This window comes from Nocardia sp. NPDC047648, from assembly GCF_040642815.1.
Lineage (GTDB): Bacteria > Actinomycetota > Actinomycetes > Mycobacteriales > Mycobacteriaceae > Nocardia > Nocardia gamkensis.
On sequence record NZ_JBEYSX010000014.1, the window covers coordinates 172,099 to 227,076 of the forward strand.

Genomic DNA, 54,978 nt, shown 5'->3' on the forward strand with positions numbered 1-54,978 from the left:
CGTACTTGGCGATGGTGTAGCCCAGGGACGCGCCCGCCCATTTGGGGTCGAGGTTCAGCGGCGGGGACAGGGTGAGGATGTGCGGGTTGCGCCCGGCCTTCGCTGATTCGCGCAGATGCGGGATGCTCAGCTTGGACAGCAGGAAGCTGCCCCGGCAGTTGATGTCCTGCATCAGGTCGTACTTCTTCATCGGCAGCGCGTCCGTGGGGGACAGGTCGATCGCCGAGGCGTTGTTCACCACGATGTCGATGCCGCCGAAGCGCTCGACCGTCCGGCGCACCGCCTCGGCCACCGACTCGTCGATGCGGACGTCGCCCACGAACGGCAGCACCTGCCCGCCCGCCGCCTCGAGTTCCGCGGCGGCCGTGTGGATCGTGCCGGGCAGTTTCGGATGCGGCTGATCGGTCTTCGCGATCAGGGTGATGTTGGCGCCGTCCGCCGCGGCCCGCTTGGCGATCTCCAGCCCGATGCCGCGGCTGCCGCCGGACATGATCATCGTGCGGCCCGCCAGCGGCTTTGATCCCGATTCCGTCATCTGACCTGCTCCTTCGTTTCCGCCGCGAGCACCGGCCCGCGGCTGTACGCGCTTGCAGACTAAGCGTAAACCTCGCCCTTATGCAACCAGTTGCATAGGGTGTGCGAAGAGAGGGCGCCGGCGTGCCGGCGCCCTCTGGTCGCGCTCAGATCGTGGCGATGAGCACGATGTTCAGCAGGAACATCAGTCCGACCAGCGCCCAGACGATGTAGAGGAACAGCATGCCCGGCGCCTTCTGCGGGACCGGTCCGATCGCGCCGTTGAGGAAGATCACAACCGGCGGCTTGTAGTAGAACCGCGCGGCCTGTCCCTCGGCGATCGGCACGGTGACGTTCGCCGCGCCCATGTCGAACAACCACGGGGTGGTGACCCGGACGTGGTACTGCCCCGGCCCGACCGGGATGTGGTTCGCGCCCCATCGGGTGTTGGGCACCCGCTGGCCGTTGACCAGGATCTTCGGCTTGGTCAGCGCGAGCAGGAACGTCCAGATCGAGTACGAGGCATCGATGGTGATGCCCGGCGGGTCGGCGGGTTGGCCGTAGCCCTGCTGCGGGGCGAACTGCTGCGGTTGCCCGTACGGTTGCGGCTGCCCGAACTGCTGCGGCTGACCGTATGGCTGCGGCTGACCGTATTGCGGTGCGGGCTGGCCGAATTGCGGTTGCCCGTACGGCGGCTGCCCCGCTTGCGGCTGGGCGAGATGCGGTTGGCTCGGATGCTGCCCCGGAGGCGGCGCGTACTGCGCTGGTGCCTGCGGCGGGTACTGACCGACGGGCGGTTGCTGACCGAACGCCGGCTGCCCAGGCCATGAACCGGGCTGCTGGCCGTGTGGCGGATACCCGCCGGGATGACTCATCTATCCCTCCCAGATAGCGAACGATGCGAGGGGCACCCTACCGTGCCCCCCGCTCGGTCAGCGTCGCGAGTTCCGCTCCCGGAACATCTTGCGGTGCTGCTTGGTGATGTCCCGCCAGGCCCGTTGACGTTCGGCTTGCAGCCGCTTGTCGGTGCGCGCCCGCATCCACTCGTTCTCGCGCGCCAGCTTGTCGTAGCTGTCGAGCCTGCGCTGGGTGAGTTCGCCGCTGTCGATCGCCGCCCGCACCGCGCACCCCGGTTCGCCGCGGTGCGCGCAATCGCCGAAACGGCACCGGGCGGCAAGGGATTCGATGTCACTGAAGGTCTTCTCGATGCCTTCGGTGGCGTCCCACAGCCCGATGCCGCGCAGCCCCGGCGTATCGATCAGGGTGCCGCCGCCGGGCAGCGGGCGCAGTTCCCGGTGCACCGTGGTGTGCCTGCCTTTCTTGTCCGCGTCGCGGACCGCGTTGGTGGCGAAGATCTCCGCGCCGAGCAGCGCGTTGGCGAGGGTCGACTTCCCAGCACCGGAGGGTCCGAGCAGTGCGACGGTGCCGTCGAGCATCGCGGTGAGCACATCGAGCCCCGAGCCCGTGTTCGCGCTCACCTCGAGCACAGCGGCGCCCGGCGCGACGGCGCGCACCTCGTCGAGCGGGAGGTCGTCGGCCGCATCGGCCTTGGTGAGCAGCACGATGGGCTGGGCATCGCTCTCCCAGGCCAGCGCGAGCATGCGTTCGATGCGACCGAGGTCCACATCGCCGTCGGCGGCCGTGCAGATCAGGACGGTGTCGACATTGGCGGCGAGCACCTGGCCCTGCGACCGGCCGGAAACCGACGACCGCACGATCGCCGATCGGCGCGGCAGCAAGCGCCGCACTGCCGACGTGGCGTCGACGGTCACCCAATCACCGGTGCACAGCCCGCTGACCTCGGAATCCGAGCGCGGGCAGCGGGCACGTGCGAGCCCGTCCGGTGTGGCTACATCGCATTCACTGCGATCCATGCGGATCACCCGCGCGGGCACACAACCGTCCTCGATCATCGAGGCGTATCGGGCGGAAACGGCTTCGGTCCAGCCGTAAGGGACGAGAAGGTCGTGGTCGACCATGGTGGAAAGGAATCCTTCGTCGGGCGCCGAACCCGACCAGGGTTCAGCGAGCGGAGAATGAGGTGGAGTCTCGTGTGGCGGCGCGACTGAGATCAGCTCGCCCGGACACGACAATCCGCACGTTCCTCGTCACGGTCCACACCTCCTTCCGCTCTCGCAGTCGACCCACTCTCGCACCCGGCCCCCGCCCGGCACAACCGAATTTCCGACTTCCGCGGGCCGCGCACCGCCGACGGCGCGACCCGCTGCGGATCAGTCGGGTTTGCCGAACTGCTCGTGGCGGCCGAGGGAGCGAAGGTGGAACCATTCGCGCAGGCCAGCGGGGTCACGGCGGGTGACCAGGAAGAACCAGGAGAAGCGAACCCATTCCTGGGGAAGCAGTTTCCGCATACCCGGCTGGGACATCAGATAGCCGCGGTTGCGGTAGGTGAAGTAGCGCTTCACCGGATCGTCCGGGTACTGCGTGTGCATCCGGCCGCCGAGGATCGGCTTGAACTCGGCCGCGCCGTTGGGATGCAGATACGCCGTCTGCAGGCAGGTGCCGAACGGCAGGCCGGAGCGCACCAGCCTGCGATGCACCTCGACCTCGTCACCGCGCACGAACAGGCGCAGGTCCGGCACGCCGATCACGTCGACCGCCTGCGCGGAGATCAGCGCGCCGTTGAACAGCGAGGCGATGCCGGGCAGGAAATCCTCGTCGCCGAGTTCCGAGCGCAGCCTGCGCCAGACCACGCCGCGGCGCAGCGGGAAGGCGAGACGGTCGGGCTCATCTATGTCGCAGACCACGGGCGAGACCTCGACAAGACCGTGCCGGTTCGCGCAGTCCAGCAGGGTGGACAGCACATCGGGGCCTTCGGGCCTGCCGTCGTCGTCCGCGAGCCACACCCAGTCCGCGCCCATGCTCAGCGCGTGCAGCATGCCGAGCGCGAACCCGCCCGCGCCGCCGAGGTTGTGCGCCGAGCCCAGATAGGTGGATTCCACCGGCTGGTCGCGCACCAGGTCGGCGACCTCCGCCTCGTTGCCGTTGTCGATCACAATCAGGTGATCCACCGGCCGGGATTGGGACGCAACAACTTTCAGCGACTCGGCGAGCAGTTCACGGCGCTTGTGCGTTACCACGACCGCCACGATGCGCTGCGGCGAATCCGAGTCCGTCGCAGCGGATTTCGCCGGGAGCGGGGCGGCGGGGGCGTCGAGCTCGACGGCCTCCTCCGGCGCGGAGCCGATCCGGGCCTGCGCCCCTTCGTCGATCGGGGTGTCCTGCCCGGTCGGCTCACTCATGCTGCGGCCTTTCCGGCAGGAGCGGGGCCCTGCGTGGTTACGCTTCGCTGCCGCCTCCGGGCCTGACCGCTCATGCCTTGTTCCGCTCCAATTCTCGTTCTGTTTCGCCGGCCCGTTCGGCTTCCATTTCGCGCAGCACGGTCGCGACGTGATTCCCCGCGTCCGGCCCCTCATAGGCTCGCACCACTTCTTCGATGCCGCCGCGCAAGCGGATCTGGCCGTGGTCGATCCACAGCGCCGTATCGCACAGCTGCGCGAGGAATTCGTTGGAATGGCTGGCGAAAACCAGGATGCCGGAACGCGCTACCAAGGACTGCAACCGCAGCCGGGCCTTCTTCATGAATTCCGCGTCGACGGCGCCGATGCCCTCGTCCAGCAGCAGGATCTCCGGATCGATCGAGGTGACCACGCCCATCGCCAGGCGCACCCGCATACCGGTGGAATAGGTGCGCAGCGGCATGGACAGGTATTCGCCGAGTTCGGTGAAATCCGCGATCTCATCGATCTTCGCCAGCATCTGCTTACGCGTCTGCCCGAGGAACAGGCCGCGGATGATGATGTTCTCGTAGCCGGAGATCTCCGGATCCATGCCGACGCCGAGGTCGAACACCGGCGCCACCCGCCCACGGATGCGCGCACTGCCGCGCGACGGTTCGTAGATGCCGGAAAGCAGGCGCAGCAGCGTCGACTTACCCGCGCCGTTGTGCCCGACCAGGCCGACCCGGTCGCCTTCCTTCAACGAGAGATTGATCTCCCGGAGGGCTTCGACCACGACGACATCGGACTGATTGCGCCCGATCGCGCCGCCCGCTTTACCGAGGAACGCTTTTTTCAACGACCGCGATTTGGCGTCGAAGATCGGGAATTCGACCCACGCCTCCTGGGTCTCGATACTCACACGACTCATCGGGGGCGCTCCTATACCCAGTACGGTACGCGCGAACGGTACTGCTTCATGGCGAAGATCGCCACGACCCAGCCGACCAGGGTGATCGTGCCGACGATCACCCAGTGCCGCAGCTCCTGCGGCTCGCCGAGCAACGGCGCCCGGACGATCTCGAGATAGTGGAACGTCGGCACGAGTTCGGCCAGTTTCGCGCGGTCGCCGGTGCCGATCTGCGATTGCAGGGTCTTGGTTGTCCACATGACCGGCGTCAGCACGAACAGCATCAGCGTGGTGCTGCCGAGAATCGGCGCGATATCGCGGTAGCGGGTGCTGAAGATGCCGAAGACGATCGACACCCACATGGAATTCAGGAAGATCAGCGCGATCGCCGGGATCGCCATCAGGCTGGCCACCCCGAGGTGCCGCCAGACGCCGAACGCGGCGAGCATCACCAGGTAGATGACCATGTTGTGGGCGAAGAACAGCAGCTGCCGCCACACCATCCGGTAGACGTGCACGCTGAGCGCGGAAGGAAGCTGCTTGATCAGGCCCTCGTTGGCGATGAAGACTTCCGAGCCCTCCAGGATGCTCGCGCTGATCACGTTCCAGATGATCAGCCCGACCGTCACGTACGGCAGGTACTCGCGCAGCGGCTGGCCGAGCAGCGCCGCGTACAGCACACCCATCGCCACGGCCTGCAAGCCGGTGGCGATGGTGATCCAGAACGGGCCGAGCACCGAGCGGCGGTAGCGCTGCTTGATGTCCTGCCAGCCCAGCGACAGCCACAGCTCGCGCTGCGCGAACCCGCCCGCGAAATCCTGGAACGCCCGCCGGAACGTCTGCGAGTCCGGCACGATCTTCGCCTGGGTGGCTCCCGCGTGCAACGTCTCCGTCTCCGGGGTGGCCGCGCTCACCGGACGCTCCTGCGAGTCGTCGCCGGACGGCGCAGTGTGCTCGGGCGAGGTGTCATCTGAACGCGCTTGGTCATCGGAACCAACTGAGCTCTCTTCAGGACGCACCGCACTCGGGTCGGAGACCGAGTCGGAGCGAGCGGCAGCGGCGGGCACGGTGCACGAGACTACCCTTGCGGCCTCGCGCCACCGAGTGGCACACGCTCACAGGTACTGGCCGGACCCGCCGGTGACGTGGCTCGCCTGGCCGCCGCGCGGGTCGACGGTGTGGATGCCGGGCGGCAACGCTCCCTGCCGCATCTGTTCGAGCTGGGCGCGCGCGGCCATCTGCTGGGCGAACAGCGCGGTCTGGATGCCGTGGAACAGGCCCTCCAGCCAGCCGACCAGCTGGGCCTGCGCGATCCGCAGCTCGGCGTCGGACGGCACGGCGTCCTCGGTGAACGGCAGCGTGAGCCGCTCGAGTTCCTCCCGCAGCTCGGGGGCCAGCCCCTGCTCCAGCTCCCGCACCGAGGACTTGTGGATCTGCTTGAGCCGATTGCGGCTGGCGTCGTCCAGCGGAGCCGCGCGCACCTCCTCGAGCAGCTGCTTGATCATGGTGCCGATCCGCATGACCTTCGCGGGCTGCTCGACCATGTCGGCGAGCGATTCGCCGGAGTCGTCCCGGTCGTCCGACTTGTCCTTATCATCGTCGTCGGTCACGACCTGAGCGGTGAAGGGCGCTTCCGATCCGGCTACCGCCGGAATGGCCAGGGGCCTGCCGTCGGGTCCGACAACGACGATGTGGTCCGGTGCCTCGTCCGAGTGCGTCATGGTCCCTATCATGTCGTGTTCGGTCCGAACGCGCTAAGCCGGTGCTCCCGGGCCGCGCTCGCGGCACGGTTCGGCGCGCGCCGCCGGTCCACGCCGCCGCGCGAGGTCGGCGTTCTATTCTGTTCGGGTCGTGTGGTTCGGATTTGTCGAAAGTCGGTCGCCATGCTGAGTCCCAGGTTGCTGTGCTCCCGCCACGATGTGGAGGGGAACGCGGTTACACAGGCTCGTCCGCTGCCCTTAGAGTGGCCAGCATGACTTACGACGTCGCGAGGGTTCGGGGCCTGATACCGTCCCTGGGCGACGGCTGGATCCACCTGGACCCGCAAGCGGGCATGCTGGTTCCGGACGCGGTATCCCGCGCCGTGTCAACGGGTTTCCGAACCTCCTCCTTCTCACATATCGGCCGCAACGGCGCAGCGGTGCGCAGCGCGGCGATTCTGGACGCGGCCCGCGAGGCCGTGGCGGACCTCGTCGGCGGCGACCCGGCGGGTGTCGTACTCGGCCCCGACCGCGCGGTCCTGCTGGCCTGGCTGGCCGAATCGCTGAGTTCGCGCCTCGGCCTCGGCACCGGCATCGTGCTCTCCCGGCTGGACGACGAGGCCAACGTCGCGCCGTGGCTGCGCATCGCCAACCGCTACGGCGCGCACGTGCGCTGGGCCGAGGTGGAGATCGAGACCTGCGAGATGCCGTCCTGGCAGTTCGAGGAGCTGATCGGGCCCACAGCGCGGCTGGTCGCGCTCACCGCCGCCTCGCCGATCGTCGGCTCCGCCCCCGCCGTCCGGGTGGCCGCGGACCGGGTGCACGAAGTGGGCGGGCTGCTGGTGGCCGACGCGTTCGGCGCCGCGCCCTACGCGCTGATCGACATCGACGAACTGAACGCCGACGTCGTCGCGCTGAGCGCACCGGCATGGGGCGGTCCGCAGATCGGCGCGCTGGTGTTCCGCGACCCGGCCTTCCTGGACCGGATTCCGTCCATGTCCTTGAACCCCTACGCCAAGGGCGCCGAGCGGCTCGAGGTCGGCGGGCACCAGTACGCGCTGCTGGCGGGCCTGACCACCTCCATCGACTTCCTGGCCGGGCTGGACGAGCGGGCGCGCGGCACCCGGCGCGAGCGCCTGGAGATGTCGATCACCTCGTTGCAGGACTACCACGACCAGCTGTTCGAGCACTTGATGAGCGTGCTCGACGCGATCCCCGGTCTCACCGTGATCGGCCGCGCGTCCACCCGCATCCCCACGGTCAGCTTCACGCTCGGCGGCATGCAGGCGGAGAAGGTCGCGGCGAAGCTCGCCGACAACCGGATCGGCACGGTGAGCGGCGTGCACGGCGGCAGCAGGCTGCTGGACGCGCTCGGCGTCAACGACGAAGGCGGCGCGGTGACCATCGGCCTCGCGCCCTACACCACCAAGTTCGAGATCGACCAGCTCGGCAGGGCCCTGCTGGCGCTGGAGTGAGCGGCGCTCACAGCTCCCGCACCCGCAGCACCACCTTGCCGAACACCTCGCCGGAGTCCAGCAGCCGGTGCGCTTCGGCGGCCTCCTCGATCGGCAGTTCGGCCGCGATGACCGGCGCCACCGTGCCGTCGGCGACCAGCGGCCACAGCTGCCTGCGCACCTCGCCCACGATCTCGGCTTTGCTGCCGACGCCGGTCGCGGGCCGCGCGCGCACGTTGGTGGCGTGCACGGTGCCCCACTTGCGCAACAGAACACCCAGGTTCAGCTCTGCGGACACGCCACCCTGCATGCCGATCACCACGAGACGGCCGTGCTCGGCCAGTGCGTCGACGTTCCGTCCCAGGTAGGCCGCGCCCATGTTGTCCAGGATGACGTCCGCGCCGATGCCCCCTGCGCTCGATCGCTGGGCGCGCACGACGGCGACGAAATCGTCCTCCTTGTAATTGATCAGTACGTCCGCCCCCAGCTCCGCGCAGCGCGCCAGCTTGTCCGCCGAGCCAGCGGTCACCGCCACACGCGCGCCGAGCGCTTTGGCGACCTGAATGGCATGCGTGCCGATCCCGCTGCCGCCACCGTGCACCAACACCAGTTGATCGGCCCGCAGCCGCGCGGTCATCACCAGGTTCGACCACACGGTCGCCGCCACTTCGGGCAGCCCGGCCGCCGCGCCCAGGTCCAGGGCGTCGGGAACCGGAAGCACCTGGGTCGCGGGCACCACGACCCGCTCGGCGTAACCGCCGCCGGACAGCAGCGCGCAGACTCGATCGCCGACCGCCCACTCCCGCACTCCGTCGCCGAGTTCGGCGATCACACCGGAGCATTCGAGGCCGAGCAGCGGGCTGGCTCCCGGCGGGGGCGGGTAGTAGCCCTGACGCTGCAACAGATCGGCCCGATTGACGCCCGCCGCGTCCACCTCGATCAGCACTTCGCCGTGTGCTGGCTCCGGATCCGGCACCTCCGACACGGACATGACCTCGGGACCGCCGGAACCTTTCAGAACTATCGCGCGCACCGTGCCATAGTGCTCCGCCCGCAGCGGCGGTTGCGCGCTGCCCCCTGCGCAGGGGAGCCGGGAGGGAACGTGCTGCGGAAACGCAATCCGGCAAGCGGCCTGCGGTGACCGGCGTCCCGGACTACCGTTCCGGTGGTGAGTGGCGGTTTCATCGATTTCCAGAACGAGATCTACCTGGGCGGTCTGGGTGGCTCGACACCCGAATTGCCCATGACAGCCGCGGGTCTGGAGACGCTCGCGCGCGAGCGTCTCGATCCGGCCGCCTTCGCCTACGTCGCGGGCAGCGCGTCCGCGGAGCGCACCGCCGCGGCCAACCGGTCGGCCTTCGACCGCTATCGCATCCTGCCGCGAATGCTGCGCGGCTCCACCGGGCCCGGCGTCCGCGATCTGTCCGTCGAGGTACTCGGCACGAAGCTGGCCGCGCCCGTGCTCACCGCGCCGATCGGCGTCCTCGAACTGCTGCACGAGGGCGGCGAAGTGATCGTCGCCGAGGTCACCAAGGAACTCGGCATCGGCACGGTGCTGTCCACCGCAGCCTCCTCCACCATCGAGGACGTCGGCGCCGCGGCCGGAGCGTGGTGGTATCAGCTGTACTGGCCCGCCGACGACGAACTGGCCTGCTCGTTCGTCCGCCGCGCCGAGCGTGCCGGGGCCTCGGCGATCGTGGTCACCGTGGACACCCCGACGCTGGGCTGGCGACCGCGCGACCTGGAGCAGGCGCACCTGCCGTTCCTGCACGGCAAGGGCATCGCCAACTACCTGTCCGACCCGGTGTTCCGGGCCAAGCTGCCCGCCGCGCCGGAGGAGAGCGAGGATGCGATGCGAACGGCCATCCTCACCTGGGTCGGACTCTTCGGCAACCACACGCTGCGGCCCGCCGACCTCGCACGTCTGCGCGAGTGGACCGACCTCCCGATCGCGGTGAAGGGCATCCTGCATCCCGACGACGCGCGCCAAGTGGTGGACGCGGGCGCCGACGCGGTGGTGGTGAGCAATCACGGCGGCCGCCAGGTGGACGGCTCGATCGCGGCGCTGGACGCATTGCCCGCGGTAGTGGCCACCATCGGCGACCGCGCCGACGTGCTGTTCGACTCCGGTCCGCGCACCGGTTCCGACGTGCTCATCGCCTTGGCCTTGGGCGCGAAGGCGGTGCTGTACGGGCGGCCGTGGGCCTACGGACTCGGTCTCGCGGGCGCGGCTGGGGCCCGGCACGCGTTGCGGGCTCTGCTCGCCGATTTCGACTCCGCGCTCGGCCTGTCCGGGTGCACGAGCCCGGCCGCTGTGAACCGCGCCCTGCTGTCCACGGTGCGCTGACCTGCGATAGTTGCCCATTTCCGCAGTTAGCCGAGCATAGAATGGCCACCGTGCATCCCGAACCGAGCGGTCGCGTCATGGCCGAGCCACGCTGGCTCACCCCGGCGCAGCAGCGCGCCTGGCGCGCCTACATGGACGGCCACCAGCGCCTGATGACGGCGTTGAATCGTCAGTTGCAGCGCGACAGCGATCTGTCCGTCGCCGAATACCGGATTCTGGTTCTGCTCTCGGAGGCTCCCGACCGCTCGCTGCGGATGAGCGAGCTGGCCGACGGCGTGCTGTCCTCGCGCAGCAAGCTCACTCATCAGATCCGGCGGCTGGAGGCGCAGCAGATGGTCCGCCGCAACACCTGCCTGGAGGACGGCCGCGGCGTGCTCGCCGAACTCACCGACGAGGGCCTGCGCCGCCTGCAAGCCGCCGCGCCCGGCCACGTCGAAGCCGTCCGGCGCCACTTCATCGACCTGCTCGCCCCGGCCCAGCTCGAGGTGATCGGCGACGTCTTCGAACGCGTGGACGAGGAAATCGGTAAGCACTCCGGCTGAGCCGTCGGCTACGATCGGTTCCCTGGAGACGTGGCAGAGCGGCCGAATGCACTCGCCTTGAAAGCGAGCGTCGCGAGAGCGACCGGGGGTTCAAATCCCTCCGTCTCCGCTCCGCTCGTCGCCGATCCGTGCTCATGGAGTGCATGAGCCGGGCTCGTTTCGCAATGTCTTGTGGGGGTGCAACCCCCACACCCCGCCCGGCGGGCTTCGCCCCCGGACCCCCGCCTGAGCTCGGGCTCCAATGGCTGGCCCGCCGATTCGAGCCCGCCCAGAGTTGGGTTGGGCATAGTGCGCAACGCCGTTCCGTCAGGCCTGCTCCAACTCGCGCGTCGGTTATCCCGCGATGTCCGCGCCGAAATCCCGGCGGACGAAGTTCGGCCGGATGTCGAGATCGGGTGGGTCGTAGTAGCGGTGGAAGGTCGGCGTCAGCCCGGACGAGATCGGCGGGTTGATCCAGGACCAGTCGGTGGGGCAGGCGCGGCCCGCGGCTTCCTCGCGTTCGACATGATCGCAGAACTGCTTGGCGACGGTGTGGTGGTCGACGATGTACACGCCCGCCTTGCGGAAGCTGTAGAGCACCGCGCGATTCAGTTCGACCAATGCCTGATCGCGCCAGAGGTTGCGCTCGGCCCTGGTGTCCAAGCACATCATCTCCGCGATCAGCGGGAGCATGTTGTAGCGGTTGGCGTCACAGAGATTGCGCGCGCCGATCTCGGCGCCCATATACCAGCCGATGAACGGCGCGAACGGATACGTCATACCGCCGATCTCGAGATTCATGTTCGACACGGCGGGCAGCGCGTGCCAGCGCAGGCCGAGACCGGCGAACCACTCGAACTCGGGATGCTCGAGTTCCACCTCGCGTGCGAGCTCGGGCGGGATGTCGAACCAGCGAATCGGCTCGTCCGGCGTGCTGATCAGCAGCGGAAGGATGTCGAAAGGTGTTCCCGCGCCGCGCCACCCGAGCTTCATGGCGAATTCGGTCAATTCGACATTCGCGGCGTCGCCGGTGACCGTGCCGTCCCCGTTGCGATAGCCCGCGTACCGGATGATCTGCGGGCTGACGATGCGGAACTCGCGCCCGTCCGCTTGCCGTGGCGGCCCGACGGTGATCATCGACTGGATGGCGCCGTTGTTGGTGGCCATGTGTAGATGCTGCCAGCAGATCTCGGCCAGATCGCGTGCCGAGCGCACCCGCCGGGCGTCGAGCAGTTTCAGCGAGCGCCAGTGTTTGCGGCCCACGCAGCGGGCGTGATTACGCCAGGCGAGTTTGGCTCCGATCAGGATCTCCTCGGCGGTCTGGAGATAGGAGCCGGTCTGCTCGAGCTGCTCCAGCGCGCTGCGCCGGCGCTGGGCGCTCAGGTGCGCCAATTCGGGCAGCCGGAAGAACTCGTCACACTCCCGCATCCGGCGTTCCAGATCGGCGCGGAAATTCGCTGTGTCCGATTCGTTCTCGATCGAGCAGACGGGTGACAGTGGATTCACGGTTTTCTCCGGTCGGGCATAGGTGCTGCGATGAAACAGGCGAGTCGAGCAGGAGAATTCGCGCGTGAGCGCAGTCGGTACCGCTGGAGTCGCGTGGCGGCCCACGAAGGCGGGCAGGGCAGATGCCGTGAAATAGCTCCCGCCCGAACATCGTGTCGATTCCGGAAGGGCTTTCGCGAATGCGAACCGGGCGGCCGGTCCGCATACCTAGCCGAAACACAGGGCGATGACCTCGGCGCCAGCGGTGTGGATACGCGATCATGCCCGTCCTGGTTCGAATTCCGAAAAGGCTCGGCGCTCAGCGTACGGCGGGTGTGCTGATGGTGTGCCGTGATTTGCTGGATTTGCTGGATCGCCCGGAGTAGGAACCGGATCCGGTGTGCCGAGTACCGTTGACCGGGTCTGCCTTTCGAGTGCTGGGCGGTTCTCTTCTGCCCGGTTCGCTTCTGCCCGATGTCGACGGTCCGGCTTCACCTCGCGGGGTTCAGGGTGTGCGTTCGGCGCGGAAGCGCCGCCTCTCCCCGGAGCGGGACAGGCAAAAGACCACTGCCGCATGCCGAGTGCGGTGGGTGTTCCTCGACATGGTGATGGCTCTGGGCTCGCCCCCGACGTCTCTGGCAGGATGGTTCGCATGCTCTGTCACCGCCGGGTGCGGCGTTGGCTTTCCAGCGCCCTGATCAGTGCCGCACTCGTCTCCGGTGCGGTGTCGTTCGGTGCGCCCCAGGTCACCGCGGCGCCCGGTAATACGCCGCCGGTCAACACCGGGTCCGCGGACGGGCCCGGTCCGGCCGAACCGACCAGTAAACAGCCCTCGACGCCGCGCATCGAGCGCGTCGAACCGATCAACGATCGCTGGCTGCGGGTCTTCGTCGCCTCGCCCGCGATGAGCCGGGTGGTCGAGGTGCAGGTCCTTCTGCCGCGCGACCAGTCGCGTCCGCGTCCCACGGTGTACATGCTGGACGGGCGCAGCGCGAGCCCCGACAGCAACAACTGGACCGAGCTGGGGCACGCCGACCGCTTCTACGCCGACAAAGACGTCAACGTCGTGCTCACCGTCGGCGGTCCGGCCAGCTTCTACACCGACTGGCAGCAGGCAGACCCGGTGCTCGGCACCAACAAGTGGGAGACGTTCCTCGCCAAGGAGCTGCCCCCGCTGATCGACGCGAAGTTCGACGGCAACGGCACCAACGCGGTCATGGGCGTCTCGATGGGCGCGGAGGCCGCGATGATGCTCGCGTTCCGCCAGCCGACGCTCTACGCGGCGATCGCGGCGCACAGCGGCTGCTTCTCGATGGGCACCGACATCGGCCAGGCGCAGGCGCGCGCCGTGGTGGCCACCTACATGGGCGAGCCGGACAACATGTTCGGCAAGCAGGACGACCCGGCCTGGCTGGCGCACGACGTCACCCTGCACGCGGACGCGTTGCGCGGCAAGACGATCTATCTGTCCGTCGGCAGCGGCCTGCCCGGCGTGCACGACGTGCCCGGCACCCCGAACGTCGACCTGCCCAGCGCCATCACGTTCGGCGGCCCGCTGGAGGCCGCGACCAACGCCTGTACCCGGCGGCTCACCGACCGGCTTCGGTCGCTCGGCATCCCGATCACCGCGCACTTCCGTGCCACCGGCACGCACTCCTGGCCGTACTGGGAGGACGAACTCGCCCTCTCCTGGCCGACGATCGCGCCCGCGATCGGCGTGCGCTAACCCAGGAACCGCGCGAGCACCTCCGGCTCACGGGCGAAGCTCAGGAACAGATCGTTCTCGTGCGGGTCGCCGATCGTGACGCGCACTCCGTCCGTCCCGTACGGCCGCACCAGCACCCCCGCCGCCGCGCTCGCCTCGCCGAACTCGGCGCTGCCCGCGCCCAGCGGCAGCCAGACGAAGTTCGCCTCGCTGGGTGGCACCGGGTAGCCCGCCGCCACCAAGGCGTGGCGCACCCGTGCGCGTTCGGTGACCAGGAGGTCGGTGCGATCCAGCAATTCGTGGCGCGCCTCCAGCGACGCGATCGCCGCCGCCTGCGCGAGGCGGTTCACGCTGAACGGGATGTGCACCTTCAGCAGGGCCGTGATCACGGCGGGGTCGCCCACCGCGTAACCCACCCGCAGCCCGGCCAGGCCGTACGCCTTGGAGAAGGTCCGCAGCACAACCACATTGGGCCTGCTCCGGCCGATCTCGACGCCGTCGGGGTGGTCGGCCAGCCGGACGTACTCGTAGTACGCCTCGTCCAGCACCACCAGCACGTGCGACGGCACCGCGTCCAGGAACCGGACCAGCTCGGCCTTGCCGACGGCGGTGCCGGTCGGGTTGTTCGGGTTGCAGACGAAGACCAGCTTGGTCCGCTCGGTGACCGCCGCGGCCAGCGCGTCCAGATCGTGCACCTGCCCCGGCGTGAGCGGCACCTGCACGGCGGTGGCGTTGCCCACCTTGGTCACGATCGGATACGCCTCGAAGGAGCGCCACGCGAACAGCACCTCGTCGGACGCGGACGAACAGGTGATCTGCACCAGCTCCTGGCAGAGCGCCACACTGCCGCAGCCGACCGCGACGTTCTCGAAACCGACCCGGAGGAACTCGGCCAGCGCCGTGCGCAGCTCGGTGACCTGATTGTCCGGATACCGGTTGGCCAGCTCGGCCGCCTCGGCGATGGCTTTGGCGGCGGCGGGCAGCGGACCGACGGTCGTTTCGTTGCTGGCCAGCTTGACCGCGCCGGGATTGCTGCGGCCGGGGGTGTACGCCGGGATCGATTCGAGGTCCGGCCGGATCTGCGCTGTCACACTCCAACCCTAATCGGCGCCGTGGAAAGCCCGATCGGCGTACCGGAAAATCTCTGGTCTATACGCCCTCACGTGCAATTTCTACCGAAGATCGGCAACGCGCCCTACGCTGGTTTCATGTCGGGCACCTACGACGATTCGGCCCCGCTGCGGGCGAGCGACCAGGAAGACGAGCGGCCGGCCAGCGGTGGGCAGGTGCCCATCACGGTGGTGGAGCCGGAAGGAAACGCACGCGGCGGGATCGTGCTGCTGCACGAGTCCAGCGAGTTCACCGGCCCATTACGCGACCTGATGGACGCGCTGGCAGGCGAGGGCTGGACGGTTGTCGCACCCAAACTCTTTCATCGGGGAGGCGGCCAACCCGGCGGCGGAGTCTTCGGCGAGGAGCTGTTCGATGACTTCGACGCCTGTTTCGACTGGCTCACCCGGCGTGGGGTGTTCCCCGACACCATCGGCGTGCTCGGCTTCGATTCGGCGGGCACCGCGGCGTTCCTGGTCGCGACCAATCGTCCGATCGGCGCCGCGGTGAGCGTCGCGTCACCCGGCATCATCGAGCCGCTCACCGACCAGGCCGATGCCTTGGTGCGCGCCGCTCCCAACCTCCAGGCACCGTGGCTCGGCCTGTTCGGCGTGGACGACCCGGCCACCCCGCCCGCCCAGGTCGACCAGCTGCGGGACGCCACCGCTCGCGCCGCGGTCGCCAGCCTGGTCGTCACCTACCCCGGCTCGCACCACCGCGCCGACACCTCCGAGGCGGACGACGGGGACGATGCGGTCGATTCCCAGACCAGAATCTTCGATTGGTTCGACAGTAACCTACGCTGACCAGCCGTTTTGTGATCTGGACGGTAGCTCCTGTAACCTTTTGGCTCGGCGGTTCGAAAGGACCGGTGCCCTCGAAGAGAAGGCTCCAGGAGGCGTGCCAGAGCGGCCGAATGGGACTCACTGCTAATGAGTTGTCCCTTCACGGGGACCGGAGGTTCAAATCCTCTCGCCTCCGCCAAGCCCGGGAAACCGGGTACAACTGAATAACACCTGCGCCCGTAGCTCAACGGATAGAGCATCTGACTACGGATCAGAAGGTTAGGGGTTCGAATCCCTTCGGGCGCACACAGGTAGAAGGCCCCTCCGATACCAACGGAGGGGCCTTCTCGCATCTCTGACGACACCATTTGACGACAGTGTCACTCGAACAGCGCGTCCATCCCGGTCACGCGTCGCGCCGCACGACGTCGATCACGTCCATGTAGGTGCGCGTCGTCACGCTGATCGAACTGTGCCGCAGGATGCGCTACACCGTCGCCGCCTCCGCGCCGATCGTGAACAACAACGTCGCGCACGAGGCGCACGGATCATGCAGCCGGAGCGGTCCGAGCGCGCGCCTCCCGCACCAGCTGAGCGAGAGTGCGATGAACGAACCCGCGCTCGAGTTTCTGTCTGCGACCTAGAAGTAGTCGACCTAGAAGTAGTCTTTGAGCATTTCTGTGGACCATGCAGCTTGCCGGACGTCTCCGCGAGGGCCGAACTCCGCGAACCAGGGTTTGATATCCAGTACGGGCGTGCCGTCGACGGCGTCCAGTTCGGCGACATGCAGGTCCAGGCCGTCCACTCGGAGCAGGCGACAGCGCGAGACGCCGAGCCAGTTGATGCGCCGCATGTTCCTGTGCCCGAAGATACCGACCTTCGGCCATTCGGGATTGTCGCGTGCGCTGCGCGCACCGAAGTGCAGGTCTGTTGGGTCGGTGAGGTGGAACCGGAACACGATCTCCAGGTGGCTGAACTCCTCCAACCCCTGTACCGACTCTTCGGTGAACCGGGGGTCGTCGACACGAATGATCGCCTCGGTGCCGCCCCAGTGATCATCGGTTGGTTCACATCGGCCACCTACGACGTGCGCGACCGGCACTACCTCGAACACTTCGTCAGCCATACGAACCTCTGTCTCACTTCTTGTTTGCGGCTAGATACTCGGCTGCTTGCTCGTCAGTCTCGCGGACACCGGGAATGGACTGGTCGCGGTACGGTGCCAGCGTCGAGCGTATGTCGCGGGCCACGTTCCTGGTGCGACCGGACTGCACCCTGCCCATCGCGCCGAGTGCCGAACGCCAGGTGGCGCAAGCCTGCTCGATTTCGCCGCTGCGGGCCTGCACCGTCCCGAGGTAACCAAGAGTCACCGCATGGGTTCGTGTGAACGCGGTGGCCTTGCGCTTGCGGACGCTGAGCTGGAATTGGTCGGCGGCTCCGGCGAGGTTGCCCGCGTCCCGCAGTGCGCACGCGGTTTCGTGGGCGAGACTCGCCTCGGAGAAGAAGAACACCCGGGTGGGTTCGGGATCGGAGTCCGAAGCTGCCGCGAGATCCCGCTCGGCTTGGAGAAGAGCTTTCGCTGACTCGGCGGGCCGGCCGGCCGCGCTCAATGCTTTCGCGTGCACGACCTTCAGCAGTGCGCGCTCGCGCGGGCAGGCGTACCGGTAGCGAGCGCCGTTGACGGATGCTTCGGCCAGCTGTAGGCCCTGATCGGGGTGTCCTAGGTCGATGGCCTGGTGAGCCATGGCGCGCATCACGTGACCGGTCAGTGGCGCGTCTTCCGCCTCGGCGGCGAGCTGGGTCGATGTGGCGAAGTAGCGTTGTGCGGCCGCGTGCTCGTCGTTGTCGAACGCCATCCACCCGACGAGGTAAGCCATTTCCGCAGCTGCGGAGAACATTTGGCGGCGTACGGTCTCGCTGGCGAAGGACCCCCGTAGATAGCCGGTTACCTCGTTGGTCAGATATTGGACGACGGCTGTTCGTCCATGCCCGCCACCGAGGCGCTGATCTATCTGCGAGAACACGAGCATCAGGTCTCGTACAGCGGCTACGTCGGCTTCCCCCACGTAGCGGACTCGGGATTCCTTGCGTGGAAGGGCGGCCGCGTGGTCGAGTCTGCCGGGCAGCAGGACGGATGCGCTGAGTGCTGTGGAGTATCCGACACGTAGGAAAGAGCGCCGTTCCACATCAGCCTTTCCGAGGTTGAGCAAGCTCGCTACTGGGTCTTGGATGCGACCGAAATGCTTCTCGTAACACGCTATGACATCGGGCGTCGGTGTGCGTTCTCCGGTCTCGTAGTAGGCAAGCACAGACTTGCTGTAGTGGATCTGAGCAGATAGTGCGGCCAGGGACACTCCAGCGGCTTCGCGGGCTGCTCGGAGCTGCGCACCGACGATAGCGGCGTGACCGTCCATACCGCCGAATCTAGCCGGTCACGGACTCGCGTACAGCTAGTTGTGGATGCGCTGTGGACGCCGATCCCGTTCCTCGGTGCATGTTCCGTGGTCATCTGAATAGGCGTCCGGCATGGAGTACGGAACCGCGAGCCCCTTACCGCAGTCCGCTCCTGTCCCGGGTACCGATCAGGGGGTTGTCGGGGCCGGGCGCGCCTATTCCGACGAGTGTGAGCAGGGGAGCGCGATGCGCCGAGAAGCGTTCGGGGACACGCCGATGTCTCGATGCCACTACTACCGGAACGTGTGCGATATACCCGCGAGAGTCGACCCTCCGCATGTGGGACGGATCGTGGCCCGTTGCGGTTCGGTGTGGGCGATCACGATGCCCGCCGTGCTGGGGCACGACGTGAAGGTGTGGATGCAGAACCAGGGTTACAAGCTGGGTCCGATCCTTTCGCATCCACGGTCGCAACGCTGGACGTTCATCATCCGCCCGGACGTGCCCGATGATGTGCCGTTGTTCGCTGAGATGTTCCGGTTCAACGTGTCCATCGTGCGCGATGGCGGAACGATCGGATTGCCGAGCCCCGCTGATCGCGGGACCGCGTTTCGCGCGTGGATCGTGCGCCCCGACAGCCACGTTCGCCCTTCCGGCTGGCTGATAGTGCGGGCAATACGGGACATCGCGGCAGCGAAGCGGGCGCAACGTCGTCGGGTACTGGCTTATGCCGGACAGTGATGAGCCCGAACGGCCTGACCTGCAACTACTCCAGCGCGGCAAGTCGCGCGAATTCGACGTTGAGGCGGCGTCAGCGCGGCTGCATGACCAGCTGACTTCGCACAGCAACCCGGCACTGCCGCTGATGAACCGTGACGCTGCGGATAAGGACTGGACATGCGAGAGGGTTGCGACCCGTTGCAGTGTCCGACTCGGGTGGTGGCGGAGATCGTGATTCGCGATGACTACCGGTGGTTCCGGGAACGGGGCATGTGATGACTTCTCCGCTGCCGAACGAACCGGATGTGCATCTGTCGGTTTTCCTGCACGGCGCACGGTTCGACTTCGCGGCCTGCCTCACTGCCGCCCTACTGTTCGTTCAAGAGCATCGGGAACGGCACTACGTCGACGCCGTGAACGTGCTCCCTGATAGTGCTGAGGGCTGGCCCAGGTTGCCGTGTGAACGGCTGTATATCGAGCGATGATGCTCCTTGCCCGGTGACCGTGCACGCGCGACACTGACCTGTTCGGACCATGACGAGAAGGAGCTAGGCATGGGGACTGACGAGCAGTTGACCATGGACCTCGGCGTACCCGTCGAGCAGACCGAATGGGGGAAATGGGTCGATCCCGACCGGCGTGCGGCGCAGGTGCGGAAGTTCTTGAACCATGCGGGGTTGCAACGCCTTCCTTCGAAGCTGTGGCCCGAAGACTCTCCGGACCTGGACCGGCTGAACGATGTATGCAGAGAACTGTTCCCGGATCCGGACACGCCGTACCTTCCCGAAAACCAGGATATGACCGATGCATTCATTTGCTTCCTCGGCGCATGTTTCGAGAAATACGTGGATGGCGAATGGGTCGACCACACTGAATATGGTCACGATAAATCGTTCTATGGCCGCGGCGTGAATCCGGCATTGCGATGGGTGGATTACGACGGTGACGAAGACGAATGCACCGTATTCGACTACATCGACTCCATGATCCACCACAATATGGAATACGGTGACGGCTTCATTCACATCACTGCCGACCTGCGAAGGAAATACTACAATCTGATGTAGGCCTCAATGGGTGACGGCTACAGTAGGGATCGCGACGATTTCGAACAGAACGAGCGCGGCAGGATCTTCGAGAACGGCACCGACAGATTCTTTCGTGATCGTGAAAACGGATACACGCGGGGATCGCGCAAATATGAGTTCCGAGACCGCAACGGCCGCATAGAACGAATCCAGTTCGACAAGATCAAAAACGAGCATAACCGGAGCAGTGCCGATTCTATCGAAGAAAAGTCGGGCCGCATCGAAGGACGGAAGGACGAGAAGCAGCTCAGGGGAATCAGGGAACTTCTCGACAGCAGAGAGATCAATCATCACACGCTGCGTTCGGTCGAAGGCGAGTTCATCTCGAAAAATGCTCAAGACCTGATCAGAGGACTGATTCAGGATTTCGGGGACCGGTTCACGCATCAGATAATTCCCCGAGCGGATGCCCGCGAAATCTGGGCACGCGGTCTGCAATTGGAGCGGGGCCAGCAGCTCGAATTGCCTGGTGTAGGCGAGAAGGCGCGGCAGCAAAAGGCGCAGCAGCGCGAGCAGCGGGGGAAATTGGCGGAGCTGGCGAAGAAGGCACGCGAGCGAGCCGAGAAGTTCCGGAGTCTGCTGAGATTCCGCGACGGTGCTACGCGTGGCCGTTCGGCAGCCTCCGCGCGAGTCGAGCGCGAGCGACAAGCGCACGAACAAGCCAAGCTAGCCAGGCAGGCGCGCGAAACACCCGGTGCACGGATCGAACGTGAGGCTGCCGAACGGGTGGCGCTGGGATTCCCGGTGCCCGAACAGTCTCAGCTACGGGAAGCCGCCGATACTGGGGAACAGGCGGCCCGAGAGGCAGCCGACGCCGCCAGCTTGGAGCGTGCAGCAGCCGACGCCCGCAGAGCGGAGGAGAAAGCGCGCGAAGAAGCCCGCACTGCCCGCGAGGCAGCCGACAACAAAGAACGCGCGGGAGAACTGGCACGCCTCCAAGCCCGGGGAGTGCCGCCGGAAGTGGTGAAGCTTCTCGAACTCGGCCAAGCGCAACCACCATCAGCGGCGGTGCGGGAGCCACCTGGTCATGCGCCAGGCGTTGTGCGTGGCGGCACTGGGCAAGGGCAGGAACGCTCACGTGAAATATCTCGCGACCGATAACCGACTTCCGCCGCTGCTCACAGCGCCGCCCTTGCCTCAGGAGGTGGGTCCAACCGATTTCATCGCTCAGAAGCCAATCTGGCGGCACGTTCTTGTGTGGGCTAAAGACCTCCCCTGTCAATGGTGACCCACTCCTGAGGACACCATTTGGCGACAATGTCACTCGACAGTGCGTCCATGCCCGTCACCGCATCGCCCTGCACGGCGTCGATGGCGTCCATGTAGGTGCGCATCGTCACGGTGATCGAACTGTTCCGCTATTTCCAGGCGGGGAGGTTCGGCAGGTCGCCGGTGAGGTCGGGGCCGGGGGTGCGGCCGAGGAGCCAGGCGGCGAGGGAGGAGGCGGGGCCGGAGATGGTGTGGGTGGCGGGGGTGGGGCCGATGGTGGCGGTGAAGTCGGAGTCTGTGGCGTGGAGGGTGAAGGGGGCGAGGGGGGTGTCGGTGGTGAGACGGGTGAGGTCGGCGGTGGCCTGGGGGAGGATTCGGGCGACGAAGGGGGCGGGCCAGTGGGCGGGGGTGTAGCCCGCGTTCAGGTCGACGTGGTGGATTTCGACCTCTTGCAGGCGCATCCAGAGGACTTCGGTCGCGGGGATGGGGCGGCCCTGGCGGGTGCGGACCTGCGCTTGCCAAGCGTCGTCGGTGAGTGAGCGGGCGAGGCCCAGGAAGCGGGTGGCGGCGGCCTCGTTGTCGGCGAGTTGTTCGGAGAGCGGGCGGGGCGCGCCCGCTTCGATGTCGCTGTCGCGCAGGAAAGCGCTGGCGTACTGCGGGATTTCGACGCCGGTGTGGGCCCACAGCAGCAGGTTCACCAGACTGTCCGCGTTGCGGGCGAGGTGGGCCATGACGTGGCCGCGGGTCCAGCCGGGCAGCGAGGAGGGTTCGGTGACGGCATGCTCGTCGAGGCCGCGGATGGTGTCGAGCAGGCGGGCGGTCGCCTCGGCGACGGTGTCGAGTTGCACGGGGGTCTGCGAGGCGGTGGTCACGGTTTCGACCCTAGCGAGAGAGAACCCGGCTCGTCGCGAACGACGGGCCGGGTTCGTTCTGGGAACGGCTTATCCGGGCCACGCGGAATCCGAGGGCCCGCGTGGCGTGATGGGCGCGCCCTTGCATCGGTCACCGGCGATCGCGGGTCCGGTCGGCGGACCGCAGTCGAGCGCGATCAACCCGTCGACCAGCGTGTGCGCGGACTGCGGGCACGCGAAGGAATTGCGTCGATCGGCGCCCTACCCGGCGACGATCGCGTCGGCTTCGATCTCGACCAGCAGCGCCGGGGTGATCAAGCCCTTGATCTCGTACATGGCCGTCGCCGGACGGATCTCGCCGAACACCTCCGCGTGCGCCTTGGCGACCTCGGGCCAGCGGGCGATGTCGGTGACGAAGATGCGGGTGCGCACCACGTCGGCCAGGCTCGCGCCGGCCTCTTCCAGCGCGGAGCCGATGCGCCGCAGGGTTTCCCTCGTCTGCTCGCCGATGTCGTCGCCGCCGACGGCCGTGCCGCCGGGGGCCGAAGCGGTGGTTCCGCTGACCGCGACGACATCGCCGAGCCGGACCGCCCGCGAGTAGCCGACGAGGTCTTCGAACTCCGAACCCGAGGAGATGTTCACGCGATCGCTCATGGGCGAAAGCATCGCACGGCGCCGAGCGCGGCCATGTGCCGGACAGTCGAGTGCAGGCACCTGCCGGTCGACATCCGAAACGGTGACAGGGTGGGCGTGCAGTCGTCAGGATCCGTCCGCGCGACTCGGTAATCGGCTCGGCTCGGTCCGCTCCCGGCTCTCCACGATGACGGCGGCCGCCAAGGCGATCAACCACAGCGACATCGCACCCACCTGGATCCGCTGCGCTATCCCGAGGGCGTAGTTGCCCGGCAGATTGTCGGCCACCAGCATCCAGGTCGTCGCCAGCGCACCGATCACCAGCACGACGAAGCCGAATTCGCGCAGCACCCGCCAGCGCCGGTAGCGGAACGCGGCGAGGCTGAAGGCGCACGCGGCGACCGCGATCGAGGTGACCGCCAGCGTGCTCGTCAGCGCGTGCGGCTGATGCAGTTGCGGAAACAGTTCGCTCGGGCCGCCGCACCCGCTCTCGCCTGGCGTGCAGTCACGCAGCGGTAGCAGGACGTCGGCGATGGTCGCCGCGCCGAAGCAGAACAGCGCGATCCAGCCGACCGTGGTCATCCTGCGGCGCGGGAACGACAGCAGTCCCGCGACGGCGGCGGGCATGAGCGACACCCCGACGATCAGGTCCGCGGTCGCGAACACCTCCCGGTACGGCTTGCCCTCCGCGTCCAGTTCGCTGAGGAACGTGTCGACCGGGTCGAGATCGATCTTCAGCGCGAACTGGAGCACCCAGGACGAATAGCAGAGCCCCGCGATCGCGATCGCCGCGGCGACCAGCACAGTTGCCGGTCGCAGCCGCCGAACGGCGATGTCCGAGCCATCCGTCACGTCCCCATTGTGCTGGTTTCTAGAGCGCGCCGGACAGCGACGGGCCGCACACGTCATTACCATCCGGGGCACAGGGTCTTGTCAGCTTCGCCCGGCACGCTGGTCGACAGCTGCAACTCGAGGAGGTCCCCATGCTCGGTTTCGCGACTGCCGCCGCCGGAATCGCGGTCATCACAGTGATGGTGATGTCCGGCTATCTGGCCGCACACGCTCCGCGTTCACTCGTGCGGGTGCGCCACCGCCGCTGACAACTCGGCCTGGACGCGATCGGCCGCGCTGATGGGATCCTCGTGCTCCCAGACGCGGACCACGCGCCATCCCGCCGCGACGAGCGCCGCGTCGGTGGCCCGGTCCCTGGCCACGTTGCCCGCCAGCTTGACCGCCCACCATTCGGCGTTGTTCTTCGGATCGGTGGCGTGCTGCGGGCAGCGGTGCCAGAAACAGCCGTCCACGTAGACCGCGACTCGCCGGCGTGGGAAGACCAGATCGGCGCGCCTGCGCTGGCCCCGGATCGGTGCGCGGTCGACGAAGTAGCGCAGCCCGCGGCGATGCAGTTCCCGGCGCAGCGCGAGTTCGGGATCGGTTCCGGTGCGCCGCTGGCGCGCCATCCGCGCGCTGGTGGCCGCGTCGGTAGGGGGCCGGTTCATGCCGCCCAGCCGCCCATCCGATCCAGATGGCATTCCACATCGGCGAGGAAGCCGGGCGGGAAACGCAGACTGCCCATGGTGGTGCGGCGCAGGAATCCGGCCGTCGCGCGGGCGGACAGCAACCGCGCGTCGGTGAGGAAGTGGGCCAGGTCCTCGTACGGCTCGTGCACCGGCCAGGTCGAGACCGGCACCCGATAGGCCGTACCGGCGCGCCCCCACGCCGCGACCGGCCACGGCGTGCCCGGCGCCAGCGGCTGATCCCCGGAGATCGGGTCGAGCGGAGCGGCCAGCCGCGATCCCACCCAGGCCGCCATCCGCACGCTCACCGCGTTGCCGACCAGCTTCCAGCGGTGACCCTTGCGGATGCCCGGTATCTCGGTGGCGGGTGCCGTCCAGCCGGGGTCGAAGCCCTGGAGGCGTTCGGCGTCCGAGATCCCCGGCGTGACGATCTCCCCGGACGGTAGCCGTACCGCGGGCGGGCTGGCGATGCCGAGCGCGGAGCCGCCCTTCAGCGTCGGAACCGCGTTCACCGCCCAGCCCAGCCCGCGCACCCCTTCGGTCCAGTAGAAGCCGCACGGATCGACCTCGGGATCGCCGATCACGCGGGGACCGGCGTCCTCGCCGAACAGGACCCCGCGCGGGTCCTCGGTGCGGGAAGCCAACATCAGTACCCGCTGTCGGCGCTGGGGCAGGCCGAAGGCGCGGGCGTCCACCACGCGGTAGGCCCAGGTGTAGCCGAGTTCGTCGAGCGCGCCGGTGATGTGCCGCATCGCCGCGCCGCGCCCCAGCTGGAGCATGAAAGGCACGTTCTCGATCAGGAGCCAGCGTGGGCCGCGCTTGCGGCGCACCAGCCGGAACACCTCGTCGACCAGGCCCGAGCGCGTGCCGGTGATGCCCGCGGTGCGCCCCGCCTGGGACAGGTCCTGGCACGGGAATCCCGCCGCGACCAGTTCCGTCCCCGCCGGGATCGCCCGCAGCCGGGTGATGTCGGAATGCAGGGGCACGTCCGGGAAACGGGCGGCGAGCACCCCTTGGGCCCCGGGCTCGATCTCGCACAGCAGCTCGGTGTGCCAGCCGTGCCTGCCGAGGCCGAGCTCGAGTCCGCCGATCCCGGCGAACAGCCCGACCATCCGCGCGCCCGTCAACGACCTACCCTTTCTCGCGTCCACACCCGGACGCCGCCCGCGCGTCCCGTGCCCGGGGAGCAGGTTACTCGAGTCGTCCGAGGCGATACCCGAACACGCGACCATCGGTCTCGGCACCTGGTACGGTCCGCGTGTCACGCAGTGCGATCCGTGCGCATTTCCAATAATGCACAAGGGTGGTCGCACAGGGACGTGATGACCGGCCGTTCCGCCTGCGCTCCAGTGCCATCTGTGCGGGCCGCCCACGATCGTGGTGGCGCGCTCGCGCATTGCTTTCTGCTCGACGACGTTCCAGAGCGACGCTAGGGAAAGTGAGCGAAACATGCAGATGCCTTCCACCAGAAACGGACAGTTCCCCCCTGTTGTGGTCACCAGCCTCGCGGCGACCACCTCCCTCGCGGGTGACGTGGATTCCACGTGGAAGGGCTTGCTCAAAGGCGACAGCGGTATCGACGTCCTGGAAGACGATTTCATCGACGAATTCGAACTGCCGGTGCGCATAGGCGGCCATCTCGAGGTCCCGCCCGCGACGTATCTGGACGTGGCGGAGGCCCGCAGGCTCGCCTACGTGGAACAGCTGGCCGTCGTGCTGGGGCGTGAGGTCTGGCGCAACGCGGGCAGTCCCGAGGTGGACAAGCACCGTCTGGCGGTGTCGATCGGCACGGGGCTCGGCGGCGCGGAGGCGATGATCCACGCTCGGGACAAGCTGCGAAACGGGGGTTACCGCAAGGTGTCGCCGTACACCGTCCAGGCCGTGATGCCGAACGGCGCCGCCGCCTGCGTCGCGCTGGAACTCGGGGCGCGCGCCGGGGTGACGACGCCGGTGTCGGCCTGTTCCTCCGGTGCGGAGGCGATCGCCAACGCGTGGCGGGCGATCGTCATGGGCGACGCCGACGTGGTGGTCACCGGCGGCGTGGAGGGTTCCATCCAGGCCCTCGCCATCGCGGCGTTCAGCATGATGCGCGCGATGAGCACCCGCAACGACGCGCCGAAGAGCGCCTCACGTCCGTTCGACGCCGAGCGGGACGGCTTCGTCTTCGGTGAGGCGGGCGCGCTGATGGTGCTGGAGACCGAGGAGCACGCCAGAGCGCGCGGCGCGACCATCCACGCCCGGCTGATGGGCGCGGGCATCACCTCCGACGGCTTCCACCTGGTGGCGCCGGATCCGGAGGGCACCGGGGCCGCGCGTGCGATGACCCGTGCGATGCGCACGGCGGGTCTGGCCAAGACCGATGTCACGCACGTCAACGCGCACGCGACCGCCACTCCGATCGGTGACACGGCGGAGGCGCGCGCGATCAGCCAGGCGGTGGGCAACCACGCGTCGGTCTACGCGCCCAAATCGGCCCTCGGTCATTCCATCGGCGCGGTGGGGGCGCTCGAATCGGTGCTCACGGTGCTGAGCGTGCGCGACGAAATCGTTCCGCCCACGCTGAATCTGGACAATCAGGATCCGGACATCGATCTGGACGTGGTGCACGGCCAAGCCAGGCCCGGACGCATCGATTACGCCCTGAACAACTCGTTCGGATTCGGCGGGCACAATGTCGCGCTCGCCTTCGGACGGTACTGACCGCCAGGTGGCCGGGACACCTGCAAACCTTCCCGGCGCTTCGTTATCGACCTGTGTTCGGTGTCATTGCACGCCCTGAGTGGCTGTGCGCTGGAAAAGGATAAGGCGATGATCGACGAAACCTTCGACGACTATCTGGACGATCAGGGCAATATCAGAATCCGCGGCGACAGGACCCTGATCGACTTCGTCGACAAGCACAGCGCGGAGAACGGCGACGAACTCGCCTACCGCTTCATCGACTACTCCCGGGAAAGGGACGGCGAGTACCACGAACTCACCTGGCGGCAGTTCGGTGTGCGCTTGCACGCGGTGGCGGCACGGCTGCAACAGGTCACCCAGCCGGGCGATCGAGTGGCGATTCTCGCTCCGCAAGGACTCGACTACGTCGTCTCGCTGTTCGCCGCGGTGTACGCGGGCACTATCGCGGTCCCGCTGTTCGATCCGGAGGAACAGGGCCACACCGACCGCTTGCACGCGGTGCTGGGTGACTGCACTCCGGCGGCGATCCTCACCTCGGGCTCCGCGGCCGCCGGCGTGCGGAAATTCTTCCGGCATCTGCCGCCGCAGCAGCGTCCGCGCATCATCGCGGTGGAGGCGATCCCCGATAGCGTCGGCGCCTCGTGGGTTCGCCCGGACATCAACATCGACAGCGTCGCCTATCTGCAGTACACCTCGGGGTCGACCCGGACGCCCGCGGGCGTAGCGATCACCCATCGAGCGGTGGGCACGAATCTGTTGCAGATGATCGATGCCATCGGCGTCACCGAGCATTCGCGCGGGGTCACCTGGTTGCCGCTGTTCCACGACATGGGCCTGCTCTGCGTGATCCTGCCGACGGTCGGCGGCGGATTCATCACGATCATGTCGCCGAGCGCGTTCGTGCGCCGCCCCTATCGCTGGATCAAGGAGCTGGCCGCGGCCTCCGACGGCGCCGGGACATTCGCCGCCGCACCCAATTTCGCGTTCGAACACGCCGCGGCGCGCGGCAAGCCGAAGCCGGGCGAGAAATTGGATCTGTCCAATGTGATCGGGCTGATCAACGGCAGCGAACCGGTGTCGGTGTCGTCGATGAAGAAGTTCAACGACGCGTTCGCGCCGTACGGGTTGCCGGAGACGGCGATCAAGCCCTCCTACGGCATGGCCGAGGCGACGGTGTTCGTCTCCGCCACCCGGGCCCGGGACAAGGCGAAGGTCGTGCATGTCGACCGGACCGAGTTGAACGCCGGGCGGATGGTCGAGGTCGCCGCGGACGCCGAGAACGCCATCGCGCAGGTGTCCTGCGGGTACGTCGCGCTGTCGCAGTGGGCGGTGATCGTCGACGCCGAACACGGCACCGAGCGACGGGACGGCGAGGTCGGTGAGATCTGGCTGCACGGCGAGAACATGGGCATCGGGTACTGGGGGCGCCCCGAGGAGACCGAGGCCACCTTCCGCGCGAAACTGGCCGCCCGATTGCCCGAGGGCAGTCACGCGGAGGGCACGCCGCCCGACGCCAACTGGATGCGCACCGGCGATTTCGGCGCCTACCTCGACGGCGAGCTGTACATCACCGGCCGGGTCAAGGACTTGGTCATCGTCGACGGCCGCAACCACTATCCGCAGGACCTGGAGTTCTCGGCCCAGGAATCCAGCACGGCGCTGCGCCCCGGCTTCGTCGCGGCGTTCTCGGTGCCCGCCAACGAACTGCCCGCCCTGGTCTTCGAGCAGGGCAGCCGCTCCGGTCTGGCGTTCGACGCCGAGGACGCCTCCGAGCAGTTGGTGATCGTCGCCGAGCGCAATACCGGTGCGGGCAAGCTCGAGTCGGAGTCGGTCGCCGACACGGTGCGCGCCGCGATCGCGCATCGCCACGGCGTCATGGTCCGGGACGTGCTGCTGGTGCCCGCCGGTTCGATTCCACGCACCTCCAGCGGCAAGATCGCCCGCCGCGCCTGCCGGGCGGCCTATCTGGAGGGCACGCTGCGCGGCGGCCACCAGCAGCAGGCGTTCCCGGACGCGCCGCAGGAGTGGGAGTCGGAGACGGCGGTCGTCGGCTAGAGGCGGGTCTCGGCCTCGTACTCGAATTCCCGGACGTCGGCGCCCACTATTCGGTCGTCGAGGTCGCCAGAGGTACCCGTGCCGCGGAAGCGTTCCACCGCGGCACGGGTGGTCCAGCGCTCGTAGACGTTCACCCGATCGGGTTCGAGTAGGTCCGCGCCGAGGCTGAAGTCCAGGCAGCCGTCGCAGGCGCGGGCGAGCGCCACCACCTCCCGGCAGCTGTCGAGGTAGCGGTCGCGATCGGTGACCCGCAGATACCCGGCGACGATCAGCATGGGAGGAAGTCTAGATCTTTGCGGTTTGACCTCGAGTTCACTCGAGGTTGTTGGCTTGGCGAATGAGCGTCGCACCCGTCGCCGCGGATCTCCGGCGGCAGCCGGAAAATCGGTTGGTCGATACACGTTCCGGTGCGACCCTGGAATGTCGGACCCCGCTGCGAACATCACCGTGGGTCCCGTTCTCCGCCGCCAGTCACATACCTCGAGGGGGAGTCTTGTCTGTCGCACTGGACGTTTCGTCGGCCGAACCGGAGGCCGACAGAACGGGGCGGCCCGCCGCCACGGGCCGCCTGCATTCCCTGCGCCGATTCGGGCCGTACCTGCGTCCGCATGCCGGCATCCTGCTCGCCGCCAGCGGCCTCGCGGTGTTGTCCGGCCTGACGGCCGTCGTCATCCCGCTGATGATCGCCCGGATCATCGACGGCCCGGTCGCCCACCGCGATCTCGCGGGCGCGCTCGGGCCGGTGGCCGCGGTCACGGCGCTCGGCCTGGTGGAGGCCGCAGGGGTGTGGGGGCGCCGCTGGCTGATCGCCGCGCCCGCGACGCGGTTCGAGATCACGGTGCGCGCCGAGATCTTCCGAAAGCTGCAAGCGCTGTCGATCGGCAGGCACGACGCGTGGGAGTCGGGTCAGCTGCTCTCGCGAGCGATCGACGATCTGGCCACCATGCGCCGGTTCGTGTCCTTCGCGGCGCCGTTCCTGCTGGTCCACTGCGTGATCATCCCGGTCGGCCTGCTCGTGCTGATCGGGCTGAGCCCGCAGATCGGCTTGATCTTCGCGGTGATCTCGATCCCGCTGGTGATCGGCTGCATTCGTTTCGAACGCCGATACGCGGTGGCGTCCAGGCGTTCCCAGGACCAGTCCGGTGATCTGGCCACGACGGCAGAGGAATCCGCGCAGGGCATCCGGGTGCTCAAGGCGTTCGGGCGCGGCGTGTTCTTCGGCCACCGCTTCACCGCGCAGGCGCAGGAGCTACGGCGCACCGAGCTGCTGAAAGCGCGCCTGGACGCGACGTTGTGGTCGCTCATGGTGAGCCTGCCGCAGCTGGCCATCGCGTTCGCGCTGGGGTACGGCGGGTACGCGGTGGCGCACGGCACGATGACGCTCGGCACCTTGATCGCGGGCATCACGCTGGCGACCTTCTTGCAGTGGCCGATCATCTGGACCGGCTTCCTGCTCGCCGAGCTGAACGACGCGCGCACCGCGGCCGACCGGTACTGGGAGATCATCGACACCCCCGCCGACATCACCGATCCGGCCGACCCGGTGCACCTGCCCGAGCGCATCCGCGGCGAATTGCGCTTGAACGCCGTGCGATTCGCCTTCCCCGAGGCCGAAGACGATGTGCTGCGAGAGGTGTCGTTACGGGTGCGTCCCGGCGAGACCGTGGCGCTGGTCGGCGCGACGGGAAGCGGCAAGACGGCGCTGCTCAACTTGATCCCGCGCCTGTACGACGTGACGGACGGTGCGATCACCATCGACGGCATCGACATCGCGGCGATGCGCGTCGCCGATCTGCGGTCGCTGGTGTCGGTTGCCTTCGAGGATCCGGTGCTGTTCTCCGCGAGCGTGCGCGAGAACGTCGCGCTCGGCGACCCGACCGCCACCGACGCCGACGTGCGCCGCGCCCTGGAGGTCGCGCAGGCCACCGAGTTCGTCGACGACCTGCCTTGGGGCTTGGACACCAGAATCGGCGAACAGGGCCTGAGCTTGTCCGGTGGCCAGCGGCAGCGGCTCGCGCTGGCCCGCGCGGTGCTCACCGGTGCGGGCGGGGGCGCGCGCAGCCGGATCATGGTGCTCGACGACCCGCTGTCCGCGCTCGACGTGGAAACCGAGGAGCGGGTGCAGGCACGCCTGCGCACCGTGCTGGCCGACGCGACGACGCTGCTGGTCGCGCATCGCCCGTCCACGGCGGCGCTGGCCGACCGGGTGGCGGTGCTCGCCGACGGCCGGATCGTCGCGGAGGGCACCCACGATCAACTGCTTCGTACCAGCAGGAGCTACCGCGAACTGATGGGAGGTGAGTAGCGATGACTACGACGATCAGTGACTCGAAAGACGAAGCACCGGAGCCCGTTCCGGCACGCGAGGAAGCCGCGGCCGACTGGCGTGGCATCGCGGGCGAGGACAAAGCGGTCACCGAGACCGGAAATCTGGTGCTGGCCGGCCGCTCCCGGCGGCTGCTGCTCGATCTGGTCAAGCCCTACCGCAAGCTCACCGCGCTCGCGCTGGTGCTCATCGTGCTGGACAACGTCGCGAAGGTGTCCGCGCCGCTGTTCGTCGCGCACGCGCTGGACACCGGCATCGCGCGCGGTGTCGAGGGGAACTGGGGGCCGCTGGCCGGGAGCGTGGCCGGTTACCTCGGCTCGGTCCTGCTCGGCGTGGTCTGCACGTACTCCTTCCTGCGGGTGTCCGGCAGGCTCAGCCAGAGCGTGCTGTTCGACCTGCGGGTCCGCGCGTTCACGCACGTGCAGCGGCTCAGCGTCGCCTTCCACGAGAAATACACCTCCGGCAAGGTGGTGGCGCGGCTCACCGGCGACATCGAGACGCTCCAGGATCTGCTGGAGAGCGCCCTCAACCAGGCGCTGAGCGCGATCCTGTCGGTGCTCACCATCGCGGCGCTGTTGATCTACCTGGATCAGGCTCTGGCGGCGATCGTGCTGGTCGGATTCGTCCCGCTGGTCATGGTCACCCGGTGGGCGCAGCGCAGGCAGCGAGCGGGCTACCGGCGCACGCGCGCCGCGATCGCCAAGGTGGTCGTGCAGTTCGTCGAGTCGATGGGCGGCATGCGGGCGGTGCAGGCCTTCCGCCGGGAACAGCGCAACGAGTCGGTGCTCGCGATCGAGGACTCCGAATACCGCCAGGCGACCACCGCGGCGATGCGCGGCATGGGCGACTACGCCGGGCTGACCAAGCTGCTCGGCAACCTGACCACGGTCACCGTCATCGTGGTCGGCGCCTGGCGGGTGATCGAGGGTGACCTCGCGGTCGGCGTGCTCGCGGCCTACCTGCTGTACCTCAACGAGTTCTACGGGCCGCTGGACGAACTGGCGCAGGTGTTCAACGCCTACCAGTCCGCGGCGGCCGCGCTGGAGAAGATCTCGGGCGTGCTCGAGGAGGAGCCGTCGGTGCCCGAGCCCGCGCGACCGGTGGCATTGGAGAAGGCGTCGGGCGCGGTGCGCATGGAGAAGGTGTGGTTCGGTTACTCGTCCGCGCGGAAGGATGCCCACTCGGCGCCGTCCACCGAACCGGGTGATCCCGATCGGCGGGCGCGACCGGTGCTGCCGGAGTTCACCCTGGACATCCCGGCCGGGCAGGTGATCGCGCTGGTGGGGGCCACCGGTGCGGGCAAGTCGACGCTGGCGAAGCTGCTGACGCGGTTCTACGACCCGTCCGGCGGCACGGTCACCCTGGACGGCGTCGACCTGCGCGAGGTGTCCGACGCCGACCTGCGCCGCAACGTGGTGATGGTCACCCAGGAGTCCTACCTGTTCTCCGGTTCGGTGGCCGACAACATCCGGTTGGGCAGGCCCGAGGCCACCGACGCGGAGGTGTTCGCGGCGGCGCGCGCCGTCGGCCTGTACGACTTCGTGCAGGCGCTGCCCGAAGGCTTCGGCACCGACGTGCGCAAGCGCGGCGGCAGGCTCTCGGCGGGGCAGCGGCAGCTGGTGGCGTTCGCGCGGGTGTTCCTGGCCGACCCGGCGGTGATCGTGCTGGACGAGGCCACCTCGAGCCTGGACATCCCCAGCGAACGGCTGGTGCAGCGGGCACTGGAGACCGTGCTGCGCGGGCGCACGGCGGTGATCATCGCCCACCGGCTGTCCACGGTGGCGATCGCCGACCGGGTGCTGGTGCTGGAATCCGGCCGGATCGTCGAGGACGGCGCGCCGGACGCCCTGATCGCGGGCAGCGGTCGGTTCGCGGGCCTGCACGCGGCGTGGCGGGAGTCGCTGGTGTGATGAGCGGCGGTTGTGCGGGCCGGGGGCTGGGTGTCGCTTACGGTAGATACGTGACGACCCCAGCCCCCGACCCCGAGCGCCCCGCCGCGAGTCCGCAGGAATCCCGGTGGCCGGCGATCCTCACCTGGCGCGCCCACGACGCGACCCGGATGGAGTCGGTGCGGGTGCAGCTCAATGGCAACCGCATCCGTGCCGCCGGGCGCATGATCGGCGGCGCGAGCGCGGATCACCCCGCCTTCAGCGCGTCGTACGACCTGGTCACCGACGAGAACGGCGCGACGAAGCGGCTGTCGCTGCGCACCACGACGGCCGCCGGTGAGCGGCACGCCTCGATCGCCCGTGACGAGGAGAACTACTGGCTCGTCGACGCGGGCGGCAACCATGTGCGCTCCACCTTCGCAGGCGCCCTCGACGTGGACGTGGTGCTCAGCCCGTTCTTCAACACGCTGCCGATCCGCCGCTACGACCTGCAACACGCGGTCGAGGACGTCCAGGTCCCGGTGGTCTATGTCCGCCTGCCCGACCTGCTCGTCCAAGAGGCCACGCTGATCTACAGCAGCGCCGCCGACGGCATCAGCGTGCTGTCGCCGGTCTCCAGCGCCACGGTCACGGTGGACGCCGACGGCTTCCTGCTGGACTACCCGGGCCTGGCCGAACGGATCTGACGCCGCACTTACCTCGATCGGACTCGCCGGCCGTCGCGAGATCAGCTCAGCCGGGTGAGGACGCCGCCGCGCTGCCCGGCCGCTCGCAGGTGTTCCAGCCAATCCTGGTCACCAGGGCGGGTATCCGTGATCTCCCAGCGTCGCGCGGATTCGTAGCGCTGCCGCGCGTCGTGCCCGGCCTCGACCAGGTCCGCGAGGGATGTCTCGTCACGCAGGCTGTCGCGGGCCGCGCCGAGCACGGTGAGCGTTTCGTCCAGAACTTCCAGCAGCGCCGCCGAATTCGGTTCGCAGATCGCGCGAACCAGATCGGGCGCCGTGCCCGCCACCCGGGTGCCGTCGCGGAACGATCCGGCCGCCAGGCCCAGCGCCAGATCACCGCCGGTCGCGCCCGCCAGGGCCAGGGCCTCGGCCAGCACATGCGGGAGATGGGAGATGCGCGCGACGGCGCGATCGTGCTCGGTGGCCACCACCGGTACCACCACCGAGCCGCAGTCCAGGGCGAGCCGCGCCACGCGGGTCCATGGCTCGGCCCGGGTGCCCTCGTCGACGCCGACCGCCCACACCGCGTCGCGGAACAACTCCGGATCGGTGGCGGCCCAGCCGGATTCGGACGTACCCGCCATCGGATGACCGCCGACGTACCGGTCGGCGAGCCCGTGGTCGCGCACGGCCGCCGCGACCGGCGCCTTCACGCTCACCACATCGGTGAGCGCGCACTCGGGGGCGTAGGTGGCGATCGCGGAGAGTATGTGGTCCACCGCGGGCATCGGCACCGCGACGACGATCAGCGCGTCGGTTCCCGCGGCGCGGCGCAACGCGGCGGGCAGATCTTCGGTGACGTCGAATCCGTCGGCGCGGGCGGCCTGCGCGCCCGCCGCCGAGCGGTTGTATCCCCAGCCGTCATAGCCGGCGGCGACGGCCGCGCGTAATAGCGATCCACCGATCAGACCGGTCCCCAGGACGCATACGGGTGCTTTCATCGCCGAAGTCACCCGAACAGATTGGCATACGACTTCAACATTTCCGCTCGAGCAGACTACCGTTGCGGCCATGGCAGCACAGCGCTCGGGCACGAACAGGGCGGCGTCGGATGATTACGACGACGTGGAAGGGTTCGCAGTGGCGGTTGTCCGCGAAGAAGGCAAATGGCGGTGCAGCCCGCTGAGCCGGGACGCGCTCACCGATTTGTCCGCCGCGGAAAACGAACTGAAGGCTTTGCGCAGCTCCGGAGCGGTGTTCGGCTTGCTCGACATCGACGACGAGTTCTTCATCGTGCTCCGGCCGGCGCCGAGCGGGACCCGCATGCTCGTCTCGGACGCCACGGCCGCGATCGATTACGACATCGCCGCGGACGTCCTGGAGGCCCTGAACGTGGAGATTCCGGATATCGATCCGGACGAACTGGACGACGTCGAGCCGTGGGAGGAGGGCGACCTCGGGGTGCTCGCCGATCTCGGCCTGCCCGAACCGGTGCTGAGCGTCATCCTCGCCGAGACCGATCTGTATCCGGACGAGCAGCTCGCCATGATCGCCCAGCGTCTCGGCTTCGACGGTGAACTCGCCGCGGTACTGGACAAACTGCCCCGCTGACGTGGGCGTTCTCCCGAACGACCCGCTCGCGTCGGACGCCGACATGGTGCGTGCCGCCATCGGCGCGGCGGCGGCCGCCGGGGATCGTGACGTGCCGGTCGGCGCGGTGGTGTTCGACTCCGCCGGAAGGGAACTGGCGCGGGCCGCGAATGCGCGGGAAGCGCTCGGCGATCCCACCGCGCACGCGGAGATCCTGGCGCTGCGCCGTGCCGCCGCGGTGCACGGCGACGGATGGCGGCTGGAGGGCGCCACGCTCGCCGTCACCCTGGAGCCGTGCACGATGTGCGCGGGCGCGCTGGTGCTCGCACGGGTGAGCCGCCTGGTCTTCGGGGCGTGGGAGCCGAAGACCGGCGCTGTCGGGTCGCTGTGGGACGTGGTGCGCGACCGTCGTCTCAATCACCGCCCCCAGGTGCGCGGTGGAGTGCTCGAGGACGAGTGCGCGGCACTGCTCGACGAGTTCTTCCGCACCCAGCGCTGAGTCCACCAGGCAGCGCAGGTCAGCAAGCGATTTAGTGATCCGGCGACGGTCCGGTATGGTTGTCGGCGGTGGCGTGTCCGAGCGGCCTAAGGAGCACGCCTCGAAAGCGTGTGAGGGGTAACCCCCCTCCGAGGGTTCAAATCCCTCCGCCACCGCTCCAGCCCCTCATCTGTTCGCGCAGGTGAGGGGCTTTTCTTCTTTCGCAGGACGAGTGTGCCGAAGGAGGGTGATCCGGTGACCGAGCCCGAGCACCACTACTGGATGAACCGGGCCATCGAACTCGCGCGTTTGTGCCCGGTGGCCGAGGGCGCGTTCTCGGTGGGGGCGGTGATCGTCGCCGACGGTGCGGAGATCGCGACCGGTTACTCCCGCGAGTCCGAGCCGAAGGAGCACGCCGAGGAGGCGGCGCTCGGCAAGCTCGAACGGGCGGATCCGCGGCTGGGGCGGGCCACGCTCTACAGCACGCTGGAACCCTGTTCCGAACGGGCGACGAAGGACCGGCTGCCGTGCACCGACCGGATCCTGCGGGCCGGTATCCCGGTCGTGGTGATCGCGTGGCGCGAGCCGTCGACGTTCGTGGTGAACTGCGTCGGAGTGGAGAAACTGCGGCAGGCGGGTGTCACGGTGCTCGAACTGCCCGAACTGGCCGAGGCGGCGATGTCGATGAACCGGCATCTCGACCTGTCCTGAGCGTATTCAGTCGTAGTCCCAGTACTGCAACCAGCGCACCGACGCGAACAGCAACAGCGTCAGCGCGTAGAGCGCGACGACCACCGCCGCCCCCGCGGCGCTGATCCGCCTGCCCGCGCCGTCGATCGGATCGAGCCACCGGCGAAACCGGCTCGCCACCGCGGGCGACAGGTAATAGCTCATCAAGCCCACGCTCACGATCTGGCTGAGCCACAACGCCAGCCACGGTGGCGCTCCCATCCGGTCCAGCACCGGGCCGAGGAAACGCGACAGCACCATCACCGTCGGATACAGCACCAGCAACACCAGCATGGCAATCTTCCACGTCGGCGTCATCCTGGTCTCGCCGTCGACCGTTCGCACGGTCGAGCCGAACGGCGTGGTGTGCGCCTGCACGGTGAAATCCTCGGTCAGCTTCGCACGCAATTCCGGTAGGGTGGCGGCGCGTTCGTCCGAGCCCAGCCAATCCGACAACTGCCGTTCCGTTCGGAATCGGAGCACCGAGAACCAGCGCCCTCCGTCCGACGGGAAAAGGGCGGCGCCTTCGAATCCAGGAAACGTGGAACTCACCGCGACGAGCCGTGCCTCGGTGGCCTCGAATTCGGCTTCCTTGTCGCGCGCGACGCTGTGCCGGAACACGCCGATACCCGGCGGTGGCGACCCGCCTTCGACGATGACCAGATCCGAACTCTTGCAATGAAAACCGAGCATTGTGCCGTCGGACAGTGCGGCCGCTCGTTCGGCGGAGTCCAGAAATGCGTGCAGTGCGGGTTCGGATCGGAATGTGACGCTGAAACCCGGTTCGAGAAGCGGGCCTTCGGTTACCGCCACGGATGAGCCCACGAATCCATCCATATGTCGGGCGATTTCGGTGATCCGCATGAGCCAGTCCCGAAAAGCCGCGTCGTGCGCCGGTCGGTGAAAGACCGTTACGGCGGTAGCGGCGGCGTCCATCTTCGCTATGCGACGTCGACGCGGCGACCCCGCACATAGACCTCGGTGATCGCGGGTTCGCGGATACCCATCAGCAGCGCGAACAACGTCTGATCCCGGGCCAGTGCGGGGTCTTCGGAACGAATACCCTGTGCCAGCGTGTGTTCCAGAGCCGGAACGCGCGCCGGTTCCACCACGATGAAGTCGGCTTCCTTGCCGACGTCGAAATTCCCGAAACGGTTTTCCATATCCAAGGCGCGCGCCCCGGCCAGCGTGCCGGTGAACAACATTTCCGCCGGATGCATCGACACCCCGTGCTCGCCCGGCTCGGAGATGTGCACCTTGAACGCGGCCGCCAGCACCTGCGGGATCAGCCATTCGTCGCCACCGCCGTAATCGGTGCCCGCGGCCACCGTGACGCCGGAGGCGAGTGTCCGCTTCCACGGCATAGTGCCGGAGCCGAGGAACTGCTGCGACACCGGGCAATGCGCCACCGACGTGCCCGTTTCCGCCATCCGCGCCAGCTCGACGTCCTGGCAGTGCACGCAGTGGGCGAGGATGCTGCGCCTGCCGAGCAGGCTCTTGCCGCCCACCGCCGATCCGGGCAGGAACTTCCCGTCATAGGTGTCCAGATAGGTGGTCACGCCGTAGGCATGCTTCGTGGTGTCGACTTCCCCGGTCCCCGGACGGTTGTTCTCGTTGAGATGAGTGTGGAAATAGACGCCGCGTTCGCGCACCGAGTCGTACAGCTCCCCGAGGTTGTTCAGAGTTCGTCGGGTCACCGCCAGCGAAAAGCGGGGGACGATCGCCACGTGCAACAGGGCGGTGGCCACGTCACCGGTGTCGGCGGCGTGCCATTTGTCGATCTCCTCGCTCGTCAAGCGGATGGCGTCGTCTTCGGTGGTGATCAAGGGCGCCGCCGACGGCTCTCCGGTCGTTTGGATGCCACGGCCGCCGACCATCCGGAGACCGCGTCGGCGGGTTTCGGCGAACAGGGCGTCTTGCGCGTGCGGGAACGCCGAGCCGAACACCATTGCCGCCGTGGTGCCCGCGGCGATGCGCCGGGTACAGAATTCGGCTGCCGCCGTTCGCGCGAACTCCACTTCGGCGTAACGGGATTCCGCCGGATAGATGCACAATTCCAGCCATTCCAGCAGCTGGCCGCCGCCGTAGGCATCTCCTGCGAAGGTCTGCGGGAAATGAACATGGGTGTCGACGAACCCGGGAAGCAGGAATCCGGGCCGATGGTCGAACACCTTTTCGGCGCGGTACTCGGCCGGGATATCCGAGCGCGTTCCGCAGAATGCGATCCGACCACGGTCGTCGATTATCAGAGCCCCGTCCGGGACATCGGCCAGCGCGTCGGGCACGTCGCGGGCAGCGGGGCTACCGGCGATGTGAAAAATGTGCCCCAAGTGGACTTGGCTCACCATTCGAGGAGAACACACATCGATCCGGCACGCGAGTGAATCACGGGAAAAGCGGTCAGACGCCGCGCGAGAACAATGTCACCGGCGGCGGCATACGGTAGCCGGAGAGTTTGATGAACCGGGCGCTCACGCTCGGCTGCCTGCCCTCCAGCGGGCCCGCACCGACGGTGTTCATCATCCGGTTGATCACGTTGAAGCAGGTGCCGACCCAGACGGCCTCGTCGAACGCGTCCCGGGAAACGCCCGCCAGCCGGACCACGGCGGCGTCCTGTGCGGTCAATCCCTCGGGGTCACGGGCCATCTTCGCGAGGAAACCGAGCATGGCGCGCGCCTCGGGACGCAGCGGGGAATCCGCGCCGTCGGCCAAGGCGCGAGTCACCACGTCGGCGTCGATGTACGCACCGGCGATGGCCTCGTGCGAGGTCGCGCAGAATGGGCACTCGTTGGCCTGGGAGGTGTGCGTCGCGAAGATCTCGCGCTCGGCGACGGTCCAGTACGACGGTCCGCGCATGACCTCCTGGATCAGGTCCGACAGCGGCGATCCGAAGAACCGATGCCGATAGAACAGCACCTTCAGCACCGCGGGGACCTCGACGCCGCTGAACCGCCGCATGGTCCACAACACGAACCTGGTGGGCCGGTCGTGGCCGGATCGCACCGCTTCGAGCCACATTTCAGTTCCCCTCCCACGCCAGCCGCGCGGCGCGCAGGCGTCGGTCGGCCGCGCCGTAGGCGGCGACCGCGGTCGCCTCGAAGATCTCGTCGTCGGTGTGCCCGGCCGCTTTCAACGCCGCGATGTGCTGCTCGGTGACCCGGTAGGACCGGTCGGCCACCAGCTCGGCGAAGGTGGCGAGTTCCGTCGAGTCGTGCGGGCCCGGATCGGCTGTTGCGGCGGCTCTGGCTCGCAAGACGCGGCGGATCTCGCTCGACAGCCGCCCCGGTGCGGTCTCGAGGTGCGCACCGAACCGCTCCCATTTCTCACTCATCGAGCCACGCATGGGCCCATTCTGGCCGACGACCGCCGCCTTCGCTGGAAATCGCAGGCGCGCAGCGTCAGTCGCTACCGCCATCCGCTTGCTTGCGAAGCACCACCCGGCGGTGCTCCAGGTCGACCCCGACCAGCGGCGGCGCGCCCTCGTCCTGCTCGTCCCGCAGCATCGACACGGATTCGCGATGATCCAGCTCCATGCGCTTGGTCGCGTAGAACAGCGCGGTGAACTCGTCGGTGAACGTGCCGGAGACGGGGGTTCGGCGGCGCCTGCGACGTTTGTTCACGGTCAGCTCGTAGACCGCCACCAGCACGAGCAGGATCACCCATCCGGGGATCCACCACTGCAACACCGACGCCATGCCTACCGAAGCTACCCGCCCGCGCCGAACCGATTCGAAAATTGCTCGTTTCACGGAGGGTAACGGGTGAGATCGCGGGTATACGCCCGATACGGAAAGTGCGGGAAGGACGCGATGCCAGATGCGCCGTCGGACAGTCCGCGCGGGAACGATGCGCGAGAGAAACATGAGAATCGGAAGTGTAATCGTCTTGATCTGGTTGCTGATCGGCGTGATCGCCGCAGCACAACGCCACTACTTCGACAGTGGACCGGTGAACTGCGCCGGATTCGGCACCATCGCCGTCACTGTCATCGCGGGACCGCTCAACTACATGGGCGTGAATCCGAAGGTCGCGGATTGCAATGTCCCGCAACCCAGTCCGTAGTTCGATCGAGTGAATAGGGGCGGCCGGGTGGGCATACCCACCCGGCCGTCCCTATTCGTCTGCGCGGGCGAGCTGTGAGCCGAGCGGCCCCCGATGTGAACTGAACATTTGCTGTTTATGAATTGCATGGGATCTCGATGGTCTTTGTTGGATAGCTGTCGGTGCGTCCGGGTATTCCCTCTTCCGGGGTGCACGGAAGGAACCGATGAGATGCGCGACTACGAATCCCGTGCGCGTGCCAGACGTGGCCCGGGCGCAGGCTCCCGAGTATTCGGCTTCCTGCTGCTGGCCTGGCTGGCGATCGGGTTGCTCGCGGCCGGTCAGCGGCATTATTTCGACAGCGGCCCCCCGCTCAGCTGCGCTGGTTGGGGCACGATCGGTCTCACCGCCTTCGCGGGCCCACTCAACTACGTCGGGGTGAATCCGCGAGTGGGCGACTGCGAACTTCCGCAACCGAGCGGGTGAAACGCACTCGGCCCCGCATCCGGAGTCCGGATGCGGGGCCGAGCCATGCGCGTCGAATCAGCTGACGCCGACCGGTTCCTTCACCGTCTCGGCCGAACGCAGCTGCAACTCACGCAGCTTCGAGCCCTCGACGTCGATGTCGGGCAGGATGCGGTCGAGCCACTTCGGCATCCACCACGACCACTTGCCCATGATCACCAGCAGCGACGGAATCAGCACCATCCGGACGATGAACGCGTCCAGCAGCACGCCCACCGCCAAGGCGAAGCCGAACGATTTCGCGGTCACGTCGGTCTCCAGCAGGAAGGAGCCGAACACCGAGATCATGATGATCGCCGCCGAGGTCACCACGCGCGCGCCGTGGTGGTAGCCGGCGACCACCGCGTCCTTGGCCGACCTGCCGTGCACGAACTCCTCACGCATCCGGGTCACCAGGAAGACCTGGTAGTCCATCGCGAGGCCGAACACCAGGCCGATCAGCATGATCGGCATGAAGCTGACCAGCGGATGCGGGTCCTCGATCAGGCCGAGCTTGCCCTCCTGGAAGATCAGCACGGTCGCGCCGAAGGTCGCCGCCATCGACAGCAGGAACCCGAGCGCGGCGGTGAGCGGCACCAGGATCGACCGGAACACCAGGATCAGCAGGACGAACGCCGCGCCCGCCACGATCGCCAGGTAGGGCACGATCTTGCTGAGCAGCACGTGGTCGACGTCGGCGTAGATCGCCGTGGTGCCGGTGATGCCGTATTCGATGCCGTACTCGGCCTTCAGCTGGCCTTCGGCCTCCCTGGCGTCCTGCACCAGGTCCTTGGTGGCCTGGTTGTTGGGCCCGGACTTCGGGACGCCGTCCAGTAGCGCGCCCTGCTGGTCCTGGCTCCACTGCGGCTCGGTGACGTAGTCCATGCCGGGATAGGACGCGAGCTTGTCGCGCAGCGCCCGCACCGCCGCGTCCCGGTTCTCGGCGGGCACGGCGCTCAGGTCGACGGCCACGTTCAGTACGCCGTTGCTGCCCTCGCCGAAGCCCTCGGTGCGCAGCTCGTAGGCCTTCCGGATGGTGGAGGTCTTCGGCATGCTGTCGTCGCCGGGCAGGCCGAGGTTCAGGCCGGCCGCGGGGGCGGCGAGCGCGCCGAGCACCACGACGCTCAGGATCAGCGCGACCCACGGCACGCGGCCGATCAGCCTGCCGAAGCGCATGCCGTTGGTGACCGAGTTCTCGTCCTCGGGATCGTGCTGGGCGACGACCGGCAGCTTCGGCTTGAACAGGAAGCGACCGAACGCGCCGAGCAGCGCGGGCATCAGCGTGATCGCGGTGAGCACCGCGAAACCGGCGGCGATCGCGCCGCCGAGGCCCATGAAGGTCATGAACTGGACGCCGACGATGCTCAGGCCGGCCAGCGCGATGATGACGGTCAGACCGGCGAACACGACGGCGGAACCGGCCGTGCCCAGCGCGGTGCCCGCGGCCTCTTCCGGCGAGTCCTGGACCGCGAGTTCGTGCTTGTACCTGGACACGATGAACAGCGCGTAGTCGATGGACAGCGCGATGCCGATCATCGAGGCGAGGAACGTGGTGAAGCTGGGGATCTCGATCACCGAGGTGCCGAGCATGATCAGCGAGGTGGCCGCGCCGAGACCGATGATCGCGGTGACGATCGGCACGAACGCCGCGACGATGGCGCCGAACGCGACGATCATCACGACCAGCGCGACGGCCATGCCGATCATCTCGGACTTGCCGCTGGGCGCTTCCTGCTTCTGCGCGATCGAGCCGCTCATCTCGACCGTGAGCCCGGCGTTACGCGCGCCGGCAGCGGCGGTGTACGCCTCTTCCCGCTGCGCGTCGGTGACGTCGGTGAACTTCGCGATCGTGAACGGGACGTTGATCACCGCGACGGTCGCGGGCGCGGTCTGGCTGAGCACGTTCAGCGGGGCGCCGCTGCACTGCGCGGGGTCGGGGGTGGCCAGGCAGCCCATCTTGTCGGCCGCTTCGACCGGATTGACGATGGGTTTGCTGTGATCGACGATGTCGAGCCTGCCGAGATCGGCGATGAACGCGTCCAGCGCCGCACGGTTCGCCGGGTCGGTCAGCTTCTGTCCCTCCGGGGCCGCGGCGACATAGGTGCCGGTGACCGCGTCGAACTTGAACGCGGCGGAGGCGCCAGGGAAGTGCTTGTCGAGGATCTCGTTGGCACGTTCGGACGGCAGGTTCGGCATGCTGAAGTCGTTGCTCATCGGCTTGCTGAGCTGTGCCCCGAGACCACCGAGGAGCACGAACAAGACGAGCCAGACAGGAAGGACTATCCATTTCCGGCGGAAAGCGAACTTTCCCCATCTGTACAGATAAACGGACACGAGTGGTTCTCCTAGCGATGACTGGGATCGTGCTGGGTCTGCGTGTAGACAGCACTCGCGGGGGTGCCCTGCCTGCCTCCGCCTCCACTGACGCTTTCTGCCTACCGTGCGGTAGGTAGACTACCCAGGAGCTAAGCGGAGGAACAACCTCTATTTTGCGGGCGACGTTCGCTCGGCGTGAAGGTGATGAGAGGATCGTCGAATGTCTGTGCGTGACGCACCCGGCGCTATCGTCGCAGGTGGAGGCACTAAAAGCGCGATTCGAGACGCCGCGGTGAAGCTGTTCGGGGCCAAAGGATTCGAGCAGACCAGCTTGCGCGAGGTCGCGGATGCGGTAGGAATCACAAAGGCGTCGCTCTACTATCACTACGCGTCGAAGCTCGATCTGCTATTGGCGATCATCGATCCGATCGTCGATCACATGCGTTCGGTGGTGCACGATCTGGACCAGGTACCGCACGACGCCGAGAGCATCCGCCAGGTCCTGCGCACCTATCTGCGCGGCCTGATTCATCACCGTGACGCCGGGGCGCTGGTCGTGCGCGACACCGTCGCCATCATCAACGCCATGGCCGATCGCTATCCGGATCTCATGGACGCCAGTCAGGCGCTGCGCGAGTGGCTGGCCGGCCCGGACGCCACCGAGGAGGCGCAGCTGCGCGCCTGCGCCGCGCTCGAGGTGATCGGTGTCGCGCTGGTGTCCAAGGAACTCGTGCCTGGCGCGGACGATTCACTGGTGGAATCCTCACTGCTGGATGCCGCGACCTGCGTGCTGGCAGGCGGCGGCGCGTAGATTCGAGCTATCCCCTCGACGCCAGGAGTCGCTGCTGTGCACATCACCGCGAAGGTCGATTACGCGGTGCGGACGCTGCTCGAGATCGCCAGTGCGCCGCGACTGGGCCAGAACGTCGTCGGGCTCGGCGCACCCTTCGTGCAGGCCGCGCCCGTGGTCAAGGCCGAAGCGATCGCCACCGCCCAGCGGATTCCGCCGAAAGTGCTCGAGTCCGTGCTCGGCGAGCTGCGCCGAGCCGAACTGGTGATCAGCAGGCGCGGTCCGGACGGCGGCTACTGGCTGGCCAGGGCCGCGGCCGACATCTCCATCGCCGACGTGATCCGCGCGATCGAGGGCCCGCTGGCGTCGGTGCGCGGCGCCCGGCCCGAGGACGTCCACTATTCCGGTGCGGCCGAACCATTACAGCGAGTGTGGATCGCGCTGCGGGTCAACATCCGGGCGGTGCTGGAGAACGTCACCATCGCCGACATCGCCGACGACCGGCTGCCCGGATTCGTCGAGGCGCTCACCGAAGACCCGGGCGCCTGGGCGCGCCGCTAGCTCCGCATACCCCGACGGGAGAGCATTCATGCAGGTCAGAAATCTTCGCGACGCCTCGCGCCGACAGCCGGTAGCCTGCGATTCATCATGCTGACCAGACTCCTTCGTTCGCATCTGTACCCTTACCGCGCCCAGCTGGCGGGGGTCGTTGCGCTTCAGCTGGTTTCCGTGATCGCGATGCTGTATCTGCCCAGCCTGAACGCGGACCTGATCGACAACGGCGTCACCAAAGGTGATCTCGGCTACATCTGGACCACCGGCTTGTGGATGCTCGCGGTCACGGGCGTGCAGATCGTCGCCTCGGCCGCTTCGGTCTATCTCGGCGCGCAGGCGGCCATGGGCGCGGGCCGCGACCTGCGCGGCGCGCTGCTGCACCGCGTCGGCACGTTCTCCGCGCGCGAAGTGGGGATGTTCGGCGCGCCCTCGCTGATCACCCGCAATACCAACGACATTCAGCAGGTTCAGCTGCTCATCGTGATGTCGGCGACCATCCTGGTGATGGCGCCGATCATGTGCGTGGGCGGCATCATCATGGCCTTGCGCGAGGATCTCGGGCTGTCCTGGCTGCTGCTGATCGCGGTGCCCGCGCTGGCTACGGCCATGGGCGTGATCATCTCCAAGATGGTGCCCGGCTTCCGCGACATGCAGGCCAGGATCGATGAGGTGAATCGGGTACTGCGCGAGCAGATCACCGGTATCCGCGTGGTGCGGGCTTTCGTACGGGAACGGCAGGAGACCTGGCGCTTCGGGCTGGCCAACACCGAACTCACCGACACCGCGCTGCGGGTCGGCCGGTTGATGGCGCTGATGTTCCCCACGGTCATGCTGATCAGCAATGTCACCGCGGTCGCGGTGATCTGGTTCGGCGGGCACGCGATCGACGCCGGGCACATGCAGATCGGTTCGCTCACCGCGATGCTGTCCTACATCATGCAGATCCTGATGGCCGTGATGATGGCCTCGTTCCTGGCCATGATGGCGCCGCGCGCCGCGGTCTCCGCCGACCGGATCGGCGAGGTGCTCGACACCGAATCCTCGGTGCACCCGCCGCGCTTGCCGCAGCCGTTCACCGACGACCCGGCCGTAGTGGACTTCCAGTTCGCCGAGTTCGCCTACCCCGGTGCGGAAAAGCCGGTGCTGGAGGCCATTCGTTTCCAGGTGCGTCCCGGCACCACCACCGCCATAGTCGGCTCCACCGGCGCCGGAAAAACCACGCTGATCAACCTCATTCCCCGGCTGATGGACGTCACCGACGGCGCGGTCTACGTCGGCGGCACCGACGTTCGCCACATCGACCTGGAGGTATTGCGTTCGCAGATCGGCCTCGTCCCGCAGAAGGGGTACCTCTTCTCCGGCACGATCGCGAGCAATCTGCGCTACGGCAATCCGCACGCCACCGACGACGAACTCTGGCGCGCACTCGAGATCGCGCAGGCCGCCGATTTCGTCCGGGAGATGCCGGAGGGGTTGCAGACCCCCGTCGCTCAGGGCGGCACCACCGTTTCCGGAGGCCAGCGCCAGCGGTTGGCCATCGCGCGAGCGCTGGTGAAGAAGCCGAGGGTGTACTTGTTCGACGACTCGTTCTCCGCGCTCGACGTCGCGACCGACGCCAGGCTGCGCGAGGCGCTGAAGCCGGAGACCTCGGACGCGTCGGTTCTCATCGTCGCGCAGCGCATCGCCACCATCCGGGACGCGGATCAGATCGTGGTGCTCGAGGACGGCGCGATGGCCGGGATCGGCACCCATGAACAACTGCTGCGGGATTGCTCGGAGTACCGGGAGATCGTCGAGTCGCAACTGAGTGCCGAGGAGGCGCGATGAGACCCGGAATGCCCACCCCCGGTGCGCCGGGCACCAAAGCGAAATCGTTCGGACCATCGCTGAAGCGGCTGCTGCGCAGGCTCGCGCCGGAGCGTCTCCAGGTCGGGCTGATCGTCGCGCTCGTCATCGTCTCGGTGGTGCTGAACACCATCGGGCCCTACATCCTCGGCAAGGCGACCAACCTCGTCTTCGACGGCGTGGTCGGCAAACAGCTGCCGTCCGGGGTGACCAAGGACCAGGCGATCGAAGGCCTGCGTGCCAAGGGAGACAACACCTTCGCCGACATGCTCGGCGCCATGGACGTGGTGCCCGGTGTAGGGGTGGACTTCGGCGCGGTCGGCCGGGTCCTCGCCCTGGTGCTCCTGCTGTACATCGGCGCGGCCGTGTTCGGGTGGTTGCAGGGCTACCTGCTCAACGTCGTGATCAATCGCACGGTCAAGCGGCTGCGCGGCGAGGTCGAGGACAAGATCCATCGGCTTCCGTTGCGCTACTTCGACTCCGCGCCGCGCGGTGACGTGCTCAGCCGGGTGACCAACGACGTCGACAACGTCTCGCAGAGCCTGCAGCAGACCATGAGCCAGCTGCTCATCTCGGTCTTCTCGGTGCTCGGCATCCTGGTCATGATGTTCTGGATCTCCTGGCAGCTCGCGGTGATCGCCTTGCTCACCGTGCCCGCCGCCATCGTGGTCACCGCGCAGATCGCGAAGCGGTCCAAGCCGCACTTCGTCGACCAGTGGAAGTACACCGGCCTGGTCAACGCCCAGGTCGAGGAGGCCTACTCCGGGCACGAGGTGGTCACCGCGTTCGGCCGCAACCGCGAGGTCGGCAAGGAGTTCGACCAGCGCAACGAACAGCTCTACCAGGCCAGCTTCAAAGCGCAGTTCATCTCGGGCATGATCATGCCCGCGATCATGTTCCTCGGGAACGTGAACTTCGTGCTGGTCGCGCTGGTCGGCGGCCTGAAAGTGGCCACGGGCAGCCTCTCGCTCGGCGAGGTGCAGGCGTTCATCCAGTACTCCCGTCAATTCAGTCAGCCGCTGACCCAGCTCGGCGCGATGGCCAACCTGTTGCAGTCCGGCGTCGCCTCCGCCGAGCGGATCTTCGAGATCCTCGACGCCGAGGAGCAGAGCCCGGACCCGGTGATGGCCGACGCGCGTCCGGTCGACCGCGGCCGGGTGGAGTTCGAGGCCGTCTCGTTCCGCTACGAACCCGACAAGCCGGTGATCGAGCGACTGTCGCTGGTGGCCGACCCCGGGCACGTGGTCGCCATCGTCGGGCCCACCGGCGCGGGCAAGACCACGCTGGTGAACCTGCTCATGCGGTTCTACGAACTGGACGCGGGCACGATCACCATCGACGGCGTCGACATCACCGAGATCACCCGCGACCACCTGCGCTCGCGCATCGGCATGGTGCTGCAGGACACCTGGCTGTTCCGCGGCACCATCCGGGAGAACATCGCCTACGGCAACCCGAACGCGAGCGAGGAAGAGATCCTCGCCGCGGCGCGTGCCGCCTACGTCGACCGTTTCGTGCACGCGCTGCCCGACGGCTACGACACGGTCATCGATGAGGAGGGCTCCGGCGTCAGCGCGGGCGAGAAACAGCTCATCACGATCGCGCGCGCGTTCCTGGCCAAGCCGTCCATCCTCATCCTGGACGAGGCGACCAGCTCGGTGGACACCCGCACCGAGCTGCTGGTGCAGCACGCCACCGCCGCCCTGCGCCGCGACCGGACCAGCTTCGTCATCGCCCACCGCCTGTCCACCATCCGCGACGCCGACCTGATCGTCGTCATGGAGGCGGGACGGATCGTGGAACACGGCTCGCATGAGCGTTTGCTCGAGGAGCGCGGGGCGTACTACCGCCTGTACAACGCCCAGTTCGCGGGAGCGGTGTGAGGCAGCCGAGCGGTGGGCTGGTTCGGGCGGCGGGTGGCGAACTGCGAGGATAGCGGGGTGTCCGGTCCCGAATCCTTCTCCTTCACCGTCGGTACGCGCCTGGAAGGGCGGCACGGCCGGTCCGGTGTGATCGCCACGCCGCACGGGTCGATCGCCACGCCCGCGTTCATCCCGGTGGGCACCAAGGCGACGGTCAAGGCGGTGCTGCCGGAGACCATGCGGGAACTCGGCGCCCAGGCGCTGCTGGCCAACGCCTACCACCTCTACCTGCAACCGGGCGCCGACATCGTGGACGAGGCGGGCGGGCTCGGCGCGTTCATGAACTGGCCGGGACCGACCTTCACCGACAGCGGCGGGTTCCAGGTGATGTCACTGGGCGTCGGCTTCAAGAAGGTGCTGGCGATGGAGGCGGTCGACGTGCGCAGCGACGACGTGATCGCACCCGGCAAGGAGCGGCTGGCCACCGTGGACGACGACGGGGTCACCTTCCGCTCCCACCTCGACGGCTCCGCGCATCGGTTCACCCCCGAGGTGTCGATGGGCATCCAGCACCAGCTCGGCGCCGACATCATGTTCGCTTTCGACGAACTCACCACGCTGCTCAACACCCGTGCCTACCAGGAGCGATCGGTACAGCGCACGCACGAGTGGGCGCAGCGCTGCATCGACGAGCACGAACGGCTGACCACCGCGCGCACGCACCGTCCGTACCAGGCGCTGTTCGCCGTCATCCAAGGCGCGCAGTACGAGGACCTGCGCCGGAAGGCATGTCGAGGGCTGGAATCGATTCGCGGAAGCGCGGGAACGGGATTCGACGGTTACGGCATCGGCGGCGCGCTGGAGAAGCACAACCTGGGCGCCACCGTCGGTTGGTGCTGCGACGAGCTGCCCGAGGACAAGCCGCGTCACATGCTCGGCATCAGCGAACCGGAGGACATCTTCACCGCGATCGAGAACGGCGCGGACACCTTCGACTGCGTGAATCCGTCCCGGGTCGCCCGCAACGCCGCGATCTACGTCGACACCGGCCGTTTCAACATCAACACCAGCCGCTTCCGTCGCGACTTCACCCCGATCGACGAGAACTGCGACTGCTACACCTGCGCCAACTACACGCGCGCCTACATCCATCACCTGTTCAAGGCCAAGGAGATGCTCGCCTCCACGCTGTGCACCATTCACAACGAACGGTTCACGGTCCGCCTGGTCGACCGCATCCGGCACAGCATCGAGGGTGGCTACTTCGATGAGCACAAGGCCGAGACATTAGGGCGTTGGGGGAGGGGAAAGGCTTTCCGGGAACACGACGGCGCGGGTCCGCAAGGGTGATCGTGAGCTCGACGGAGCCGCGATCGTCTCTTGCGGCGCCCGCGCCGCAGGGTGGTGGGGGAACTTGTCAGGTGCGCAGTGGATCCACTTCGGTCGGCGCGTAGCTGGGTTCGTGCTTCTTGAGCAACGCGATCACCCGGTAGGTGATCGGGAGCACGATCACCTCGCAGAGGGTCTTCCAGAGGAAGCCGATGATCACGTAGTTGAGGAACTGCTGCCAGGTATCGATGCCGATGGCGCCCGCGGCGATCGAGCAGAAGATCAGCGTGTCGGCGAACTCGCCGACGATGGTCGATCCGATGAGCCTGGCCCACAGGTACTTTTCCTTCGTCCGCTCCTTGATCAGCACCAGCGTCGCGGAGTTCAGCAGCTGGCCGACGAAGTACCCGGCCAGGCCCGCGATGACGAGCCGGGGCGTCGTCCCGAGGACGGTGCGGAACGCCTCTTGGTTGTCGTAGAAGCTCGCGGCGGGCAGCCGGATCGCGATGGCGAAGCACACGACCGTCAGCAGCAGGGCGGCGAAGCCGTAGTAGATGGCCCGGCGGGTGGCGCGGAAGCCGTACACCTCGCTCAGTACGTCGCCGAGGATGTAGGCCAGCGGGAACAGGAAGAAGGCGCCATCGGTGGCGATCGGGAGGATTTGTAGCGGCCCGAGCGACACCGATCGATCGCCGAGGAACTCCACCCCCTTGGTGGCGCAGATGTTGGAAATGATCAGGGTGGCAGTGAACAGGGCCACGATCGGTGCGTAGTACCCCCGCGCGACCTGGGCAAATGCCGCATGGTCCGCGGGGCGCCCAGGCCCGCCGTGCTCTTGCGTGGTTTTCGACTCACTCACCCGCATCATCCAACCAGGTTGTGGAATACGCTGTAGCAATGACGAATCCCGGCGATTCCGACGAGTGGTGGAAGCAGTACGGCGGCCAAGGCGTGTCGCCGGAGTCCGGTGGGCAGAGTTCGGTCCCGCAGTACCCGAGTCCTGAGCAGCAGCCGTCGGGTTACCCGTCGGCGCCGCAGTACCCGGTACAACCGCCCTCGCAGCCGATGACGCCGCCCCCGCAGCCGCAGTATCCGTCCTACCAGCAGCCCGTGCAGCCGTACGGTCAGCCGAACTACGGCTACCAGACGCCCTACCAGCCCTACGGAGTCCCGGCGCAGGGCACCAACGGCATGGCGATCGGCGCGCTGATCTCGTCGCTGGTCGGATTCGTCACCTGTGGGCTCGGCTCGATCGTCGGCATCATCCTCGGGGTGATCGCGCTGAATCAGGTCAAGCAGAGCGGTCAAGAAGGACGCGGCATGGCGCTGGCGGGCATCTGGATCGGTGTCGGCGCGATCGTGCTCGGCATCCTGTGGTTCGTCGTCGTGATCATCGCGGGGGCGACCAGCACCTAGCGGCACGGCCGGGAAAGCGACAGGGGCGCACCCGAATCGGGTGCGCCCCTGTTGCTTTCGATATCGCTGTGGCGGATCAGGCCTTGACGACCTGGGTGCCGCCGGCGAACTTGTCGTGCCAGCCCTGCTTGTTCGGGTCCTGCGAGATGGTGACCATGATGTAGATCGCCAGACCCAGCGAGACCAGGCCGCCGACGCACGGAATGATGTTCGCGGCGACGAACGCGTTGCGCTTCAGCGAGGTGACCGGGTCGATCTTGGCGGCGCCGCCCGGGGCGAGCACCTTCAGGCCGAGGATCTTCTTGCCGAGCGTGGTGCCCTGCGAGGTCTCCATGCCGACGAAGTAGCCGAGCTGGACCAGGGTCCACACCAGGCCGAGCCCGATGGTCAGGCCCACCGAGTTGTTGACCAGGATGTACAGGATGAAGTACGGGATCATCAGAATGATCGCGTCGATGACGCGGGCGCCGATGCGCGTGCCGAGGTCCCCCGGCTGACCGCCGTAGGCGTTGAACCCGGGCTGTTGCGGGTACTGACCGTAGGGATCCTGGCCGTACTGGGGCTGCTGCTGCCCGTATTGCGGCTGCTGCCCGTACTGGGGCTGCTGCTGGCCGTATTGCGGCTGCTGCCCGTACTGAGGCTGCTGCTGCTGGCCGTACTGGGGCTGCTGCCCGTACTGGTCGCCCCCCTGCGGGTACGGCTGCCCGTACGGCTGCCCGCCCTGAGGATACTGGTTGGGGTCGTACCCACCGCTTGTCATAGTTGTTTGTCCTCGTCGATTGATCAGTAGTTGGACGATGCGTACGTTACGGACATGGGCTGCTTCGCAACAACCCATGGACGTCGAGTATCCACGGTTCGCGGGGCAGCCGCCGGGTGTCGAAACACGCGAGTAGCTCGGACGACGAGGTCGCGGTCGAGCCGAGCGAAGCGGCCAGTGCCGAGACTACTTCCTCCGGCGTGTTGCCGAGCGCCAATCGTTCGCGGAGTGTCACCGCCCCATCCCGTTTCGCCAGTCGCCGCCCCTGCGTATTGAGCACCAGTGGCACGTGGGCGTAGCTCGGCACCGGCAGGCCGAGCAGCATGGCGAGGTAGGCCTGGCGCGGGGTCGACGGCAACAGGTCGTCGCCGCGCACCACCTGGTCGACGCCTTGTGCCGCGTCGTCCACCACGACGGCGAGGTTGTAGGCCGGGACGCCGTCGCCGCGCCGCAGCACCACGTCGTCCACCGGGCCTCGATAGCGACCGTGCAGCTCGTCCCGCACTTCGAACTCGGTCACCGTGGCACGCAGCCGCAGCGCGGCCGGACGACCCTCGGTGCGCAGTCGGTCCCGTTCCGAGTCGCTCAGCGTGCGGCACGTACCGGGGTAGGCGCCCATCGGCCCGTGCGGCGCTGTCGCGGCTTTCTGGATTTCCCTTCGGGTGCAGAAGCATTCGTAGGTGAGACCGGCGGCGGCGAGGCGTTCGATGGCCGCCTCGTACCACGGCAACCGTTCGGACTGGCGTACCACGGGTCCGTCCCAGTCCACGCCGATCGCCGTGAGGTCGTCCAGTTGCCGCTGCTCCGCACCGGGACGCACCCGGTCCAGATCGTCGATCCGCAGCAGGAAGCGGCGGCCGGTGGACCGAGCGAACGCCCAGGCCAGCAGTGCGGTGCGGAGATTGCCCAGATGCAGGTCCCCGGACGGGCTCGGCGCATACCGGCCCGCGCCCGGCTCGGCCACGGGACCGGCGGTAGACGATGAGGTGCGCACGTCGGCCATGGTAGGAGTGGCGCGCTCAACCGCGCAGACGCGGCCGCAGGTCGGCGTCCGCCGGTTCGTCGCCTGCCTCCAGCGTGGCGAGCAGTGCCTCGGCGTGGGCGATCAATCCGGCGAGGTCGATATCGTAGGGCGCTCGCCCGCTCTCCGGTTGGTATGCCGTCAACCGCGACACAGCGCGGGCGAGCAGTGTACGCGCCCCCTTCGGATTACCGCGCTGTATGTGGGTCAGCCCGACAGCGAACTGCGCGAGCGCTTGCCACAGCATCCGCTCGGCGAACGGTCCGTTCTTCCATGCGGCCTCTAAAACCTCGTGTGCGTTGAATGCAAGTCCGTCGTCCAGCAGTTGCTGGGCGAAGGTCAAGGTTTGCTGGGGTGGAAGATCGAGATCGTCCGGAATTCGGGCAACTCCGGTGCTCCCGGGAGGCAGCGGCCGCCCGAGACGGTCGCGCGGACGGGCATTACGGGCGCGACCTGCGTCGTCACGAGCGCGTTCGACCATAGGTTCCATCATGCACGGCCGCGGGGGCCGCGTCGACGCGCCCCGTGGGCGAGCGTGAATTGTGCTCCGATAACAGAGCAATCACATCCGTTAAAAACATTGTGGTACGCCAGTGTTCAGAATGAATGAGGGAGGCTGGCAATGCTCCCGCAACTTCCTCTCTTCGCAAACGTGTGTGGTTGCGATGATTGAATAGGCAAGAGCCGGGCAAACTTTCGAAGGACCTGCTAGTGTTACCGCGCGGGGACAGGCCCCGCGCGAGGTTAATTTCCTCTCGAACTCGATGTGCGATATCGACGCACCGGGAAAGTGCGCTCCGGCACGGGGTGCACCACGGGATTCGGCTTTCCAGTCGGGTACCGATGCTAGCTGGAACGATGTCAGGAGAAATCTCGCTCTCGACGCAGCAAAGGAGCTAGTGCCGTGGAGGTTGATTGGACGGGCGCTGTGTGGCGCAAGAGCACATACAGCGGTCCGGATGGGAACTGCGTGGAAGTCGCTTTTCTCGTCGACGGCAATGTCGCGGTTCGTGACACCAAGGACAGTGGACGTGGCCCGGTCTTGGCGTTTGCGCCGGGCGAGTGGGATGCATTCCTAATGGGGTTCTCGACGGGAGAGTTCCGGCGCGGCTGAACCGCTCCGGAATGGCCTGAACAAGGCAAAGCGGGCCCCGGGTCGTGTGGACTCGGGGCCTTCGCGGTTTACGGGCGGGCCGGATGCGGCGCGAATCCTCAGTGCGCGGAACCGTTTCCGTCGCCGTTCGCTCGTTGCTGAACCTTGCGCAGCACGGTGAGCTGCCTGCGTTCCTCTTCGTGCTCGATCTCGAAGTGCCGCACGCTCTCCGCGCGCGGATCCGCGCGCAGGAAGCTGCCGGTGCCCGGCTTGCCCGCCGCGCCCAGCTTGCTCATCTTCTTCGGCACCGGTGCGCCCTGGTACTCCAGCGGAATCGGGTGGCCGTGCGCGTCGACGGGGCCGAGCGGTTGATGCACCTCGATGTATTCGCCGTGCGGCAAGCGCTTGACCACTCCGGTCTCCACCCCGTGCTCGAGCACCGCGCGGTCACTGCGCTGCAAGCCGAGGCAGATGCGGTAGGCCAGCAGGTAGGCGAGCGGAGGCAGGAGCAGGATCCCGATGCGGCCCGCCCATGTCGTCGCGTTCAGGGAGATCTGGAACTTGTAGGCGATGATGTCGTTGACGCACGACAGCGTCAGAACGACGTAGAACGCGATCGCCATCGCGCCGATCGCCGTGCGAACGGGCACGTCACGGGGGCGTTGCAGCAGGTTGTGGTGGGCGCTCCTATCGCCGGTGAGCCGCTTCTCGATCCAGGGATAGGCGATCAGCACGGTGAACACCAAGCCCATGAGCAATGCGACCCAGAACACCGCGGGCACGGTGTAGCGGCCCAGATACAGCTCCCACGGCGGCATCAACCGGGCCATGCCGTCGGTCCACATCATGTAGAA

General features: G+C 67.7%; 56 protein-coding genes, 4 tRNA genes and 1 pseudogene (1 of these 61 only partly in view). 31 read left to right on the forward strand and 30 right to left on the reverse strand.

Features of this window, described 5'->3' with window-relative positions:
- The 7 genes from ABZ803_RS26815 to ABZ803_RS26845 all read right to left on the reverse strand — a co-directional run.
- A protein-coding gene (locus ABZ803_RS26815) for an NAD(P)-dependent oxidoreductase (RefSeq protein WP_040864280.1) crosses the window boundary here: on the reverse strand, positions 1 to 535 show its 5' portion. It extends 317 nt beyond the left edge of the window; 535 of the gene's 852 nt are visible here — the first part of the coding sequence; the start codon lies at positions 533 to 535; its stop codon lies off the left edge, out of view.
- 145 nt (positions 536 to 680) lie between these two features.
- A complete protein-coding gene (locus ABZ803_RS26820) occupies positions 681 to 1,388 on the reverse strand; it encodes a hypothetical protein (protein WP_357043364.1) in 708 nt (235 codons plus the stop codon).
- A gap of 57 nt (positions 1,389 to 1,445) precedes the next feature.
- Positions 1,446 to 2,492: a ribosome small subunit-dependent GTPase A gene (gene rsgA, locus ABZ803_RS26825; RefSeq protein ID WP_357043366.1), complete on the reverse strand. Its 1,047-nt coding sequence runs from the start codon at positions 2,490 to 2,492 to the stop codon at positions 1,446 to 1,448.
- A 252-nt stretch (positions 2,493 to 2,744) separates the two neighbouring features.
- A complete protein-coding gene (locus tag ABZ803_RS26830) occupies positions 2,745 to 3,773 on the reverse strand; it encodes a glycosyltransferase family 2 protein (RefSeq protein WP_357043368.1) in 1,029 nt (342 codons plus the stop codon).
- 70 nt (positions 3,774 to 3,843) lie between these two features.
- The gene (locus ABZ803_RS26835) at positions 3,844 to 4,680 is read right to left on the reverse strand and encodes an ABC transporter ATP-binding protein (protein WP_357043370.1); all 837 of its coding nucleotides are present in this window, start codon (positions 4,678 to 4,680) and stop codon (positions 3,844 to 3,846) included.
- Between the two features lie 11 nt (positions 4,681 to 4,691).
- Positions 4,692 to 5,516 (reverse strand): ABC transporter permease, encoded by an 825-nt coding sequence (locus ABZ803_RS26840; protein WP_357043462.1) that lies wholly within the window; start codon positions 5,514 to 5,516, stop codon positions 4,692 to 4,694.
- 258 nt (positions 5,517 to 5,774) lie between these two features.
- Positions 5,775 to 6,380 (reverse strand): bacterial proteasome activator family protein, encoded by a 606-nt coding sequence (locus ABZ803_RS26845; RefSeq protein ID WP_062974914.1) that lies wholly within the window; start codon positions 6,378 to 6,380, stop codon positions 5,775 to 5,777.
- A 251-nt stretch (positions 6,381 to 6,631) separates the two neighbouring features.
- Between ABZ803_RS26845 and ABZ803_RS26850 the strand changes: the two genes are divergently transcribed.
- Positions 6,632 to 7,834, forward strand: a complete 1,203-nt coding sequence (locus ABZ803_RS26850; protein ID WP_357043372.1) for a cysteine desulfurase-like protein — start codon at positions 6,632 to 6,634, stop codon at positions 7,832 to 7,834.
- 7 nt (positions 7,835 to 7,841) lie between these two features.
- Here ABZ803_RS26850 and ABZ803_RS26855 read toward each other — a convergent pair whose 3' ends face one another.
- On the reverse strand, positions 7,842 to 8,846 hold the full coding sequence (locus ABZ803_RS26855; protein ID WP_357043374.1) for an NAD(P)H-quinone oxidoreductase: 1,005 nt from the start codon (positions 8,844 to 8,846) through the stop codon (positions 7,842 to 7,844).
- Between the two features lie 135 nt (positions 8,847 to 8,981).
- Between ABZ803_RS26855 and ABZ803_RS26860 the strand changes: the two genes are divergently transcribed.
- From ABZ803_RS26860 to ABZ803_RS26870, 3 genes are all read left to right on the forward strand, one after another.
- Positions 8,982 to 10,160: an alpha-hydroxy-acid oxidizing protein gene (locus tag ABZ803_RS26860; RefSeq protein ID WP_357043376.1), complete on the forward strand. Its 1,179-nt coding sequence runs from the start codon at positions 8,982 to 8,984 to the stop codon at positions 10,158 to 10,160.
- Between the two features lie 77 nt (positions 10,161 to 10,237).
- Positions 10,238 to 10,702 (forward strand): MarR family transcriptional regulator, encoded by a 465-nt coding sequence (locus ABZ803_RS26865; RefSeq protein WP_040864348.1) that lies wholly within the window; start codon positions 10,238 to 10,240, stop codon positions 10,700 to 10,702.
- A 24-nt stretch (positions 10,703 to 10,726) separates the two neighbouring features.
- Positions 10,727 to 10,811: transfer RNA gene (locus tag ABZ803_RS26870), tRNA-Ser, on the forward strand.
- Between the two features lie 224 nt (positions 10,812 to 11,035).
- On the opposite strand, the gene ABZ803_RS26875 is transcribed toward ABZ803_RS26870, so the two are convergent.
- A complete protein-coding gene (locus tag ABZ803_RS26875) occupies positions 11,036 to 12,109 on the reverse strand; it encodes a nitric oxide synthase oxygenase (protein WP_357043465.1) in 1,074 nt (357 codons plus the stop codon).
- A gap of 709 nt (positions 12,110 to 12,818) precedes the next feature.
- On the opposite strand from ABZ803_RS26875, the gene ABZ803_RS26880 reads away from it, so the two are divergent.
- Entirely contained in the window at positions 12,819 to 13,892 is a 1,074-nt protein-coding gene (locus ABZ803_RS26880; protein WP_357043378.1) for an alpha/beta hydrolase family protein, read from the forward strand.
- On the opposite strand, the gene hisC is transcribed toward ABZ803_RS26880, so the two are convergent.
- Complete coding sequence (gene hisC, locus ABZ803_RS26885; RefSeq protein ID WP_357043380.1) at positions 13,889 to 14,962, reverse strand: histidinol-phosphate transaminase; 1,074 nt, start codon at positions 14,960 to 14,962, stop codon at positions 13,889 to 13,891. The genes ABZ803_RS26880 and hisC overlap by 4 nt on opposite strands.
- A gap of 117 nt (positions 14,963 to 15,079) precedes the next feature.
- Here hisC and ABZ803_RS26890 point away from each other — a divergent pair, with 117 nt between their 5' ends.
- From ABZ803_RS26890 to ABZ803_RS26905, 4 genes are all read left to right on the forward strand, one after another.
- Positions 15,080 to 15,787 carry a dienelactone hydrolase family protein gene (locus tag ABZ803_RS26890; protein ID WP_357043467.1) on the forward strand — a complete coding sequence of 236 codons (708 nt, stop codon included), beginning with the start codon at positions 15,080 to 15,082 and terminating at the stop codon, positions 15,785 to 15,787.
- Positions 15,788 to 15,875: 88 nt separating this feature from the next.
- A tRNA-Ser gene (locus ABZ803_RS26895) sits at positions 15,876 to 15,965 on the forward strand.
- A 34-nt stretch (positions 15,966 to 15,999) separates the two neighbouring features.
- Positions 16,000 to 16,072: transfer RNA gene (locus ABZ803_RS26900), tRNA-Arg, on the forward strand.
- 140 nt (positions 16,073 to 16,212) lie between these two features.
- A complete protein-coding gene (locus ABZ803_RS26905; RefSeq protein ID WP_357043382.1) occupies positions 16,213 to 16,410 on the forward strand; it encodes a hypothetical protein in 198 nt (65 codons plus the stop codon).
- Between the two features lie 11 nt (positions 16,411 to 16,421).
- On the opposite strand, the gene ABZ803_RS26910 is transcribed toward ABZ803_RS26905, so the two are convergent.
- Entirely contained in the window at positions 16,422 to 16,892 is a 471-nt protein-coding gene (locus tag ABZ803_RS26910) for an SAM-dependent methyltransferase (protein WP_357043384.1), read from the reverse strand.
- A 13-nt stretch (positions 16,893 to 16,905) separates the two neighbouring features.
- Positions 16,906 to 18,180 carry a helix-turn-helix transcriptional regulator gene (locus ABZ803_RS26915; protein ID WP_357043386.1) on the reverse strand — a complete coding sequence of 425 codons (1,275 nt, stop codon included), beginning with the start codon at positions 18,178 to 18,180 and terminating at the stop codon, positions 16,906 to 16,908.
- A 364-nt stretch (positions 18,181 to 18,544) separates the two neighbouring features.
- Here ABZ803_RS26915 and ABZ803_RS26920 point away from each other — a divergent pair, with 364 nt between their 5' ends.
- The 4 genes from ABZ803_RS26920 (at position 18,545) to ABZ803_RS26935 (ending at position 21,069) form a co-directional block, all read left to right on the forward strand.
- Positions 18,545 to 18,901, forward strand: coding sequence for a hypothetical protein (locus tag ABZ803_RS26920; RefSeq protein ID WP_357043388.1), 357 nt, complete (start codon positions 18,545 to 18,547; stop codon positions 18,899 to 18,901).
- A 254-nt stretch (positions 18,902 to 19,155) separates the two neighbouring features.
- A complete protein-coding gene (locus ABZ803_RS26925) occupies positions 19,156 to 19,365 on the forward strand; it encodes a hypothetical protein (protein ID WP_357043390.1) in 210 nt (69 codons plus the stop codon).
- 69 nt (positions 19,366 to 19,434) lie between these two features.
- Positions 19,435 to 19,947 carry a hypothetical protein gene (locus tag ABZ803_RS26930; protein WP_357043392.1) on the forward strand — a complete coding sequence of 171 codons (513 nt, stop codon included), beginning with the start codon at positions 19,435 to 19,437 and terminating at the stop codon, positions 19,945 to 19,947.
- Between the two features lie 6 nt (positions 19,948 to 19,953).
- Positions 19,954 to 21,069 (forward strand): hypothetical protein, encoded by a 1,116-nt coding sequence (locus ABZ803_RS26935; protein ID WP_357043394.1) that lies wholly within the window; start codon positions 19,954 to 19,956, stop codon positions 21,067 to 21,069.
- 257 nt (positions 21,070 to 21,326) lie between these two features.
- Here the strand turns inward: ABZ803_RS26935 and ABZ803_RS26940 are convergent, their stop codons facing one another.
- The 5 genes from ABZ803_RS26940 to dcm form a co-directional block, all read right to left on the reverse strand.
- Complete coding sequence (locus ABZ803_RS26940; protein WP_357043395.1) at positions 21,327 to 22,049, reverse strand: maleylpyruvate isomerase family mycothiol-dependent enzyme; 723 nt, start codon at positions 22,047 to 22,049, stop codon at positions 21,327 to 21,329.
- Positions 22,050 to 22,289: 240 nt separating this feature from the next.
- Positions 22,290 to 22,682: a RidA family protein gene (locus ABZ803_RS26945; protein WP_174550015.1), complete on the reverse strand. Its 393-nt coding sequence runs from the start codon at positions 22,680 to 22,682 to the stop codon at positions 22,290 to 22,292.
- 105 nt (positions 22,683 to 22,787) lie between these two features.
- Positions 22,788 to 23,513 carry a DUF998 domain-containing protein gene (locus ABZ803_RS26950; protein ID WP_357043397.1) on the reverse strand — a complete coding sequence of 242 codons (726 nt, stop codon included), beginning with the start codon at positions 23,511 to 23,513 and terminating at the stop codon, positions 22,788 to 22,790.
- 218 nt (positions 23,514 to 23,731) lie between these two features.
- Positions 23,732 to 24,160, reverse strand: a complete 429-nt coding sequence (locus ABZ803_RS26955; RefSeq protein ID WP_357043399.1) for a very short patch repair endonuclease — start codon at positions 24,158 to 24,160, stop codon at positions 23,732 to 23,734.
- Entirely contained in the window at positions 24,157 to 25,290 is a 1,134-nt protein-coding gene (gene dcm, locus ABZ803_RS26960; protein ID WP_357043469.1) for a DNA (cytosine-5-)-methyltransferase, read from the reverse strand. Before dcm ends, ABZ803_RS26955 begins: the two co-directional genes overlap by 4 nt.
- Before the next feature lie 337 nt (positions 25,291 to 25,627).
- Here dcm and ABZ803_RS26965 point away from each other — a divergent pair, with 337 nt between their 5' ends.
- Together ABZ803_RS26965 and fadD32 are read left to right on the forward strand one after the other, a co-directional pair.
- Positions 25,628 to 26,878: a KasA/KasB family beta-ketoacyl-ACP synthase gene (locus tag ABZ803_RS26965; RefSeq protein WP_357043401.1), complete on the forward strand. Its 1,251-nt coding sequence runs from the start codon at positions 25,628 to 25,630 to the stop codon at positions 26,876 to 26,878.
- A 111-nt stretch (positions 26,879 to 26,989) separates the two neighbouring features.
- Complete coding sequence (fadD32, locus tag ABZ803_RS26970) at positions 26,990 to 28,915, forward strand: long-chain-fatty-acid--AMP ligase FadD32 (protein WP_357043471.1); 1,926 nt, start codon at positions 26,990 to 26,992, stop codon at positions 28,913 to 28,915.
- On the opposite strand, the gene ABZ803_RS26975 is transcribed toward fadD32, so the two are convergent.
- On the reverse strand, positions 28,912 to 29,190 hold the full coding sequence (locus tag ABZ803_RS26975) for an antibiotic biosynthesis monooxygenase family protein (RefSeq protein ID WP_357043403.1): 279 nt from the start codon (positions 29,188 to 29,190) through the stop codon (positions 28,912 to 28,914). The two genes, fadD32 and ABZ803_RS26975, sit on opposite strands and share 4 nt — an antisense overlap.
- A 218-nt stretch (positions 29,191 to 29,408) precedes the next feature.
- Here ABZ803_RS26975 and ABZ803_RS26980 point away from each other — a divergent pair, with 218 nt between their 5' ends.
- From ABZ803_RS26980 to ABZ803_RS26990, 3 genes are read left to right on the forward strand one after another with little or no spacing between them, the layout of a single operon-like run.
- Positions 29,409 to 31,220 (forward strand): ABC transporter ATP-binding protein, encoded by a 1,812-nt coding sequence (locus ABZ803_RS26980; protein WP_357043405.1) that lies wholly within the window; start codon positions 29,409 to 29,411, stop codon positions 31,218 to 31,220.
- 2 nt (positions 31,221 to 31,222) lie between these two features.
- Complete coding sequence (locus tag ABZ803_RS26985; RefSeq protein WP_357043407.1) at positions 31,223 to 33,151, forward strand: ABC transporter ATP-binding protein; 1,929 nt, start codon at positions 31,223 to 31,225, stop codon at positions 33,149 to 33,151.
- Positions 33,152 to 33,201: 50 nt separating this feature from the next.
- Positions 33,202 to 33,816, forward strand: a complete 615-nt coding sequence (locus tag ABZ803_RS26990; RefSeq protein WP_084499007.1) for a putative glycolipid-binding domain-containing protein — start codon at positions 33,202 to 33,204, stop codon at positions 33,814 to 33,816.
- Between the two features lie 41 nt (positions 33,817 to 33,857).
- On the opposite strand, the gene ABZ803_RS26995 is transcribed toward ABZ803_RS26990, so the two are convergent.
- Positions 33,858 to 34,796 carry a prephenate dehydrogenase gene (locus tag ABZ803_RS26995; RefSeq protein ID WP_357043409.1) on the reverse strand — a complete coding sequence of 313 codons (939 nt, stop codon included), beginning with the start codon at positions 34,794 to 34,796 and terminating at the stop codon, positions 33,858 to 33,860.
- 70 nt (positions 34,797 to 34,866) lie between these two features.
- Between ABZ803_RS26995 and ABZ803_RS27000 the strand changes: the two genes are divergently transcribed.
- The 4 genes from ABZ803_RS27000 to ABZ803_RS27015 all read left to right on the forward strand — a co-directional run bounded on the left by ABZ803_RS27000 (position 34,867) and on the right by ABZ803_RS27015 (position 36,574).
- The gene (locus tag ABZ803_RS27000) at positions 34,867 to 35,406 is read left to right on the forward strand and encodes a tRNA adenosine deaminase-associated protein (RefSeq protein WP_357043411.1); all 540 of its coding nucleotides are present in this window, start codon (positions 34,867 to 34,869) and stop codon (positions 35,404 to 35,406) included.
- Positions 35,407 to 35,449: 43 nt separating this feature from the next.
- Positions 35,450 to 35,884, forward strand: a complete 435-nt coding sequence (locus ABZ803_RS27005; protein WP_357043473.1) for a nucleoside deaminase — start codon at positions 35,450 to 35,452, stop codon at positions 35,882 to 35,884.
- Positions 35,885 to 35,951: 67 nt separating this feature from the next.
- Positions 35,952 to 36,039, forward strand: a tRNA-Ser gene (locus ABZ803_RS27010).
- A 79-nt stretch (positions 36,040 to 36,118) separates the two neighbouring features.
- Positions 36,119 to 36,574: a deaminase gene (locus ABZ803_RS27015; protein ID WP_357043413.1), complete on the forward strand. Its 456-nt coding sequence runs from the start codon at positions 36,119 to 36,121 to the stop codon at positions 36,572 to 36,574.
- Positions 36,575 to 36,580: 6 nt separating this feature from the next.
- On the opposite strand, the gene ABZ803_RS27020 is transcribed toward ABZ803_RS27015, so the two are convergent.
- The 5 genes from ABZ803_RS27020 to ABZ803_RS27040 form a co-directional block, all read right to left on the reverse strand.
- The gene (locus tag ABZ803_RS27020; RefSeq protein ID WP_357043415.1) at positions 36,581 to 37,417 is read right to left on the reverse strand and encodes an antibiotic biosynthesis monooxygenase; all 837 of its coding nucleotides are present in this window, start codon (positions 37,415 to 37,417) and stop codon (positions 36,581 to 36,583) included.
- 116 nt (positions 37,418 to 37,533) lie between these two features.
- Positions 37,534 to 38,940: an amidohydrolase family protein gene (locus ABZ803_RS27025; protein ID WP_357043417.1), complete on the reverse strand. Its 1,407-nt coding sequence runs from the start codon at positions 38,938 to 38,940 to the stop codon at positions 37,534 to 37,536.
- Between the two features lie 52 nt (positions 38,941 to 38,992).
- Positions 38,993 to 39,610, reverse strand: coding sequence for a hypothetical protein (locus ABZ803_RS27030; RefSeq protein WP_357043419.1), 618 nt, complete (start codon positions 39,608 to 39,610; stop codon positions 38,993 to 38,995).
- 1 nt (position 39,611) lies between these two features.
- Positions 39,612 to 39,935 carry a carboxymuconolactone decarboxylase family protein gene (locus tag ABZ803_RS27035; RefSeq protein ID WP_357043421.1) on the reverse strand — a complete coding sequence of 108 codons (324 nt, stop codon included), beginning with the start codon at positions 39,933 to 39,935 and terminating at the stop codon, positions 39,612 to 39,614.
- Positions 39,936 to 39,990: 55 nt separating this feature from the next.
- Entirely contained in the window at positions 39,991 to 40,287 is a 297-nt protein-coding gene (locus ABZ803_RS27040; RefSeq protein ID WP_357043423.1) for a DUF6191 domain-containing protein, read from the reverse strand.
- Positions 40,288 to 40,453: 166 nt separating this feature from the next.
- Here ABZ803_RS27040 and ABZ803_RS27045 point away from each other — a divergent pair, with 166 nt between their 5' ends.
- Positions 40,454 to 40,654 carry a hypothetical protein gene (locus ABZ803_RS27045; protein ID WP_040864380.1) on the forward strand — a complete coding sequence of 67 codons (201 nt, stop codon included), beginning with the start codon at positions 40,454 to 40,456 and terminating at the stop codon, positions 40,652 to 40,654.
- Positions 40,655 to 40,864: 210 nt separating this feature from the next.
- On the forward strand, positions 40,865 to 41,119 hold the full coding sequence (locus ABZ803_RS27050) for a hypothetical protein (protein WP_357043426.1): 255 nt from the start codon (positions 40,865 to 40,867) through the stop codon (positions 41,117 to 41,119).
- 57 nt (positions 41,120 to 41,176) lie between these two features.
- Here the strand turns inward: ABZ803_RS27050 and ABZ803_RS27055 are convergent, their stop codons facing one another.
- Positions 41,177 to 43,471, reverse strand: a complete 2,295-nt coding sequence (locus tag ABZ803_RS27055; protein ID WP_357043428.1) for an MMPL family transporter — start codon at positions 43,469 to 43,471, stop codon at positions 41,177 to 41,179.
- A 202-nt stretch (positions 43,472 to 43,673) separates the two neighbouring features.
- Here ABZ803_RS27055 and ABZ803_RS27060 point away from each other — a divergent pair, with 202 nt between their 5' ends.
- From ABZ803_RS27060 to tgt, 5 genes are all read left to right on the forward strand, one after another.
- On the forward strand, positions 43,674 to 44,264 hold the full coding sequence (locus ABZ803_RS27060) for a TetR/AcrR family transcriptional regulator (protein ID WP_357043430.1): 591 nt from the start codon (positions 43,674 to 43,676) through the stop codon (positions 44,262 to 44,264).
- Positions 44,265 to 44,300: 36 nt separating this feature from the next.
- The gene (locus ABZ803_RS27065; protein ID WP_357043432.1) at positions 44,301 to 44,804 is read left to right on the forward strand and encodes an Rrf2 family transcriptional regulator; all 504 of its coding nucleotides are present in this window, start codon (positions 44,301 to 44,303) and stop codon (positions 44,802 to 44,804) included.
- 87 nt (positions 44,805 to 44,891) lie between these two features.
- The gene (locus ABZ803_RS27070) at positions 44,892 to 46,625 is read left to right on the forward strand and encodes an ABC transporter ATP-binding protein (protein ID WP_357043434.1); all 1,734 of its coding nucleotides are present in this window, start codon (positions 44,892 to 44,894) and stop codon (positions 46,623 to 46,625) included.
- Positions 46,622 to 48,526: an ABC transporter ATP-binding protein gene (locus tag ABZ803_RS27075; RefSeq protein WP_357043436.1), complete on the forward strand. Its 1,905-nt coding sequence runs from the start codon at positions 46,622 to 46,624 to the stop codon at positions 48,524 to 48,526. Before ABZ803_RS27070 ends, ABZ803_RS27075 begins: the two co-directional genes overlap by 4 nt.
- Positions 48,527 to 48,583: 57 nt before the next feature.
- Positions 48,584 to 49,855: a tRNA guanosine(34) transglycosylase Tgt gene (gene tgt / locus ABZ803_RS27080; RefSeq protein WP_040864472.1), complete on the forward strand. Its 1,272-nt coding sequence runs from the start codon at positions 48,584 to 48,586 to the stop codon at positions 49,853 to 49,855.
- Positions 49,856 to 49,922: 67 nt separating this feature from the next.
- Here tgt and ABZ803_RS27085 read toward each other — a convergent pair whose 3' ends face one another.
- Positions 49,923 to 50,702 (reverse strand): queuosine precursor transporter, encoded by a 780-nt coding sequence (locus ABZ803_RS27085; RefSeq protein WP_357043438.1) that lies wholly within the window; start codon positions 50,700 to 50,702, stop codon positions 49,923 to 49,925.
- Between the two features lie 29 nt (positions 50,703 to 50,731).
- Here ABZ803_RS27085 and ABZ803_RS27090 point away from each other — a divergent pair, with 29 nt between their 5' ends.
- Entirely contained in the window at positions 50,732 to 51,250 is a 519-nt protein-coding gene (locus ABZ803_RS27090; protein ID WP_040864386.1) for a DUF4190 domain-containing protein, read from the forward strand.
- 76 nt (positions 51,251 to 51,326) lie between these two features.
- Here ABZ803_RS27090 and ABZ803_RS27095 read toward each other — a convergent pair whose 3' ends face one another.
- The 3 genes from ABZ803_RS27095 to ABZ803_RS27105 are packed head-to-tail and all read right to left on the reverse strand — an operon-like array spanning position 51,327 to position 53,512.
- A complete protein-coding gene (locus ABZ803_RS27095; protein ID WP_357043440.1) occupies positions 51,327 to 52,010 on the reverse strand; it encodes an RDD family protein in 684 nt (227 codons plus the stop codon).
- Positions 52,011 to 52,056: 46 nt separating this feature from the next.
- Positions 52,057 to 53,013, reverse strand: coding sequence for a tRNA glutamyl-Q(34) synthetase GluQRS (gene gluQRS / locus ABZ803_RS27100; RefSeq protein ID WP_357043442.1), 957 nt, complete (start codon positions 53,011 to 53,013; stop codon positions 52,057 to 52,059).
- A gap of 16 nt (positions 53,014 to 53,029) precedes the next feature.
- On the reverse strand, positions 53,030 to 53,512 hold the full coding sequence (locus ABZ803_RS27105; RefSeq protein WP_357043444.1) for a DUF309 domain-containing protein: 483 nt from the start codon (positions 53,510 to 53,512) through the stop codon (positions 53,030 to 53,032).
- A gap of 423 nt (positions 53,513 to 53,935) precedes the next feature.
- On the opposite strand from ABZ803_RS27105, the gene ABZ803_RS27110 reads away from it, so the two are divergent.
- Positions 53,936 to 54,145: a DUF397 domain-containing protein gene (locus ABZ803_RS27110; RefSeq protein WP_083863186.1), complete on the forward strand. Its 210-nt coding sequence runs from the start codon at positions 53,936 to 53,938 to the stop codon at positions 54,143 to 54,145.
- Between the two features lie 98 nt (positions 54,146 to 54,243).
- Here ABZ803_RS27110 and ABZ803_RS27115 read toward each other — a convergent pair.
- Positions 54,244 to 54,978 (reverse strand): annotated as a pseudogene (locus tag ABZ803_RS27115) (cytochrome b); the annotation flags it as partial.

Bases quoted from the DNA above. Each gene is read 5' to 3' on its own strand.
- ABZ803_RS26820 (WP_357043364.1), bottom strand. From the start codon at position 1,388: ATGAGTCATCCCGGCGGGTATCCGCCACACGGCCAGCAGCCCGGTTCA.
- rsgA (WP_357043366.1), bottom strand. From the start codon at position 2,492: ATGGTCGACCACGACCTTCTCGTCCCTTACGGCTGGACCGAAGCCGTT.
- ABZ803_RS26830 (WP_357043368.1), bottom strand. From the start codon at position 3,773: ATGAGTGAGCCGACCGGGCAGGACACCCCGATCGACGAAGGGGCGCAG.
- ABZ803_RS26835 (WP_357043370.1), bottom strand. From the start codon at position 4,680: ATGAGTCGTGTGAGTATCGAGACCCAGGAGGCGTGGGTCGAATTCCCG.
- ABZ803_RS26845 (WP_062974914.1), bottom strand. From the start codon at position 6,380: ATGACGCACTCGGACGAGGCACCGGACCACATCGTCGTTGTCGGACCC.
- ABZ803_RS26850 (WP_357043372.1), top strand. From the start codon at position 6,632: ATGACTTACGACGTCGCGAGGGTTCGGGGCCTGATACCGTCCCTGGGC.
- ABZ803_RS26865 (WP_040864348.1), top strand. From the start codon at position 10,238: ATGGCCGAGCCACGCTGGCTCACCCCGGCGCAGCAGCGCGCCTGGCGC.
- ABZ803_RS26875 (WP_357043465.1), bottom strand. From the start codon at position 12,109: ATGCGGGAGTGTGACGAGTTCTTCCGGCTGCCCGAATTGGCGCACCTG.
- ABZ803_RS26880 (WP_357043378.1), top strand. From the start codon at position 12,819: ATGCTCTGTCACCGCCGGGTGCGGCGTTGGCTTTCCAGCGCCCTGATC.
- ABZ803_RS26890 (WP_357043467.1), top strand. From the start codon at position 15,080: ATGTCGGGCACCTACGACGATTCGGCCCCGCTGCGGGCGAGCGACCAG.
- ABZ803_RS26910 (WP_357043384.1), bottom strand. From the start codon at position 16,892: ATGGCTGACGAAGTGTTCGAGGTAGTGCCGGTCGCGCACGTCGTAGGT.
- ABZ803_RS26915 (WP_357043386.1), bottom strand. From the start codon at position 18,180: ATGGACGGTCACGCCGCTATCGTCGGTGCGCAGCTCCGAGCAGCCCGC.
- ABZ803_RS26920 (WP_357043388.1), top strand. From the start codon at position 18,545: ATGCCCGCCGTGCTGGGGCACGACGTGAAGGTGTGGATGCAGAACCAG.
- ABZ803_RS26925 (WP_357043390.1), top strand. From the start codon at position 19,156: ATGACTTCTCCGCTGCCGAACGAACCGGATGTGCATCTGTCGGTTTTC.
- ABZ803_RS26930 (WP_357043392.1), top strand. From the start codon at position 19,435: ATGGGGACTGACGAGCAGTTGACCATGGACCTCGGCGTACCCGTCGAG.
- ABZ803_RS26935 (WP_357043394.1), top strand. From the start codon at position 19,954: ATGGGTGACGGCTACAGTAGGGATCGCGACGATTTCGAACAGAACGAG.
- ABZ803_RS26945 (WP_174550015.1), bottom strand. From the start codon at position 22,682: ATGAGCGATCGCGTGAACATCTCCTCGGGTTCGGAGTTCGAAGACCTC.
- ABZ803_RS26955 (WP_357043399.1), bottom strand. From the start codon at position 24,160: ATGAACCGGCCCCCTACCGACGCGGCCACCAGCGCGCGGATGGCGCGC.
- dcm (WP_357043469.1), bottom strand. From the start codon at position 25,290: ATGGTCGGGCTGTTCGCCGGGATCGGCGGACTCGAGCTCGGCCTCGGC.
- ABZ803_RS26965 (WP_357043401.1), top strand. From the start codon at position 25,628: ATGCAGATGCCTTCCACCAGAAACGGACAGTTCCCCCCTGTTGTGGTC.
- ABZ803_RS26975 (WP_357043403.1), bottom strand. From the start codon at position 29,190: ATGCTGATCGTCGCCGGGTATCTGCGGGTCACCGATCGCGACCGCTAC.
- ABZ803_RS26985 (WP_357043407.1), top strand. From the start codon at position 31,223: ATGACTACGACGATCAGTGACTCGAAAGACGAAGCACCGGAGCCCGTT.
- ABZ803_RS26995 (WP_357043409.1), bottom strand. From the start codon at position 34,796: ATGAAAGCACCCGTATGCGTCCTGGGGACCGGTCTGATCGGTGGATCG.
- ABZ803_RS27000 (WP_357043411.1), top strand. From the start codon at position 34,867: ATGGCAGCACAGCGCTCGGGCACGAACAGGGCGGCGTCGGATGATTAC.
- ABZ803_RS27005 (WP_357043473.1), top strand. From the start codon at position 35,450: ATGGTGCGTGCCGCCATCGGCGCGGCGGCGGCCGCCGGGGATCGTGAC.
- ABZ803_RS27025 (WP_357043417.1), bottom strand. From the start codon at position 38,940: ATGGTGAGCCAAGTCCACTTGGGGCACATTTTTCACATCGCCGGTAGC.
- ABZ803_RS27030 (WP_357043419.1), bottom strand. From the start codon at position 39,610: ATGTGGCTCGAAGCGGTGCGATCCGGCCACGACCGGCCCACCAGGTTC.
- ABZ803_RS27035 (WP_357043421.1), bottom strand. From the start codon at position 39,935: ATGCGTGGCTCGATGAGTGAGAAATGGGAGCGGTTCGGTGCGCACCTC.
- ABZ803_RS27040 (WP_357043423.1), bottom strand. From the start codon at position 40,287: ATGGCGTCGGTGTTGCAGTGGTGGATCCCCGGATGGGTGATCCTGCTC.
- ABZ803_RS27045 (WP_040864380.1), top strand. From the start codon at position 40,454: ATGAGAATCGGAAGTGTAATCGTCTTGATCTGGTTGCTGATCGGCGTG.
- ABZ803_RS27050 (WP_357043426.1), top strand. From the start codon at position 40,865: ATGCGCGACTACGAATCCCGTGCGCGTGCCAGACGTGGCCCGGGCGCA.
- ABZ803_RS27060 (WP_357043430.1), top strand. From the start codon at position 43,674: ATGTCTGTGCGTGACGCACCCGGCGCTATCGTCGCAGGTGGAGGCACT.
- ABZ803_RS27070 (WP_357043434.1), top strand. From the start codon at position 44,892: ATGCTGACCAGACTCCTTCGTTCGCATCTGTACCCTTACCGCGCCCAG.
- ABZ803_RS27075 (WP_357043436.1), top strand. From the start codon at position 46,622: ATGAGACCCGGAATGCCCACCCCCGGTGCGCCGGGCACCAAAGCGAAA.
- ABZ803_RS27085 (WP_357043438.1), bottom strand. From the start codon at position 50,702: ATGATGCGGGTGAGTGAGTCGAAAACCACGCAAGAGCACGGCGGGCCT.
- ABZ803_RS27090 (WP_040864386.1), top strand. From the start codon at position 50,732: ATGACGAATCCCGGCGATTCCGACGAGTGGTGGAAGCAGTACGGCGGC.
- ABZ803_RS27095 (WP_357043440.1), bottom strand. From the start codon at position 52,010: ATGACAAGCGGTGGGTACGACCCCAACCAGTATCCTCAGGGCGGGCAG.
- gluQRS (WP_357043442.1), bottom strand. From the start codon at position 53,013: ATGGCCGACGTGCGCACCTCATCGTCTACCGCCGGTCCCGTGGCCGAG.
- ABZ803_RS27105 (WP_357043444.1), bottom strand. From the start codon at position 53,512: ATGGTCGAACGCGCTCGTGACGACGCAGGTCGCGCCCGTAATGCCCGT.